This window comes from Candidatus Dactylopiibacterium carminicum (genome assembly GCF_014736495.1).
In the GTDB taxonomy this organism is placed as follows: Bacteria; Pseudomonadota; Gammaproteobacteria; order Burkholderiales; family Rhodocyclaceae; genus Uliginosibacterium; species Uliginosibacterium carminicum.
On the sequence record NZ_MDUX01000022.1, the window covers coordinates 1 to 55,374 of the forward strand.

54 protein-coding genes are annotated in these 55,374 nt (G+C 63.6%); 16 read left to right on the forward strand and 38 right to left on the reverse strand.

The window, feature by feature from the left end:
• Window positions 1-518 precede the first annotated feature (518 nt).
• From aspS to BGI27_RS08325, 7 genes are all read right to left on the reverse strand, one after another.
• The gene (gene aspS, locus BGI27_RS08295; protein WP_095524408.1) at window positions 519-2,306 is read right to left on the reverse strand and encodes an aspartate--tRNA ligase; all 1,788 of its coding nucleotides are present in this window, start codon (window positions 2,304-2,306) and stop codon (window positions 519-521) included.
• A 22-nt stretch (window positions 2,307-2,328) separates the two neighbouring features.
• Window positions 2,329-2,982 carry a DUF502 domain-containing protein gene (locus BGI27_RS08300; protein WP_095524409.1) on the reverse strand — a complete coding sequence of 218 codons (654 nt, stop codon included), beginning with the start codon at window positions 2,980-2,982 and terminating at the stop codon, window positions 2,329-2,331.
• Window positions 2,983-3,003: 21 nt separating this feature from the next.
• Window positions 3,004-3,252 (reverse strand): FmdB family zinc ribbon protein, encoded by a 249-nt coding sequence (locus tag BGI27_RS08305; protein WP_095524410.1) that lies wholly within the window; start codon window positions 3,250-3,252, stop codon window positions 3,004-3,006.
• A 133-nt stretch (window positions 3,253-3,385) separates the two neighbouring features.
• Window positions 3,386-4,279, reverse strand: coding sequence for a prepilin peptidase (locus BGI27_RS08310; RefSeq protein ID WP_223871693.1), 894 nt, complete (start codon window positions 4,277-4,279; stop codon window positions 3,386-3,388).
• 3 nt (window positions 4,280-4,282) lie between these two features.
• On the reverse strand, window positions 4,283-5,521 hold the full coding sequence (locus tag BGI27_RS08315) for a type II secretion system F family protein (RefSeq protein ID WP_095524411.1): 1,239 nt from the start codon (window positions 5,519-5,521) through the stop codon (window positions 4,283-4,285).
• A 17-nt stretch (window positions 5,522-5,538) separates the two neighbouring features.
• A complete protein-coding gene (gene pilB, locus BGI27_RS08320) occupies window positions 5,539-7,254 on the reverse strand; it encodes a type IV-A pilus assembly ATPase PilB (protein ID WP_095524412.1) in 1,716 nt (571 codons plus the stop codon).
• Between the two features lie 152 nt (window positions 7,255-7,406).
• Entirely contained in the window at window positions 7,407-8,111 is a 705-nt protein-coding gene (locus tag BGI27_RS08325) for a cytochrome C assembly family protein (protein ID WP_223871694.1), read from the reverse strand.
• 166 nt (window positions 8,112-8,277) lie between these two features.
• On the opposite strand from BGI27_RS08325, the gene ffh reads away from it, so the two are divergent.
• The gene (gene ffh, locus BGI27_RS08330) at window positions 8,278-9,645 is read left to right on the forward strand and encodes a signal recognition particle protein (RefSeq protein WP_095524414.1); all 1,368 of its coding nucleotides are present in this window, start codon (window positions 8,278-8,280) and stop codon (window positions 9,643-9,645) included.
• Between the two features lie 79 nt (window positions 9,646-9,724).
• Here the strand turns inward: ffh and BGI27_RS08335 are convergent, their stop codons facing one another.
• Entirely contained in the window at window positions 9,725-10,555 is an 831-nt protein-coding gene (locus BGI27_RS08335; RefSeq protein WP_317984286.1) for a c-type cytochrome, read from the reverse strand.
• Between BGI27_RS08335 and yihA the strand changes: the two genes are divergently transcribed.
• The 3 genes from yihA to BGI27_RS08350 all read left to right on the forward strand — a co-directional run bounded on the left by yihA (window position 10,440) and on the right by BGI27_RS08350 (window position 12,765).
• A complete protein-coding gene (yihA, locus tag BGI27_RS08340; RefSeq protein WP_095524452.1) occupies window positions 10,440-11,057 on the forward strand; it encodes a ribosome biogenesis GTP-binding protein YihA/YsxC in 618 nt (205 codons plus the stop codon). The two genes, BGI27_RS08335 and yihA, sit on opposite strands and share 116 nt — an antisense overlap.
• A 192-nt stretch (window positions 11,058-11,249) precedes the next feature.
• Window positions 11,250-12,260, forward strand: a complete 1,011-nt coding sequence (gene hemB / locus BGI27_RS08345; RefSeq protein ID WP_095524416.1) for a porphobilinogen synthase — start codon at window positions 11,250-11,252, stop codon at window positions 12,258-12,260.
• A gap of 1 nt (window position 12,261) precedes the next feature.
• Window positions 12,262-12,765, forward strand: coding sequence for a GNAT family N-acetyltransferase (locus tag BGI27_RS08350; protein WP_095524417.1), 504 nt, complete (start codon window positions 12,262-12,264; stop codon window positions 12,763-12,765).
• Here the strand turns inward: BGI27_RS08350 and BGI27_RS08355 are convergent.
• From BGI27_RS08355 to bioB, 4 genes are read right to left on the reverse strand one after another with little or no spacing between them, the layout of a single operon-like run.
• Window positions 12,739-13,371: a pyrimidine 5'-nucleotidase gene (locus BGI27_RS08355; protein WP_095524418.1), complete on the reverse strand. Its 633-nt coding sequence runs from the start codon at window positions 13,369-13,371 to the stop codon at window positions 12,739-12,741. The two genes, BGI27_RS08350 and BGI27_RS08355, sit on opposite strands and share 27 nt — an antisense overlap.
• Entirely contained in the window at window positions 13,368-13,871 is a 504-nt protein-coding gene (locus BGI27_RS08360; protein WP_095524419.1) for an O-acetyl-ADP-ribose deacetylase, read from the reverse strand. The genes BGI27_RS08355 and BGI27_RS08360 overlap by 4 nt, the downstream gene beginning before the upstream one ends.
• Window positions 13,868-14,752, reverse strand: coding sequence for a methyltransferase domain-containing protein (locus BGI27_RS08365; RefSeq protein WP_095524420.1), 885 nt, complete (start codon window positions 14,750-14,752; stop codon window positions 13,868-13,870). The genes BGI27_RS08360 and BGI27_RS08365 overlap by 4 nt, the downstream gene beginning before the upstream one ends.
• Window positions 14,752-15,717 (reverse strand): biotin synthase BioB, encoded by a 966-nt coding sequence (gene bioB, locus BGI27_RS08370; protein ID WP_095524421.1) that lies wholly within the window; start codon window positions 15,715-15,717, stop codon window positions 14,752-14,754. Before bioB ends, BGI27_RS08365 begins: the two co-directional genes overlap by 1 nt.
• 64 nt (window positions 15,718-15,781) lie before the next feature.
• Here bioB and BGI27_RS08375 point away from each other — a divergent pair, with 64 nt between their 5' ends.
• The 3 genes from BGI27_RS08375 to BGI27_RS08385 all read left to right on the forward strand — a co-directional run bounded on the left by BGI27_RS08375 (window position 15,782) and on the right by BGI27_RS08385 (window position 17,604).
• Window positions 15,782-16,492 (forward strand): ComF family protein, encoded by a 711-nt coding sequence (locus tag BGI27_RS08375; protein ID WP_223871695.1) that lies wholly within the window; start codon window positions 15,782-15,784, stop codon window positions 16,490-16,492.
• Between the two features lie 73 nt (window positions 16,493-16,565).
• Entirely contained in the window at window positions 16,566-17,288 is a 723-nt protein-coding gene (locus BGI27_RS08380) for an AzlC family ABC transporter permease (protein ID WP_095524422.1), read from the forward strand.
• Window positions 17,281-17,604 (forward strand): AzlD domain-containing protein, encoded by a 324-nt coding sequence (locus BGI27_RS08385; protein WP_095524423.1) that lies wholly within the window; start codon window positions 17,281-17,283, stop codon window positions 17,602-17,604. The genes BGI27_RS08380 and BGI27_RS08385 overlap by 8 nt, the downstream gene beginning before the upstream one ends.
• A 24-nt stretch (window positions 17,605-17,628) precedes the next feature.
• Here BGI27_RS08385 and BGI27_RS08390 read toward each other — a convergent pair whose 3' ends face one another.
• Together BGI27_RS08390 and BGI27_RS08395 are read right to left on the reverse strand one after the other, a co-directional pair.
• Complete coding sequence (locus BGI27_RS08390) at window positions 17,629-17,868, reverse strand: hypothetical protein (RefSeq protein WP_095524424.1); 240 nt, start codon at window positions 17,866-17,868, stop codon at window positions 17,629-17,631.
• Between the two features lie 22 nt (window positions 17,869-17,890).
• Window positions 17,891-19,150, reverse strand: coding sequence for a M30 family zinc metallopeptidase (locus BGI27_RS08395; RefSeq protein WP_170942983.1), 1,260 nt, complete (start codon window positions 19,148-19,150; stop codon window positions 17,891-17,893).
• Between the two features lie 52 nt (window positions 19,151-19,202).
• Between BGI27_RS08395 and BGI27_RS08400 the strand changes: the two genes are divergently transcribed.
• Window positions 19,203-19,520, forward strand: coding sequence for a hypothetical protein (locus BGI27_RS08400; RefSeq protein ID WP_170942984.1), 318 nt, complete (start codon window positions 19,203-19,205; stop codon window positions 19,518-19,520).
• 287 nt (window positions 19,521-19,807) lie between these two features.
• On the opposite strand, the gene dctP is transcribed toward BGI27_RS08400, so the two are convergent.
• From dctP to BGI27_RS08420, 4 genes are all read right to left on the reverse strand, one after another.
• Window positions 19,808-20,776 (reverse strand): TRAP transporter substrate-binding protein DctP, encoded by a 969-nt coding sequence (dctP, locus tag BGI27_RS08405; RefSeq protein ID WP_095524426.1) that lies wholly within the window; start codon window positions 20,774-20,776, stop codon window positions 19,808-19,810.
• Window positions 20,777-20,893: 117 nt separating this feature from the next.
• Window positions 20,894-22,018 (reverse strand): methyl-accepting chemotaxis protein, encoded by a 1,125-nt coding sequence (locus BGI27_RS18665; RefSeq protein ID WP_141239738.1) that lies wholly within the window; start codon window positions 22,016-22,018, stop codon window positions 20,894-20,896.
• A gap of 113 nt (window positions 22,019-22,131) precedes the next feature.
• Complete coding sequence (locus BGI27_RS08415; RefSeq protein WP_170942985.1) at window positions 22,132-23,283, reverse strand: LacI family DNA-binding transcriptional regulator; 1,152 nt, start codon at window positions 23,281-23,283, stop codon at window positions 22,132-22,134.
• Window positions 23,284-23,556: 273 nt separating this feature from the next.
• Window positions 23,557-24,132 (reverse strand): DUF2239 family protein, encoded by a 576-nt coding sequence (locus BGI27_RS08420; RefSeq protein ID WP_095524429.1) that lies wholly within the window; start codon window positions 24,130-24,132, stop codon window positions 23,557-23,559.
• A 474-nt stretch (window positions 24,133-24,606) separates the two neighbouring features.
• Here BGI27_RS08420 and BGI27_RS08425 point away from each other — a divergent pair, with 474 nt between their 5' ends.
• Window positions 24,607-24,978 (forward strand): RidA family protein, encoded by a 372-nt coding sequence (locus BGI27_RS08425; protein WP_095524430.1) that lies wholly within the window; start codon window positions 24,607-24,609, stop codon window positions 24,976-24,978.
• A gap of 160 nt (window positions 24,979-25,138) precedes the next feature.
• Here BGI27_RS08425 and BGI27_RS08430 read toward each other — a convergent pair whose 3' ends face one another.
• From BGI27_RS08430 to BGI27_RS08445, 4 genes are all read right to left on the reverse strand, one after another.
• Window positions 25,139-26,809 (reverse strand): hypothetical protein, encoded by a 1,671-nt coding sequence (locus BGI27_RS08430; RefSeq protein WP_186815400.1) that lies wholly within the window; start codon window positions 26,807-26,809, stop codon window positions 25,139-25,141.
• Between the two features lie 172 nt (window positions 26,810-26,981).
• Window positions 26,982-28,883 carry a putative bifunctional diguanylate cyclase/phosphodiesterase gene (locus BGI27_RS08435; protein WP_095524431.1) on the reverse strand — a complete coding sequence of 634 codons (1,902 nt, stop codon included), beginning with the start codon at window positions 28,881-28,883 and terminating at the stop codon, window positions 26,982-26,984.
• A gap of 1,329 nt (window positions 28,884-30,212) precedes the next feature.
• Window positions 30,213-30,680: a GNAT family N-acetyltransferase gene (locus BGI27_RS08440; RefSeq protein WP_095524433.1), complete on the reverse strand. Its 468-nt coding sequence runs from the start codon at window positions 30,678-30,680 to the stop codon at window positions 30,213-30,215.
• A gap of 129 nt (window positions 30,681-30,809) precedes the next feature.
• Window positions 30,810-31,994 (reverse strand): aminotransferase-like domain-containing protein, encoded by a 1,185-nt coding sequence (locus BGI27_RS08445; RefSeq protein ID WP_095524454.1) that lies wholly within the window; start codon window positions 31,992-31,994, stop codon window positions 30,810-30,812.
• Window positions 31,995-32,056: 62 nt separating this feature from the next.
• On the opposite strand from BGI27_RS08445, the gene BGI27_RS08450 reads away from it, so the two are divergent.
• Window positions 32,057-32,503: a MarR family winged helix-turn-helix transcriptional regulator gene (locus tag BGI27_RS08450; RefSeq protein ID WP_095524434.1), complete on the forward strand. Its 447-nt coding sequence runs from the start codon at window positions 32,057-32,059 to the stop codon at window positions 32,501-32,503.
• 24 nt (window positions 32,504-32,527) lie between these two features.
• Here BGI27_RS08450 and yfiB read toward each other — a convergent pair whose 3' ends face one another.
• From yfiB to BGI27_RS08480, 6 genes are all read right to left on the reverse strand, one after another.
• Complete coding sequence (yfiB, locus tag BGI27_RS08455; RefSeq protein WP_095524435.1) at window positions 32,528-33,055, reverse strand: outer membrane lipoprotein YfiB; 528 nt, start codon at window positions 33,053-33,055, stop codon at window positions 32,528-32,530.
• Complete coding sequence (gene dgcN, locus BGI27_RS08460) at window positions 33,052-34,314, reverse strand: diguanylate cyclase DgcN/YfiN (RefSeq protein ID WP_095524436.1); 1,263 nt, start codon at window positions 34,312-34,314, stop codon at window positions 33,052-33,054. Before dgcN ends, yfiB begins: the two co-directional genes overlap by 4 nt.
• Window positions 34,311-34,877, reverse strand: coding sequence for a regulatory sequestration protein YfiR (gene yfiR / locus BGI27_RS08465; protein WP_095530356.1), 567 nt, complete (start codon window positions 34,875-34,877; stop codon window positions 34,311-34,313). Before yfiR ends, dgcN begins: the two co-directional genes overlap by 4 nt.
• Window positions 34,878-35,050: 173 nt before the next feature.
• The gene (locus tag BGI27_RS08470) at window positions 35,051-35,986 is read right to left on the reverse strand and encodes a TRAP transporter substrate-binding protein (protein WP_095524438.1); all 936 of its coding nucleotides are present in this window, start codon (window positions 35,984-35,986) and stop codon (window positions 35,051-35,053) included.
• Between the two features lie 151 nt (window positions 35,987-36,137).
• The gene (locus tag BGI27_RS08475) at window positions 36,138-36,959 is read right to left on the reverse strand and encodes a peptidylprolyl isomerase (RefSeq protein ID WP_095524439.1); all 822 of its coding nucleotides are present in this window, start codon (window positions 36,957-36,959) and stop codon (window positions 36,138-36,140) included.
• Between the two features lie 244 nt (window positions 36,960-37,203).
• Window positions 37,204-39,768 carry a beta-glucosidase family protein gene (locus BGI27_RS08480; RefSeq protein ID WP_223871697.1) on the reverse strand — a complete coding sequence of 855 codons (2,565 nt, stop codon included), beginning with the start codon at window positions 39,766-39,768 and terminating at the stop codon, window positions 37,204-37,206.
• 314 nt (window positions 39,769-40,082) lie between these two features.
• On the opposite strand from BGI27_RS08480, the gene BGI27_RS08485 reads away from it, so the two are divergent.
• Window positions 40,083-40,955, forward strand: coding sequence for a LysR family transcriptional regulator (locus BGI27_RS08485; protein ID WP_095524440.1), 873 nt, complete (start codon window positions 40,083-40,085; stop codon window positions 40,953-40,955).
• Window positions 40,956-40,971: 16 nt separating this feature from the next.
• The gene (locus tag BGI27_RS08490) at window positions 40,972-42,309 is read left to right on the forward strand and encodes a glycoside-pentoside-hexuronide (GPH):cation symporter (protein WP_095524441.1); all 1,338 of its coding nucleotides are present in this window, start codon (window positions 40,972-40,974) and stop codon (window positions 42,307-42,309) included.
• A 284-nt stretch (window positions 42,310-42,593) separates the two neighbouring features.
• On the opposite strand, the gene BGI27_RS08495 is transcribed toward BGI27_RS08490, so the two are convergent.
• From BGI27_RS08495 to BGI27_RS08530, 9 genes are all read right to left on the reverse strand, one after another.
• Complete coding sequence (locus tag BGI27_RS08495; protein WP_095524442.1) at window positions 42,594-43,358, reverse strand: metallophosphoesterase; 765 nt, start codon at window positions 43,356-43,358, stop codon at window positions 42,594-42,596.
• Window positions 43,359-43,466: 108 nt separating this feature from the next.
• Complete coding sequence (locus BGI27_RS08500) at window positions 43,467-44,462, reverse strand: LacI family DNA-binding transcriptional regulator (protein WP_095524443.1); 996 nt, start codon at window positions 44,460-44,462, stop codon at window positions 43,467-43,469.
• 22 nt (window positions 44,463-44,484) lie between these two features.
• On the reverse strand, window positions 44,485-45,444 hold the full coding sequence (locus BGI27_RS08505; protein ID WP_223871698.1) for an ABC transporter permease: 960 nt from the start codon (window positions 45,442-45,444) through the stop codon (window positions 44,485-44,487).
• 37 nt (window positions 45,445-45,481) lie between these two features.
• Window positions 45,482-46,321, reverse strand: coding sequence for an ABC transporter permease (locus BGI27_RS08510; RefSeq protein WP_095524457.1), 840 nt, complete (start codon window positions 46,319-46,321; stop codon window positions 45,482-45,484).
• A gap of 246 nt (window positions 46,322-46,567) precedes the next feature.
• Window positions 46,568-47,704 carry an ABC transporter substrate-binding protein gene (locus BGI27_RS08515; RefSeq protein ID WP_095524444.1) on the reverse strand — a complete coding sequence of 379 codons (1,137 nt, stop codon included), beginning with the start codon at window positions 47,702-47,704 and terminating at the stop codon, window positions 46,568-46,570.
• A gap of 30 nt (window positions 47,705-47,734) precedes the next feature.
• A complete protein-coding gene (locus BGI27_RS08520; RefSeq protein WP_095524445.1) occupies window positions 47,735-48,832 on the reverse strand; it encodes an ABC transporter ATP-binding protein in 1,098 nt (365 codons plus the stop codon).
• 151 nt (window positions 48,833-48,983) lie between these two features.
• A complete protein-coding gene (gene dkgB / locus BGI27_RS08525; RefSeq protein ID WP_095524446.1) occupies window positions 48,984-49,787 on the reverse strand; it encodes a 2,5-didehydrogluconate reductase DkgB in 804 nt (267 codons plus the stop codon).
• Window positions 49,788-49,816: 29 nt separating this feature from the next.
• Window positions 49,817-50,113, reverse strand: a complete 297-nt coding sequence (locus BGI27_RS18020) for an MFS transporter (RefSeq protein ID WP_223871699.1) — start codon at window positions 50,111-50,113, stop codon at window positions 49,817-49,819.
• A 36-nt stretch (window positions 50,114-50,149) separates the two neighbouring features.
• The gene (locus BGI27_RS08530) at window positions 50,150-51,028 is read right to left on the reverse strand and encodes an MFS transporter (protein WP_223871700.1); all 879 of its coding nucleotides are present in this window, start codon (window positions 51,026-51,028) and stop codon (window positions 50,150-50,152) included.
• Between BGI27_RS08530 and BGI27_RS08535 the strand changes: the two genes are divergently transcribed.
• Both BGI27_RS08535 and BGI27_RS08540 read left to right on the forward strand, forming a co-directional pair.
• Window positions 50,970-51,869 carry a LysR family transcriptional regulator gene (locus BGI27_RS08535; RefSeq protein ID WP_095524447.1) on the forward strand — a complete coding sequence of 300 codons (900 nt, stop codon included), beginning with the start codon at window positions 50,970-50,972 and terminating at the stop codon, window positions 51,867-51,869. The genes BGI27_RS08530 and BGI27_RS08535 overlap by 59 nt on opposite strands.
• Window positions 51,870-51,899: 30 nt before the next feature.
• Window positions 51,900-52,811, forward strand: coding sequence for an SMP-30/gluconolactonase/LRE family protein (locus BGI27_RS08540; protein ID WP_095524448.1), 912 nt, complete (start codon window positions 51,900-51,902; stop codon window positions 52,809-52,811).
• Window positions 52,812-53,042: 231 nt separating this feature from the next.
• On the opposite strand, the gene BGI27_RS08545 is transcribed toward BGI27_RS08540, so the two are convergent.
• On the reverse strand, window positions 53,043-53,819 hold the full coding sequence (locus tag BGI27_RS08545; protein ID WP_095524449.1) for an SDR family NAD(P)-dependent oxidoreductase: 777 nt from the start codon (window positions 53,817-53,819) through the stop codon (window positions 53,043-53,045).
• Between the two features lie 214 nt (window positions 53,820-54,033).
• Here BGI27_RS08545 and BGI27_RS08550 point away from each other — a divergent pair, with 214 nt between their 5' ends.
• Window positions 54,034-54,834, forward strand: coding sequence for an IclR family transcriptional regulator (locus BGI27_RS08550; RefSeq protein ID WP_095524450.1), 801 nt, complete (start codon window positions 54,034-54,036; stop codon window positions 54,832-54,834).
• Entirely contained in the window at window positions 54,831-55,355 is a 525-nt protein-coding gene (locus tag BGI27_RS08555; protein ID WP_095524451.1) for a 2-dehydro-3-deoxygalactonokinase, read from the forward strand. The genes BGI27_RS08550 and BGI27_RS08555 overlap by 4 nt, the downstream gene beginning before the upstream one ends.
• Window positions 55,356-55,374 lie beyond the last annotated feature (19 nt).

Here is a 55,374-nt window from a genome sequence, read left to right on the forward strand (position 1 = left end):
TGAAAAACAGTATTTCATGAAGCTCGGGGCTGTCTAGGAAACCCGGGGCGATTCAGAGCGCGGTGCGGCGCGGAGAGTCGATAGTGCATCCATGCGGCTTTCCTGAAAGAAAAAGCGCCCGAAGAGGGCGTTGGCGTTGCGAGTGCTCCTTAGAACCTGTTCATAGTCTTACTGCGAGTCCGTGATCGGGGCTCATGCGCTGCTCGGAATCCTCATGTATCCACATACACTCCGGTTCCTGCGCTGCTCTTCGCACCGCTGACGGCCTCTCGCTACAGACTCTGAACAGGTTCTTACAAGGGAATTCCCCTTGTCTTGACGGGATGCCCTGAGCTGAATACAGCGAAAGGCGAGGTGGGTTGCCGGATGGGACGAGCGGGCTCAAGCATCAGACATGCCTTATGGACACGAACATGTAGGTCTGGTTCCGTCGATAGCCGGAAATGATTGAGGCCGGACAAGCCGGCCTCGGGGAGTGCTGCCTTGCCGATCATGATCGGCGGCTGGTCAGGGAACGCTCAGGCGTCGGCCTTGACCTGATTGCGCAGGCGGATGTGCAGCTCGCGCAATTGTTTCTCGTCGACCGGGCTCGGGGCTTGCGTCAGCAGGCATTGCGCGCGCTGGGTCTTGGGGAAAGCGATCACGTCGCGGATCGATTCGGCGCCGGTCATCATGGTGACGATGCGGTCCAGACCGAAGGCGAGGCCACCATGCGGGGGGGCGCCGTATTTCAGCGCGTCGAGCAGGAAACCGAACTTGAGCTGGGCTTCCTCGTCACCGATGCCCAGTGCCTTGAAGACCTTTTCCTGCACGTCGGCACGGTGGATACGCACCGAGCCGCCGCCGAGTTCCCAGCCGTTCAATGCCAGGTCATAGGCCTTGGCCAGACACTTGCCCGGATCGGTCTCCAGGAATTCCAGGTGTTCGTCTTTGGGCGAGGTGAAGGGGTGATGGCAGGCTACCCAGCGCTTGTCTTCCTCGTCGTAGTCGAACATCGGGAAGTCGACCACCCAGGCGGGCGCCCAGCGGCGGCCATCGACGTGGCCCTTTTCGTGGCCGATCTTGGTGCGTAGCGCACCCAGCGCATCGGAGACGATCTTGGCCTTGTCGGCACCAAAGAAAATCAGGTCGCCACTCTGGGCGCCGGTCCGTTCCATGACGGTACGCAGCGAGGCTTCGGACAGGTTCTTGACGATGGGTGACTGCAGGCCGGCTTCGTTGAGCTGAGTGACGTCATTGACCTTGATGTAGGCAAGGCCCTTGGCACCGTAGATCTTCACGAATTCGGTGTAGCCGTCGATCTCGCCACGGGAGAGGGAGGCGCCACCCGGAATGCGCAGCGCGGTGACGCGGCTGGCCGGATCGTTGGCGGCGCCGGCGAATACCTTGAATGCGACATCCTTCATGGCGTCGGCCACGTCGACCAGCTCCAGCGTCACGCGCAGATCGGGCTTGTCGGAGCCGTAGCGGGTCATCGCTTCCTGGTAGCTGATGCGCGGGAAGGGGTTAGCCAGTTCGACGTCGATGGCGTCCTTGAACACGTAGCGGATCAGGTTTTCCATGATCCCGGTGATCTCGGTCTCGGTCAGGAACGAGGTCTCGATATCTACTTGTGTGAATTCCGGCTGACGGTCTGCGCGCAGATCCTCGTCGCGGAAGCACTTGGTGATCTGGTAGTAGCGGTCGTAGCCAGCCACCATCAGGAGCTGCTTGAAGAGCTGCGGCGACTGCGGCAGCGCGAAGAACTGGCCATCGTGCACGCGGCTGGGCACGAGGTAGTCGCGCGCACCTTCGGGCGTGCTCTTGGTGAGCATCGGTGTTTCGATGTCGATGAAACCTGCATCGTCGAGGAAGCGGCGGAAGGCGCGCGCGGTCTTGTAGCGCAGCAGCATGTTCTTCTGCATCGCGGGGCGACGCAGGTCGATCACGCGGTTGGTCAGACGCACGGTTTCCGAAAGGTTTTCGTCGTCGAGCAGGAACGGCGGCGTTACCGACGGGTTCAGCACTTCCAGTTCATGGGCCAGCACCTCGATCTCGCCGGAGATCAGACCTGCGTTGGTCGTGCCTTCGGGGCGGCGGCGCACCTTGCCCACCACCTTCAGGCAGAACTCGTTGCGCACACCTTCGGCCACCTTGAAGGTTTCGGCACGGTCCGGATCGCACACGACCTGTACCAGACCTTCGCGGTCGCGCAGGTCGATGAAGATCACGCCGCCGTGGTCGCGACGACGGTGGGCCCAGCCGAACAGGGTGACGACTTGGTCGAGGTGAGCGGCGGACACGAGGCCGCTGTAACAGGTACGCATGAAGATCTCCGTGATCCGGTGTTTATGTTGTTGTGGTGGGCTGTGTGGTGACACCATCGGTTCCGGAAGGATGAGCGCCGGATCCGGAATCGTCATTGGCCAGAGAGCCCATGGAAATGATGTGTTTGAGTGCGGCGTCGACCGGCATTTCCAGCTCGCGCATTGCCGAGCGCGGCATCATGAGGAAGAAGCCGGAAGTCGGGTTGGGCGTGGTCGGTACGTAGACGTTGACCATGTCGTCCGGCAGGTGGCATTGCAGTTCTCCGCTCGGATGGCCGGTGACGAAGGCAATCGTCCAGCTGCCCTGGCGCGGATACTCGACCAGTACCGCCTTGCGGAAGGCCTGGCCGCTGGGGCCGAGCAGGGTGTCCGATACCTGTTTCACGCTGGTATAGATCTGGCGGACCACCGGAATGCGGCCAAGCGCATGCTCCCAGAGACGCACCAGGCGTTGCCCCAGCAGATTGGAGGCGATCATGCCTGTCACCAGTACGGCCAGAAACGCCAGCGCTGTTCCGAGCCCCCAGACGTGGAAGCCCAGCAGTGTATCCGGGTGCCATTGCGAGGGGATCAGCAGCAGCGACTGATCCAGCGTATTGATGACGGTATGCAAGACCCAGACCGTGATGACCAAGGGTACCCAGATCAACAGGCCGGTGATGAGATGCTTCTTCATGGAGTCCTGCTTTGGTTGCCTTTAGTGGCAGGCACAGTTGGCGGCGCAGGGCGGCGGGGTGGATTCCGGCGCTGCCGGGCAGGCCGGAGCTCCCTTGAAATCGGTGGCGTACCAGCCGTTTCCCTTGAGCTGGAAACCGGCTGCACTGAGCTGCTTGCCGTAATGGGTGCCGCCACAGGCCGGGCAGGCCGCGATGGGCGCATCGCTGATCTTTTGCAGGTGGTCCTGCTGGTGACCGCAGTCACCGCAACGGTAACCGTAAATGGGCATGATGATGCTTCTCCGAAACCGCGCATTCTAGCGCAAGCAGATGCAAGGGGACATGCCTGCGGCCGCGGCCGTCCGCATGCCATGCAGGCAAGCAGCAGATGGGGGCGCCGGAGGGCGGTTCAAGCGGACCTGTTCAGGGAAGGAAGAGTCTGCTCAGCGGTGCACCGAAGAAGATCGCCAGTACGCCTGCCGCTGCGAGATAAGGCCCAAACGGGATCGGCGTCTCACGGCCGTGCTTGGCCAGTACGATCAGCAGGATTCCAACGGTGGCTCCAACCACGGAAGACAGCAGGATCACCACGGGCAGGATCTGCCAGCCTAGAAAGGCGCCGATGGCGGCGAGCAGCTTGAAGTCGCCATAACCCATGCCCTCCTTGCCCGTCACCAGTTTGAACAGCCAATAGACCGACCACAGCGAGAGGTAGCCCGCGATCGCGCCGATCAGGGCCTGCTCCAGGGGCACGATGCCGCCTGCGAAATTGTAGAGCAGGCCGAGCCAGAGCAAGGGCAGGGTGATGTCATCAGGCAGCAGGAAGGTGTCGAGGTCGATGAATGCAAGCGCAATCAGGGCCCAGATCAGTACCAGCATGCCTGCAAGTGGCAGCCCCCAGCCAAAGTGCCAGGCAGCGGCGGCACTGAGGGCTGCCGTGAGCAATTCGATCAATGGATAGCGCGGGCTGATGCGGGCGTTGCATCCCCGGCAGCGTCCGCGCAGGGCGAGGTAGCTGAAGACGGGGATGTTCTCCAGCGCCGTGATGGCGTGCCCGCAGTGCGGGCAGCGCGAACGCGGCTTGCTAAGCGTGAGCGGGGTTTCCTGGCTTTGTTGTTGCCCGAGCCATGTGTCGAGCTGCTTGCCCAGGGCCTCAGGAAGCGCTTCCCCGAGCATTTCGGCAGATTCGTCACGCCAGCGTCGCTCCAGCATGCGTGGCAGACGATGGATCACTACGTTGAGGAAGCTGCCGATACACAGGCCAAACAATGCCGCCAGCCAGGCAAGGCTGGTGTTGTCATGAATCAGGTTGATCACGGTTCAGACCACGCCGCCAAGCTTGAAGATGGGCAGATACATGGCAACCACCATGCCGCCGATGAGTGTGCCGAGGATCACGATGATCAGTGGCTCGAGCAGTTGCGACAGACCGGCCACCATGTCATCGACCTCTCGCTCGAAGAAGTCCGCGACCTTGGCACTCATGGAGTCGATCTGGCCGGCTTCCTCGCCGATGGAGATCATCTGCACCACCATTGCCGGGAACACCTGCACGCCCTGCATGGATACGGTCAGGCTGGTGCCGGTGGCCACTTCGTTCTGGATCGTGCGTGTGGCGACCTTGTAGACGTGGTTGCCGGCAGCGCCGGCCACGGAGTCCAGCGCCTCGACCAGCGGCACCCCCGCTGCGAACATCGTCGACAGCGTGCGCGTCCAGCGCGCGATGGTGGCTTTGCGAAGGATGTCGCCGATCACCGGAATCTGCAGTGACACGCGATCCATCCAGGCCTGCATGGCCGGTGAGCGTTTATAAGCGTAGCTAAAGGCGACGATGGCCGCGATCAGCGTGCCGAAGATCAGCACGGCGTTGGCCACCATGAAGTCGGACAGGGCGAGCACGAACAGCGTAGGCGCCGGCAGGTCGGCACCGAAGCTGGTAAATACTTTCTTGAATTCGGGAATCACGAACAACATCATCACGGCCGTTACGCCGGAAGCCACCACCAGTACCGAGATCGGGTAGAACAGCGCCGATTTGATCTTGCTCTTGATCGCCAGCATCTTCTCCTTGTAGATGGCGATGCGATCGAGCAGGTCTTCCAGCGCGCCGGATTGTTCGCCGGCAGCCACCAGGTTGCAGAACAAAGCATCGAAATAGGCCGGATGCTTGCGCAGTGAGTTGGCCAGGCTGGTTCCGGTTTCGACTTCGGAACGGATGTCGTTGAGCAGGCGGCCGAGGGCTGGATTGCTGGTGCCCTTGATGGCGATATCGAAGGACTGCAGCAGCGGAACGCCGGCGCGCATCATTGTGGCCAGCTGCCGGGTGAAGATCGCGATGTCCTTGTCCTTGATACTGGAGCCACGGTTGAAGGAACGCTTCTTGACCTTGGTGACGGTGATGCCCTGGCGGCGCAGCGTGGCCTGGACCACGCTCTCCGTTTGTGCCCGCAGTTCGCCACGGATGATCTTGCCGGATTTGTCCTTGCCTTCCCAGGCATAGATGATTTCCCGCTGCTTGGCTGGAGCAGGGCGGCGGACGGAACGAGTGGAAGTGGCCATGATTGCTTATCCGTTGATCATTCGTTGGTGGTGGCAAGCACCTCGGTCAGCGAAGTCTGTCCCTGCTTGACCTTGAGAAGACCTGACTGACGCAGATCCCGTATACCTTCCAGTTGCGCCTGAGCGGCAATATCCATGGAGTTGCCGCCTGTCATGATGATGCGTTGCATTTCCTCGCTGACTGGCATGACCTGATAGATACCTACCCGCCCTTTGTAGCCTGAGCCCTTGCAGCGGTCGCAGCCGACCGGGCCGTAAGCCTGCCAGCTGCCGTCCAGGTCTGCTTCGTTGAAGCCCGCCTGCAGCAGCGCTTCGACCGGAATGTCTAGAGGCTTCTTGCAGGAGCATAGACGCCGGGCCAGACGTTGCGCCGTGATCATGATGACCGAAGACGCAATATTGAACGGCGCGACCCCCATGTTGCGCAGCCGCTCCAGCGTCGTGGGCGCATCGTTGGTGTGCAGCGTGGACATCACCATGTGGCCGGTCTGGGCCGCCTTGATGGAAATCTCGGCCGTTTCCAGATCGCGGATTTCACCCACCATGATGATGTCCGGATCCTGGCGCAGGAAGGCCTTGAGTGAAACGGCGAAGGTAAGCCCGGCCTTGTCGTTCATCGTGACCTGATTGATGCCGGGCAGGTTGATTTCGGCAGGATCCTCGGCGGTGGAGATATTTACGCCAGGCTTGTTGAGGATGTTGAGGCAGGTATATAGCGACACGGTCTTGCCGCTACCGGTAGGGCCGGTCACCAGCACCATGCCGTAGGGGCGCTCGATGGCGTCGAGCAGTGCCGCCCTCTGGTCCGGTTCGTACCCCAGCGCGTCGATCCCCATCATGGCCGAACTGGGGTCGAGAATACGCATCACGATCTTTTCACCGTGCAGCGTGGGCAGCGTCGACACACGGAAATCGATGGACTTGTTCTTGGACAGCACCAGCTTCATGCGGCCATCCTGTGGCACGCGCTTTTCCGAGATATCCAGCCGGGAGATGACCTTGATGCGCGCTGCGATCTTTTCCTTCAGCGCCAATGGCGGCTGGGCGATCTCGCGCAAGATGCCGTCGGTACGGAACCGGATGCGGTAATACTTCTCGTAAGGCTCGAAATGGATGTCGGACGCGCCCTCGCCGATGGCATCCACCAGCATCTTCTGGATGAAACGCACTACCGGTGCGTCATCCACATCGCTCGAAGCCTGGGGGTCGGCGGATTCTTCCGCCGGCATGTCATTCAGGCCTTCGAGATCGAAATCATCTGCACCACTCAGATTGCTCAGTGCACTGCTGGCACTTTCGGTGATTTTGCCGAGCAGGCGTCCGAGCTTGTCGACCTCGACCACCACCGGGTCGACGGCGGAACCTGTCTGGAAACGGATCTCATCGAGTGCGCGCAGATTGGTCGGATCCGCCAGCGCCACGGCCAGGCGATTGCCGCGCTTGCCCAGCGCCAGCACCTGATGCTTGGCCATCAGTTTTGCGTCGATGGCATCCTTGCTGAAAAAACCGTCATCGAAGGCGTCCAAGTCCAGCCAGGGGCTACCGAAAGTGCTGGCACAGAAAGAGGCTATGTCCAGTGGTCGCAACAACCCTCGCTGTACCACCTCGCCGACGAAGCCGGCGGGGTTCTCGGTCGGTGCGGAGCATGCCGCAGCGTTAGCCTCTTGCAGGCGACCGTGCTGGACCAGCGCGCGGGCCAAACCGCTGAGAGCTGTTTGCTGGGAAGATGCCATCTTTGTTTTGCAGAACTATCAGCGAGTTAGCTGTGTAACTTCATGTTGCACCGTAATTCGTTCGATTGTAAACCGCAATGCATGCATTTATCCGCCGGCAGTCGGCCCTGTCAGGGCTCCGGGCCGAAAGCGAAAGGCATATGCCAGAGCGATCAAAGGCTGCGGCCGAGTACGAATTCGAGGACGAAGCGTGAGCCGGTGTAGGCGAGCACCAGGAAGAAGAAGCCGGCAAGCATCCAGCGGATGGCCGTATTGCCGCGCCAGCCACGCAGATGACGGCCAATCAGCAGGATGGCGAAGAGCGCCCAGGCAGCGAAGCCGAACACAGCCTTGTGCGTGAGGACGAAGGGCTTGCCGAAGATCTCGTTGGAAAACAGTGCGCCGGAGAGGATGGTTAGGCTCAGGAACACGAATGCTGTCTGAACGAGGCGGAATAGCAGTCTTTCCTGGGTCAGCAGCGGCAGCCCTGCCTGCTGTCCGGGGGCAGGAGGGCGATGCAGGCGGCGTTCGGTGGCCACCAGCAGCAAGGCGTGGAATATGGCCAGCGTATAGAGTCCATAGGCCAGCAAGGCAACGACGATGTGCGCCTTGTGTGCCCAGCCATGGAGCGCTATGGTTTGCGGATGTCCGCTGAGCAGCAGCGGCAGCAGGCTGGCAGCTGCTGCCACGGGGGCGGCGATGCGCAGCAGTTGCGGCAAGGGAGTCAGCAGGCTTTCCAGCCCATAGACCAGCATTGCCAGCCATAGTGTCAGGGACAGGCTGGAGGCAAATCCAAGATTCAGGCCCGCGTTGGCAAATAGCGTTTCGCTCAATGCCAGTGCATGTGCAACGATGGCTGCTGGTAATAGGGCCAGCATGAGCTTGCGGTTCGTTGCCTGAGCATGCGCACCATGGCAAGCCCAGGCAAGTGCCAGGTAAAGGGTGGCCGGAAGCAGATGCAGTAGAATGTTCGCCATGCGGGCAGTGTAGCGCCGCCCGGCCTGAGAGCAAACTGGCGCGCAACCCATCCTCTAAGCTGAGCTCATGCTGGACAATCTCACCAACCGTCTGGCGCAGGTCGTCAAGACGCTGCGCGGTCAGGCGCGCCTGACCGAAGACAACATTGCCGACATGCTGCGCGAAGTACGCATGGCCTTGCTGGAGGCCGATGTGGCCTTGCCGGTGGTGAAGGACTTGATCGCACGCATCCGCGAGAAGGCGGTGGGTCAGGAAGTCATCGGCTCATTGACGCCGGGCCAGGCGCTGGTCGGCGTGGTGCAGCGCGAGCTCACCGAAATCATGGGTGGTGCCCAAGCGGGGCTGAACCTGGCGGCGCAGCCGCCGGCCGTGATTCTGATGGCAGGCTTGCAGGGTGCCGGCAAGACCACCACCGTGGGCAAACTGGCCAAATTCCTCAAGGAAAGACAGAAGAAGAAAGTTCTGACCGTTTCCTGCGACGTCTATCGTCCGGCCGCCATCGCTCAGTTGCAGACGGTCGCAGCGCAGGCTGGCGCGGAATTCTTCCCGTCGACGGTGGAGCAGAAGCCCGTGGATATCGCACAGGCCGCCATCGACTATGCAAAACGCCACTATTTCGATGTGCTGCTGGTCGATACCGCCGGGCGTCTGGCTGTAGACCAGCAGATGATGGACGAGATCCGTGCCCTGCACGCGTCCGTCAAGCCGGTGGAAACACTGTTCGTGGTCGACGCCATGCTGGGCCAGGATGCCGTCAATACGGCCAGGGCCTTCAATGAAGCCCTGCCGCTGACTGGTGTCGTGCTCACCAAGCTCGATGGTGATTCGCGGGGCGGTGCTGCCTTGTCCGTACGCCATGTCACCGGCGCGCCGATCAAATTCACCGGTGTCGGTGAAAAGCTCACCGGGCTGGATGAATTCCACCCCGAGCGCATGGCCAGCCGCATTTTGGGCATGGGCGACATCCTCTCCCTTGTGGAAGAGGCGCGTTCGGCGGTTGATGAGAAAGCCGCCCTGGAGCTTGCGGACAAGCTGCGCAAGGGGAAAGGGTTCGACCTCAACGATTTCAAGGAGCAGATTGGCCAGATGCGCAAGATGGGCGGCCTTTCCGGTCTGATGGACAAGATGCCGGCGCAGTTCGCACAGGCTGCCTCGCAAGTTTCGGGAGATGCGGCGGAGAAATCCATGCGCCGCGTCGAGGGCATCATCAATGCGATGACGCCTGCCGAGCGCTCGAATCCGGAGCTGATCAAGGCCAGTCGCAAGCGGCGTATCGCCACAGGCGCTGGTGTTCAGGTACAGGAAGTCAATCGTCTGCTGAATCAGTTCGAACAGATGCAGAAGATGATGAAGCAGTTCTCCAAGGGGGGCATGGGCAAATTGATGCGAGGGCTTGGCGGATTGAAAGGCATGAAAGGCATGCTGCCGTTTTGAGCAAACGGAGGCGGTATCCCGGAAAAGCAGAAGGGCGCCAAGTGGCGCCCTTATTGTATTGCTGCTGCAGCGTCACGCTTCAGCGTAGGCCCGCAGTGTAGTCCGCCACGGCCTTGATCTCGGCATCGGTCAGGCGGGATGCGACATCGCGCATCGCGTGCGCGGGGTCGTTCTTGCGCTCCCCCACACGGAAAGCCTTGAGCTGTGCCTCGATGTATTCGGCGTGCTGCCCGTGGATACTCGGGTACAGGGGGGGGATGCCCTTTCCGGCCGGTCCATGGCAGCCCGCACAGGATGCCAGCCCCTTGCTGGTGTCGCCCGCGCGCCAGATCTTCTGCCCCAATGCCAGGGTTTCACGATGCTTGGCCGTTTCAGGTTTCAGCGTCTGGCTGGAGAAATATGCAGCGAGCCCGCGCATGTCCGCTTCCGAGAGTGCTGCAGTCATGCCGGCCATCACGGCGTTGTCACGCACGGCGGGCTTGCCGTCCCAGCTCTTGAAGTCATGCAGCTGTTTGAATAGATAACCGGGGTGTTGCCCGGCCAGCGACGGGTTGACCGCCAGGATGCTGTTGCCGTCCGCTCCGTGACAGGCGGCGCAGATACTTTCCGCCGTCAGTTTGATGCGTGCCTGGTCGGCTGGCGTCGGAGCAGTCTGTGCGAAAACAGACTGGGCAGTCAGGGCAATCAGGAGAATTGAAAAGCGCGCGATCATTGTCACCTCTGGGGCGTGGCGTTCTTGAATGCTGATATTGTATACCGCCACGCGCTTTGCGCCGTGTTCTTTCCGCTTCCCCATGTCCTTGTTCCGCCACGCCCATTTCGAGATATCGATCGCCCGTCCGCAGGATCTGCCACCGCCCTCCGCCGCCGAAATAGCTTTCGCCGGGCGCTCGAATGCAGGCAAATCCAGTGCCATCAACACACTCGTGGGGCATACGCGCCTTGCCTTCGTCAGCAAGACGCCAGGGCGTACCCAACTAATCAACATCTTCCGCATGCCCAATGGTGCTGCGCTGATGGATCTGCCCGGTTATGGCTATGCCAAGGTGCCCGAGGCAATCCGCAAGCAATGGACGAAGCTGCTGGAGGTCTATCTGACCAGTCGCAGCAGCCTGATCGGACTGGTCTTGATCATGGATTCCCGCCATCCGCTTACACCGCTGGATCGTCAGATGCTGAACTGGTTCGCGCCCACGGGGCGTCCGGTCCATGTATTGCTGACCAAGTCGGACAAGCTCACGCGCGGCCCAGCTGCGCAGACGCTGGCCAAAATGCGCAAGGAGCTTGCTGCCTGGGGGCCGCAGGTGAGCGTGCAGCTTTTCTCCAGCCTGAAGAAGAGCGGCATGGAAGAGGTGGAGCAAGTCGTCGGGGGCTGGCTGGGCGTTCCTGCCGCAGGCGCTGGCGAGGCCTGAAAAAATGACCCCGGCGCGAGGGGACACGCCGGGGCGAAGTTACCTGGATGACCCGGGGGAGTTTATTCAGGCACCCGCTCAGGGAGGTGAAGCGGGAGGCAGCGGGCGCTGCCTGTAGGGTAAGAACGGAGTCGCTCGAAAAAGTTTTAGATGCGGCATGCAAAATTATGTTAACTCCAAGGAGTACCCCGAATGTCCCAGATCGTCACGGCTGCTTTTCCAGCTGCCAGACCGCGCCGGATGCGGCGCGATGATTTTTCGCGCCGCCTGATGCGCGAATCCCGCCTGTCTCCCGATGACCTGATCTACCCCGTATTCGTGCTCGATGGCGAGCGGCGCAGCGAGCCGGTGTTGTCCATGCCTGGCGTGAACCGCGTTTCCATCGATGGCCTGCTGGCCCTGGCCGAGCACGCCGTGGTGCTCGGCGTGCCGGCCCTGGCCCTGTTCCCCGTCATCGAAACGGGCAAGACCGAGGATGCAGCCGAGGCTTGGAACCCCGAGGGACTGGTGCCGCGCGCGGTGGCTGCGCTCAAGGCCCGTTTCCCGGAATTGGGCGTGATTACCGATGTGGCCTTGGACCCTTACACCAGCCACGGTCAGGATGGCCTGCTGGATGCCAGTGGCTATGTACTCAATGACGAAACGCTGGATGTGTTGGAAAAGCAGGCGCTGTGTCATGCCACGGCCGGTGCTGACATGGTGGCACCCTCCGACATGATGGATGGTCGTGTCGGGCGCATCCGCACGGCGCTCGAAGCCCGGGGCCTGATCCACACCCGCATCCTGGCTTATTCGGCCAAATACGCGTCCAGCTTTTATGGCCCGTTCCGTGATGCCGTGGGTTCGGCCGGCAATCTGGGCGGTGGTAACAAGTACACCTATCAGATGGACCCCGCCAATTCGGACGAGGCCCTGCGCGAAGTGGCGCAGGATCTGGCCGAGGGGGCGGACATGGTGATGGTCAAGCCTGGCATGCCTTACCTGGACATCGTGCGCCGGGTGAAGGCCGAGCTGGCGGTTCCGACCTTCGTCTATCAGGTCAGCGGTGAATACGCGATGCTCAAGGCCGCCGCGCAGAATGGGTGGCTCAAGGAAGAGGCCGTATTCATGGAATCCCTGCTGGCTTTCAAGCGTGCAGGTGCTGATGGCATCCTGACTTATTACGCGCTGGAAGCGGCCCGCTTGTTGCGCGAAGAGGGCTGATTTGCGTATCCGTCCGATGCAGCCGGTGGATCTGCCGGCGGTTCATGCATTGCAGTGCAGGGCCTATCCGGCGGGTTATCACGAGTCACAGCAAACCTTGGCGAGCCATCTGGCTGCCGGGCCGGAGCTGTGTTTCGTGGCAGAGCAGGCCGGGGCGCTCGCCGGGTATGTGTTCGCGCATCCCTGGGCAGGCGACCCGCCGGCCTTGTTCGCGCAATTGCCAATGGAAAGGGCGCCGGACCATGTCTTCCTGCATGATCTGGCCGTCTGCCCGGATTGCCGTGGCCTGTCGGTCGGTCCGCAATTGTTCGCTGCCGTCGAGTCTGCCGCCCGACATACGACGCATGTCGAACTGCGGCTGGTGGCCGTCGGCAGGGCAAGCGGGTTCTGGGCGCGTCTGGGGTTCGGCCCGATGCAAGGCGTGTTGCCGGAGAGTTACGGCGAAGCCGTGCGGATGCGTCGAAGTTTATCCCGGATATCACCAAGCCCTGAGTTGCAGGGCTGAACGCAGGCGGCGATCCACCCAGGCGGGTTTTCTGAGCGTGGACGAGATCCACACCGTGCGCATGCCCAGCCGGTGTGCGGGGCGCAGGTTCATCGCCGTGTCTTCGACCATGATGCAGCGGCGTGCCGGCACCTTTACGCGACGCAGCACGGCGCGAAAACCACGCAACTGCGGTTTGGCGAAATAACCCAGATCCTCGACGGCAAAGCTGCCATCCATGACGCGATCCAGCCCGGTGACGCGCAGCACTTCATCCAGGTAGCTGCGCGGGGCGTTGGAAAAGATGTACTTCCTACCCGGCAGATGGCGCAGATGGGTCAGCAACGCATGGTCGAACACCACCATTCCCGCCAGATCGTCAAACTGATGCGTGGCTGCAAGGAAGGTGCTCGGGCGCTCGTTGTGCTTGCGCACCATGCCATTCAGCGTGGCACCGTACCGGCGCCAGTAATGCATGCGCAACGCGCCGGCCTCTTCCAGGCTCAGATCCAGACGCCGGGCCAGGTATTCGGTCATTGCACGGTTGATGTGCGGAAAGATGTGCGCGCTGGCGTTGTGCAGCGTGTTGTCCAGATCGAAGAGCCAGACGGGGGCAGCAGATTTCACAGCAGGGCCTCGTAGCGCTGTAGATCCTCATGGCTGAAGCAGCAGAAGATCACCTCGGAGATGGCTGGGCAGGTGGGCAGTGTGGCGCGCACGGTATCCATGGCAATGCGTGCGGCCAGATCCGCCGGAAAACGGTAGGCGCCAGTAGAGATCGCAGGAAAGGCGATGCTTGCCAGGCCATGTCGCTGGGCGAGTTGCAGACTCTTTCGATAACAGGAGGCCAGTTGCGCAGGCTCGTCATGATGGCCATCCCGCCAGACCGGGCCGACGGTATGGATCACATGGCGGGCTGGCAGCTCATGACCGGCCGTGAGCTTGGCTTCGCCGGTACAGCATCCATTCAGGGGACGGCATTCCGCCAGCAGTTGCGGACCGGCCGCGCGATGGATGGCGCCATCCACGCCTCCGCCCCCGAGCAGGCTGGTATTGGCCGCATTCACGATGGCATCCACGCTGAGTGTGGTGATGTCTGCCTGGCAGGCACGCAACAGGGTACTCACGAGGAAGATACCGGGCGATGCAGCTGGATGATGGCACGGCCATCTTCGATCTGGCGTGGCGCTGCGCGCCAGGCATGGCCGAACACCAGTTCTACGGTCAGCGACAGCTTCCCATCCTGGCGGAGCGTTTCAGCGGTTTCGCGTGCGGCCTGCCAGCGCGCGCGTCTTCCAAGACCGTGAGGACGATCCGCGCGGGCATTGCCGGCGCTGGCCGTGCGCAACTCACGCAGCAGGCTGTCGAAGTCCGGATAGGTGAGGGTGATGCGTTGCATGTCCATCACCGGGGCAGCGAAACCGGCGTGCACCAGATCGTCGCCCAGATCGTGCATGTCGATGAAACGGTGCAGGGAATGCTCAGGCAGGACGGTACGCAGCTCGGCGAGGGTGTCTGGCCCGAGCGTGGCGAACATCAGCAGGCCATCGGTACGCAACACCCGATGCATTTCGCGGAAAGCCGGTTTCGGATCGGGCAACCAGTGCAGCAGCAGGTTGCTCCAGACCATGTCGACACTGCCGGTGGCGAGCGGCAGCTGCGAGGCATCGGCGCAGATCAGTCGCGGAGTGATTTCGCGGCGGAACAGGCGGCCCAGCAACCCTCCGGCGCGCGGGGCAAGGTGCAGCAAGGGCAGGGAAACGTCCAGCCCGAGGCGTTCGGCCTGGGGGTAATGCTGTGCCAGCAGCGGCAGATCGGCGCCGTGACCACAGCCGAGATCCAGAATGCGCGAGGGCGTGTGGCGGATGTAGTCCAGTCGTTCAGCCATGCGGCTGGCTGCCTCGCGGGCGAGGAAATCCTGCCGGGCCAGACCGGCCGCCTTCGCCTCGAAGGCCCGGCGTACATGCCGTGGCTCCAGGGCGAAGGGAGGCAGGGGGTTGTCAGCCATCACATCGCGCGCAGGCCGAGGCGGGCGAACAGCTGATCGTCGCGCGAGTTGTCGGCGTTGTCCGTGGTCAGCAGGCGTTCGCCGTAGAAGATCGAGTTTGCGCCGGCGAGGTAGCACAGCGCCTGGGTTTCATCGCTCATCTGCTCACGGCCGGCCGACAGGCGTACATAGCTTCGCGGCATGGTGATGCGGGCCACGGCGATGGTGCGGACGAATTCGAGCGGGTCCAGCGCTGGCACTTTCTCCAGTGGCGTGCCCTCGATACGCACCAGGCTGTTGATGGGCACGGATTCGGGGGCTGGGTCGAGATTCGCCAACTGGGCGATCAGCACCGCACGCACCCGGCGCGATTCACCCATGCCGACGATGCCGCCTGCGCACACCTTGATGCCTTGCCGGCGGACCTTGCCGATGGTTTCCAGGCGGTCGTCCAGCGTATGGGTGGAGACGATCTGGCCGTAGAACTCGCGTGCGGTGTCCAGATTGTGGTTGTAGTAGTCCAGGCCGGCTTCCTTGAGTCGCTCGGCCTGACCATCCTTGAGCATGCCCAGGGTGACGCAGGTCTCCAGACCCAGCTTCTTCACCTCGCGCACCATCTCCAGTACGGGCTCCAGATCTTTCTCCTTGGGGCTGCGCCAGGCTGCGCCCATGCAGAAGCGGGTTGCCCCCTTGGTTTTCGCCGCCTGGGCCATGTCCAGCACCTGCTCGAGGCTCATCAAAGGCTTGGACTCCAGGCCGGTCTTGTAGCGCTTGGATTGAGAGCAGTAGCTGCAGTCTTCCGAGCAGCCTCCCGTCTTGATGGACAGCAGCGTCGAGCGCTGGATGGCATTGGCATCAAAATGCGCGCGGTGAACCTGCTGCGCGCGGAAGATCAGATCGTTGAAGGGCAGGGCGAAGAGGGCTTCGACGGCTTCGGTACTCCAGCGCGCGGCAGCCGCGTGCTCGGTAGTGGCACAAGTGTTCATGGGGTGTCGGGGGTGATGGACAGAGTGCGCTGAGCGCGCGCAATGATCGGAAATGGAGGAAGGCTTGTCAAACCACCTGGGCCGCTGGCTGCATACGGGGCTGAATGTGCTCTGGCCACATAGCTGCTGGATGTGTGGTGAAAGCTCCAGGCACGAAGCCCTCTGTGCTGCTTGCGATGCGGAGCTGCCACGTGCGCTGGGGGCGTTGTGCCGGTGCTGCGGCCTGCCCGTGCCCGGTGAGGGTTTGTGCGGACGCTGCCTGCGTCGCCCGCCGGCATTCGACGCCACACACGCGCCGCTGGTGTATGCCGGCGCTGTGCGTGCGATGGTCCTGGCGCTCAAGCATGGTCGGGGTTTCGCCTTGGTGGACTGGTTCGCGCAGGCATTGCTGTGCAGCTTGCCCGAGCCACAGGCTGACTGTGTGCTGCCGATGCCTTTGCATCCGGCGCGTCTCGCCAGCCGCGGGTTCAACCAGGCGGCGGAGCTGGCGCGACGGTATGCGCGCGGTGTCGGCTTGCCGTGCCGTTTGCAGGATGTGGTGCGCAGGGTCGATACACCGAAGCTGGCCGGCTTGCGCCAGCAGGAAAGAAAGCGCGCCGTGCGCGGGAGCTTCGTGTGCCGGCAGGATTTCAGCGGACAACGGATCATCGTCGTCGATGACGTGATGACCAGTGGTGCCACGTTGGCTGAACTGGCGGCCACGCTGAAGGCCAGTGGTGCGAGTGCGGTGACCAATCTGGTGGTGGCGCGAACCTTGCGGTTGCCATCACGCTGAACCTGCACGGGGGTTCTAGCCGGAGCGCCGCCATCGCGGATAATCCGTCCTTTATTTCGAGGTATGGGTGTCGATGTCCGTTGTCTTTGAACCCGGGCCGGATCGGCTGAGCGAATTCCTGGCCGGCGTGCGCGCCGAAGCGCCGCTACTGCTGGGCGTGGTGCCGTTCGGCCTGATTTATGGCGTGATGGGGCTAAGTGCCGGCATGCCGGGTTGGGCCGTGGTGCTCAGCTCTTCGCTGATCTTCGGTGGCTCTTCGCAGATCGTGTTTGCCCAGCTGTGGGGCGCAGCAACGCCTGGGGCCGTTACTGTGGGGACGGTAGGGGTGGTGAATCTGCGTCACGCGCTCTACAGCGCGGCAATCGCCCGGTATCTGAAAGATCTGCCCTGGCGCTGGAAGCTGTTGCTGGCCTATCTGCTGACTGATGAGGCCTTCGTCGCGGCGATGCCGCGCTTTCGGGATGGTCCGACGAGTGCCGCGCGGCACTGGTTTCTGTTCGGAACGGGCATCACGCTCTGGGCCGTCTGGCAGCTGGCCACGCTGGGCGGCGTGTTGATCGGCGCGGCGATTCCGCCGGGCTGGTCGCTGGATTTCTCCGTAGCCCTGACCTTCATCGCCCTGTTGGTGCTTTCGGTTTCACGGCGCAGCGAATTGCTGGCCGCCTTCATCGCTGCGGGGGTGGCACTGGCCGCCTTCGGCCTGCCGCACAAATTGTGGATCCTGCTGGCCGCCGGGGCAGGCATGCTGGCCGGGGTGTTGCTGCGGCGTTTCGACAGGGGTTCCGCCCATGAGTGAATGGCGCATCGTGCTGGCCATGGCGGCCTGCGGTTTGATCACCTTCCTGATCCGGCTTTCCTTCATCGCCGGGGCGCGCTGGTTACCCAACAATCCGCGTTTTCAGGCCTTGCTGCGTTATGTGCCGCCGGCCGTGCTGGCGGCCTTGATCGCGCCGGAACTGTTCATGCGTGAGGGCGAATTCGCCCTGGGGCTGGACAATCTGCGCCTGTTTGCGGGGCTGGCGGCCATCGCGGTGGCTGTGTATCTGCGCAACGTGCTGGCGACGATTGCGGCAGGCATGCTGGTGCTTTGGCTGCTGCAGTGGCTGGTGTGAATTCGCGTGCAGGCCTGCCAGAACTCAATGACCGGCGAGGGCGGCAGACCCATCCTCGCGCTGGTTCTGCAGCTGTTCGGCTGTGTTTGTCGACAGCCCCTCCAGGCGCCATTGCCTGCCATCCCTTTCTTCCAGGATCGGATAGACGAACGGGGCATTGCCTTTGAGGTGCAGCACGCCCTGATGGGAAGTGATCGGTGTGGCGGCACAGGCGCTCAGCGCGAGACAGCAGACGAGGCCGGTGAGGCGGGTACGCAGCGACATGTCGTTCCTCCTTTCACGCCACTCAATTGACGACTACAGTCAGCACGGTGTTCGCCGGGATGCTCACCGTACGGCTGAAAGTGCTGCCGCTGGCGCTGTAGCTCTGAGCTGCATGGGCATAGGCCTTGAGGCTGTTTGGCAGCGAGGACAGCTTGCGATCACTGGCGTAGTCCGGTCCGTTCAGCGCGGGCACCGTGTAGCTGTTGCCATTGACCGAGACGGAGCGCGCCGGATAGCCGAAGCCGGTCGGCAGGAGGCTGCTGTCGAGCAATGCGATGCTCGCTCCCCAGCGCGGCAGGCTGGAGAGAAAACCTGCGCTGCTGTCGGAGGCCGCGATCGATTTTTCCAGCGCCGTGAGGCTGTCGGTGTTGTCGCTCTGCAGCAGCGTCTTGTAGAAGCCCACGCCGTACTGCCGCAACAGGTAGGCGCCGTAGGCCGCGCCGATGTTGTAGCTGAAGCAGGTGCTGGAATTGGCATCGTATACGTTCAGGCTGCAGTTGTTGATGCCTGCTGCCAGCCAGCCTGGGATCCGGGAATCCCGGATGTCGTTGAAACTGGTGATGATCAGCGGGTTGAGCAGATCCTCCATCATCATCGCGCTGGCTTCTTCCAGCCAGGTATCGAATCCGTAACTCGATCCCTTCAAAACCTCACGTTGATAGAAGTTGATCATGTGGGTGAACTCATGGGCGAGTGTGCTGACCATGATGTCCTGATACATCGTGGCGGCGCTGGCAAGGCTTTGCGCGTCGATGAAGAACACCAGGGCTTCGTTGCTGTTGCCCATGCCGCTGGTGGTCTTCAGAAAATTGTTCGCCGCATAGAAGTAGCCCAGCACGCTGCTGGCCGTGTTGTCGTTTGTGAAATTGGTGACGACGATGTGGATATCCTGGCTGCTGCTGATCAGGTTGGCGTTGCCCGTCGTACCCCAGGGCTGTCCGGCTACGCTGGTAGCGAGGTCGAAGATGCCGGTGCCGGAATTGGCGAACTCGCTACTGACGAGATCCACCAGTGTCTGGGTGACCTTGTTGCTGGCACCCGTGGCGGTCCAGGCACTGTTCTGTACCCAGACGTTAAGGTTCTGGCCGTTGCTGAGTCCGGCTTGTTGGCGCAGGACCGTGCTGAGGGTGGTGCCGGTGACGGCGTCGTACCAGCTGCGCGTGCTGCTGCCGACGGTATAGCTAGCCTGGATGTTGCTGCTGACCGACGCTGAAAGTTGCTGCGCGCCGTTGGTCAAGCCAGAGGCAACGAAAGGCTTGCTGGCCTCCATGGCTTCACGCAATTGTGCGGCGTCTGTGCCGCCGCCGTGACTGACGTTGGCGGTGGCGCTGAGGGTGCCCGTTTTCGCCGTGCTGGAAAGGTTCGTCCAGATCAGCGTGACGGTCTTGCCGCTGACGCCGCTGAGCGTGAACGTGCCCTGTCTGGCCGAGGTGCTGCTGCCGGAACTCCAGATACCGATTCCGCTGCCGCTGTATTCGGTGGCACTCGCGGCGGCGCAGTTGCTGCCCGAGCAGGCCACGGACAGCAGGCCGCTGGTTGCGCTGGAGCTTGCCGTGCTGGCCGAACTGCCGGCACTCGACGAACTCAGGCTGCTGGTAGCTGAACTTGTCGAGCTCGATGAGGCGCCCGCACTTGAGCTGCTGCTGCTGTAACTGTTGGCCTGGGTACCGCTGTCGGTGCTGTCGCCGCCTCCGCCTCCGCAGCCTGCAATCAACAGTACCAGTGCTGCCGACAGGTAACCCAATGGTTTTCCGGATACGGAACGGAACATCGATCTCTCCCAAGAAAGCCGAGCATGAACGTGCGTCAGCTTGCGGGATTCTTGCACGCACGGATGTTAATTCCGTTTGATCGATGTAAACCTCTGCTATGAAGGCGCCGGCGCAAGGGCCTCCAGCCATGTCGGCATGCAGCCGCGCGCTGGAAGACCCCGGTGGTGTCACATGCGGCTGGTCATCAGGGTGACCAGCAGATCACGCGTGGCGGGATCTTGCATGTAGGGGCGGTAGACCGCTGCAGCGCGCGAGAGCAGTACGCCACTGTTGCCGTATTCCACGAACTTCACGCCTTCTTTCTCCAGACGCGTGCGCGCTTTTGCCATGCGATCCGTCCAGGTCTTGCGGTTGGCTGCGGCCGATTCTCGGCCCGCCGCCTTCAGGGCTTCGCGCTGGGTGACTGGCAGCTTGTCGAACCAGGACTTGGTCACGACGAGGGCTTCGAACTGCACGATGTGGTTGTTGTTCAGGTAGTAGTACGGTGCGCGCTTGTAGTGGCCTTCTGTTTCGTAGGAAAGCAGATCGTTTTCGGCTGCGTCGATCTGGCCTTGGTCGAAGGAGCTGTTGACCTGCTCGTAATCGATTTTCTGCGGCACGCCACCCAGGGATTCGACCAGTGAGGAAAGATCCTTGCGGGAGGGGATGCGGATCTTCACGTTCTGCAAGGCAGATACCGAATCGAGTTTCTTGCGCGAATACATGGTGCGCGTGGCACCGTCATACCAGCCCAGCACTACCAGTCCGTTGGCGGCCATCTGGGCTTCCATCTGCTGGCCGATCTCGCCGTCGAGCATCGAGAACATCTGGCGGGAGTTGGCGAGGATGTAGGGCAGGTTCATGACCCGTGCCATGGGGGCGACACGGCCGACGGCGCTGCTGGTCATCACCGCCACGCGGATTTCTTCCTTGCGCAGCGCTTCGTACAGTGCGGTCTGGTTGCGGCCCACGGCCACCGGCAGCACGGTGTCGGGGGCAGAGCCGGTGATGCTGCGCATGCGCTCCAGGAAAGCCCGCAAGGAAACCGTACTCGGGTGGTCCGCTTCCTGTGGCGACCAGGCTGCCGGGCCGGCCGCGAATGCAGGGGCGCACAGCAGCATGGCCAGCGCCAGCAGGAAACGATGGACGAGGGACATGATGAAACCTCTTGATGGAGAAACAGAGGCGCCATTATCTCTCGTGTTAGGGAAAACCCCAATATGTCTGGACGGGCGGTTGCTCTGGGCTGCAGGCCCGGAGTCCGCCCTCAGGGCTCAGATTCGTCCGGCATTGCGGCTCAATGCATCCAGCTCGGCCAGTGCCGTGGCGATTTCCTCGGTGCCCCGCGCTGCCTCGGTGAGCGTATGGGAAATGGCGTCACTGGCCTGCTCCTGATCGGCGATGGAGATGGCGATGCCGCCGGAGCTGTCGGCGACCTTGCGCATGATTTCGTTCATGCCGTCGATGGATTGCTGGGTGCGCGTCGCGCTTTCGCGCACGCTCTGAATCAGCTTGTGGATGCTGGCCGAGGAATTCACCGTATTCACTGCGAGGGATTTGACCTCCTCGGCCACCACGGCAAAACCACGCCCGGCCTCGCCCGCGCGCGCGGCCTCGATGGCTGCGTTGAGCGCCAGCATGTTGGTCTGCTGCGCAATCTCGGTGATCAGGCCGGTGACCTTGGTGATTTCCTGGGACTGCTTGTTCAGCGTGGCGATATCGGAAGCGGCGCCGGCCGCAAGCTTCACGGCTTCGTCGATCACGCTGGCGACTTCCTGCACATGCTGCGAAATGCCGCGGATGCTGCCCACCACACCCTCCATCGAGGAGGAGCCGTTGCGCACGTTGAGCTTGATCTGCTCGGAGTTGCCGGAGACTTCAGCCACCTTGCCTTCCATGCCGTTGAGCGTGTCGCGTAGCGTCTGACGCAGCAAGTTGCCGTAGAGCGAACTGGAGAGCTGTACCTTCATCGATTCGTAGAGCATGCCGTCGCGCGGCCCCAGCACGAAGACGGCCAGACCGATCTGCATCTCGTTGAAATGCAGCGGCACGGCGACCAGACTCTGGCGTTCGTGGCTGCGGCTCAGGATGAAGGGGATCAGTTCGTCGACCGCCAGCACATCCTTGTTCAGCTGCAGTGGATTGCCCTTGTCGAACGCCGTCAGCAGGCGCAGGCGGCTGGGCACGGTGAGGCGATCCCAGCCGGCTTCTCCTTCATAGACGCCGAGGTAGAAGGCCGGAATGCCGAGCTTGGGCAACTCTTGATGCAGCAGCTTCACCAGCGTGGCGGTTTCCTGCGTGGTAGTCATCTTCGCGCCAAGCTGGCTCACGGCGCGTTCCAGCTCCAGTGATTTCATCTGAGCTCTCTCGTGCAGCTGGATGGCGACTTCCGAGAGCATGACGCGGGCCTGCGCGAGCACATCCTCCGCGCGCAGGATGCGGCCGCGCCGCCAAAGACTGGGCAGGCGCTGGCGACGCAGCGTCGAAAGGGCGATGTGCAGGGTTTCCGCGCTTAGGCCGTTCGCTTCGAAACGACGGATGACATCCCCCAGGGCCTGGCTGAAAGCACCGCTTCTGCGCGACCAGCCGGTCTCCGCGGCGAAAGCCTCCACCAGCTCCTCTGCGACGGATTCGAACAGCTGGGCGTATGTCTGGGCGCCCTTGGTCTGGGCTTGCAGTGCCTCCACGATGGCGGCGCGGGTACGGCCTGCGCTGTAAAAACCCAGCGAGCGAAGCACACTGACCAGGCGCGTGCCCAGACCCAGGCGCCCGCGCAGCGGTACCAGACCGCGGAGGCAGCCGCCACGACCTGTTGCGAGGCGCAGCCGCAGGACTGGCGCAGAATGGCCTGCCCCGGCAGGCGGGTCGAGTCTTGCGGATGCTCCTTGCGCAGCATCGCGTTCAGTACATCTAGCGCCCGGGCGACCTGGGTGTCGCCCGGCAGCGCCACGGTGGATACCGGCGGCATGTTCACGCGTGCGTCGAGAATGTCATTGCAGCCTGTCACCGCGATGTCTTCGGGTACGCGGATCCCCCGTGCCTGGCATTCGATGATGGTGCCGATGGCGAGGTTGTCATTGACGCAGACCACCGCATCGAAATCCTCCCCTGGTTTCAGACGACGCTCCTCGATGAACAGGCGGAGCAGCTCGTTGCCACGTACACGGTCCCAGTTGCCACAAGGGGAAACCAGCCACTCCTCGAAGGCGATGCCGTTTTCCGAGAGCACTTCCTGATAGGCCTTGAAGCGCTCCTGCGCCAGCGGATGGCCCTCGGGGCCGCGGAAGAAGGCGATGCGGCGCTTGCCATGGTCGCGTATCAGATGCTCGACCAATGCGTGGATACCGGAATGGCTATCGTTGACCACCACCGGGTGAGGCGGGATGTGCTGAGTCAGCGTGACCAGAGGGATCCGCTTCTGACGGGCAACCGGATGTTTGCTGGCATCCTGGCTGGCAGAGGCCCAGTCGATGGCGCCGAGAAATTCTGCGTTGATGTTGTCGTAGATGACTGCCCCGGGATCCTTGCCGATGTACCCCCCGCGGAATACCACCAGGCTCTGCCCGCTGTGTTCCACAGCCGCCAGTGCACCCTTGAAGAGCATTTCCGATGCGCTGCTCCCGATCTCTCGTGCCAGAAACGCGACCGCCTTGTTGTTTGCCACAGTAGCTCCTCGAATCTTCTCGTATTTGAATGCCGCCATCCGGCTGGATATCCTTGGCGCATTCTTCCTGAAAGAAGCCTTTCATGCGCTCTTCATCGGGGGGATTCCTGAATGCCATACAGGCAACCGGACGCTAAGTCAGCGGACTCGGGTTTGTAAACTAAAGTAACAGAGAATGTAAGTTTGCAGATTGACACAATCTGTGATCGGTCACATGCGGTGACAGTCTGTCTGCGGCCAAGCGTCTTGTGCCCCGTCTCCGTCCGGAAAGCGTCAATCCTCTCGTGCTTCATAGGCATCGTGCTGCGCGGCGTACAGCAGCTTTTCGGCGTACGCACACAGATCGGCTGGCCAGCGAACTATCTGCGTGCGCACGCTATCGAAATCCCCGGCGAACAGGGCGCGCGTGGCCTCCTCGAAACCAGGCTCGTCGCCGCACAGATGGGACATGAAACGATGGCAGGCCTCACACGAGGCGCGAGCCTTGTCTTTCGCGCGGCTGCTCCGGCTTGCCTCCTCGACCAGCTTGCGCAACACGACCGATGCGCCGCCAGGCTGGGCAGCCAACCATTCCCAGTGGCGCGGCAGCAGGGTGACCTCGCGTGCCACCACGCCAAGCTTTGGTCGCCCGGGGCCCGGTTTGTCGATTGTGCCGGGCGCTTCCGGCAGACGCGCCAGTGCTTTTTCCAGGCTGCCGTGAAGATCGAGCTCCACGATATCGCCGCTTGTATCGTCGAAGACGAGCAGGGTAGCGTCCGCGGGCGGGGTGTTCGTCAGTGCGTGGACGATATCGGCGAGAGAACCGGCCGCAGCGCGCTGCCGGCCGGAAAAGGCGGTATAGGAAGACATTATTTTTATCCGGATCAAATTGGGCTGTTTAATTTAATCCGGGTGAAGTTTGCTGCCAAGTTTTGTCCGGGTAAAATATGGGTCAGAAATCAATCATGCAGCAGGCGTATTGCTACCGCATGTGGCGCCGGTTATCTCTAGGAGTCTGGTGCAGGCCAGCGGGCGCACAGGCGAATGGCATGAAGTGATCGTGCTCGGCGGTCAGCTCTTTTCGGGGATGGCCGTCACTGTTGCACTGTTGCATTGGCCGGTGCTGGTGGTGGCCTGAAAAGCCGTTTGCGAGCTGGCAAGGCAAAGAACTGGCCTACGAGGCGAGATCGGCCTTGTGGGGTCGGCTTCAGCCGGATAGCCGTGGTGTCGTGTCACGCCGAGCCGCCGGTTGCCATATGTCACGGTCAATCTGCCGATCACGATCAAGTCTGGCGGTGCACTTGGGCACAATATGCCGGCTCCCTCTTTTTCCGGAGTTGTCACATGCCTCAGCACATTGCCCTCCCACCTTATGACCGCTATGGCATATCGACCTTCGTCGTGTCCAACGGTCAGGTGCAGATCAGCCATTTCGGTGCCACGAAGGATGCCGACGGGCAGCGCTTGACCACCATTGAAGCCCAGACGGCTGAGACCTTTGCGCATTTGCGCGACGCCCTCGGCGAAATCGGCCTGGGACTGCAGGATATGCTCAAGGTCACGGTGATCCTGCGCAATATCGAAGATTTCAACGGGATGCACCGGGCCTGGCTGCAGTATTTTCCGGAGAATGCACCCGCGCGGACGACGATCACCAGTGCATTCGTGAGCGAGGCCGTCCTGATCCAGATCGACGGTGTGGCGGCAAGTCGCTGACGCCGGGCTTTCGTCGGGGCGGTGCTCATCCCTTCGAGCGGTATCGATGGGTTGATCGGGATCTGGCCTGTTCCGGCGTTCAAGCCCGATGAGATTGCCTTGGAGTGAATCCCGGCCGCTTCCGCCGTGTTTGCGTCATCCGGCCGTGATGTGATGGAACTTACTGGTAATACTTGTCGTAGAGCCCTGCTGTACCCGAGATGCCTTCGAGCAACTGCAGGCGATAGTCGAATTTTGCCTTGCGTGTGGTTTCGCCTTCGTAGAGGTAGTCTACATTGCTGACCACGCCGACGACCGTGCCGTTCTTCGGCGGTTTCGCGAGATTCAGGCAGGCCTCGCCATTGGCTACCGGCTGGCTGTAGACCGTGCTGCCATCAGCAGCGCAGTAAGCCAGCTGGAAGCGCATGTTGGCACCCAGCGGTTGAAAACTCACACGAACCTTGTTGCCGCTGACGCTCAACGGGATCTGGTTCGCCCCGCTCCAGCCGGGCAGGGTATCGGTGGCCGGCGTAAGCGTGTCGCCGCTTTGCGTGGTGGCGGCATAGAAGCTCAGGCGATGCGTGGTCTGTTGCTGGATGCCGCCGTCGATACGCTCGGACGAAATGGTACGGCCCCAGTGCTGGTTGATCGGCACCTTGAAACCCTCGCTCCAGGCACCAAAATCCACCATGGCCTGGCGGGCGCGGTATTCCATGATCAGGTGGCGGATCTGTGTTTCGCCAAGCCCGCCGGCCAGTGAGCGCAGGATGTGGTTCTGCGTGCCTTTCTTCCAGATCCAGGCGTTCGAGCCCTTGAAGAGGTAGAGCGCGATGAAGTGCGAAAAGGCCGAGTTGTACTGGTTACCACCCAGGTATTCGCGCCAGGTGGAAACCTGCTGGCCGTTGCTGATGAGGTTCACCCCTTCGGCATTGGGACCGCCGAAGCTGCCGTCCTGCAGCCAGCCGCTGTAGTTTTCGACGGGCATGTGTGGCGCGAGGAAGGGCGCGCCATCCAGGAAACCGACGCCGTGGGTGCCGGTGCGGGCGGCCTCCATATTCATCTGCAACCAGGTGTTGGAACCTTCGTTGAACCAGGCGGCCTTGTTGCCCATGCTGGCCATGATGGCGTGGATGTATTCATGCGTGATGCCGCCGCGCTCGCTTGCGGTGATCACCGGGTAGTAGGAGAGCAGCACCATCGGATAGCCGCCGTAGCTGCTTTGCCAGCCGCCTTTCTCGGTGTTGCTGGCGCTATCGGTGCACAGGCCCGAACCGTAGAGATAGACGTTGCTGTAGTAGCCATTCTGCTGCAGCTTGTCGACCGGCCAGCCCATGGTGTCGTGGATGTAATCGGCATCCTCGTTGAGGTTTGCCAGCACGCGGTCGATGTCGGTATCAGTGATGGAGGCATTGCGGTTCTTGCCCCAGATGAAGGCGAATCGGCCGGAGGTCTTGTAACCCGCGACCAGACTGGCGCTGCAGCCGAGGTAAACCTTGAAGTTCGCAGGATCCACCGTGCTGTTGGTGGTGTCGGTCTTGATGTCGTAATCCAGATCCGGGGTATAGCCCGGCCATTGGTAGGCCGCGCAGGATGCGGCAGCGGCCTCGCTGCTGGAGGATGAGGACGGCGTGCTGGTCGCCAGCGCACTGCTGCTGGAGGACGAACGACTGCTGGTGACGCTGCTGGACGAAGTGCTGCTGGCGATACTGTAGGCACTGCTACCCGATGGGGAGATGGCAGGGCTCTCCGTGGGCGCATTGGTGCCACCGCCACCGCCGCAACCGTGCAATGACGTCAGCAGGCAGGCGCATGCGAGCGCGGTGGAAAGACGGGGTGGGCAGGGGCGGGTCATGACTGTCTTTCTGGCAGGGAATTCGAGTGCCAGAAGATAAGCCCGGCCTTGCGGCGGAAAGTGGCCATGGGTCGCCACAGAGCGGCCGGCAGGCGATGTTTTATGACAATGTGTTTGACGGGCGGGGCCTTGGGGCAGATGAACGCCGAAAGCGCGATTCCGTCGCCCGGAATCAGCCGGTGCGGTCTTGACGGGCGCGCCAGCCTTCGGGCATCTGCCAGCGGGCGATCCAGTCCGGCAGCATTTCCGGTGGCATCGGGCGGGCTACACCGAATCCCTGGGCCTGGTCACAGCCGTAATCGATCAGGTAGTCGCCATGCTCCAGCGTTTCGACGCCTTCGGCGATGACCTGGCGGCCAAGCGTGCGCGCCATGCTGACGATGCTGCGCACCAGTGCCTGATCGTTGCGGTTACCCAGCATGTCGCGCACGAAGGAGCGGTCGATCTTCACCGCATCCACCGGCAGCTTGCGGAAATAGGTGAGCGAGGAATAGCCGGTACCGAAGTCGTCCAGCGAGAAACGCACGCCGATGCGCCTGCATTCGTCGAGGCAACGGATGATGTCGTCCAGATTTTCCATCGCGGTCGTCTCCAGAATCTCCAGTTCAAGACCGGTGGGATCGACCTCCGGGAAGCGGGCGAGGATGCGCTGGAGGCGCTCGGCGAAGTCCGGGCGCTGCAGATGCTTGGCGAAGACGTTGATGCTGACCGAGAGATTGATGCCCTGCTTCTGCCAGCGCTGCTTCTGGCGCAAGGTTTCGTGCAGCACCCATTCTCCGACCGGCAACGTCAGCTCTGTCGATTCGATCACTGGCAGGAAGTCGCCGGGTGGCAGCAGCCCCTCGGTGGGGTGCTGCCAGCGGATGAGTGCCTCCACGCCCATCACCTCACCGGTACGCAGCGCCACCTTGGGCTGGTAATGCAGGCGGAATTCGCTGTACTCCAGCGCACTGGAAAGCCGCGCGTACTGGGTCTGGAATTCGCGCTGTTTGCGGTCCCCTTCCTGGTCGAAGAAGTGCATGCGGTTCTTGCCGCTGCGCTTGGCTTCGTACATCGCGTGGTCGGCGTTGCGGATGAGGGTATCCGGGTCTTGGGCAAGTTCGTCCGGGTAGACGGCGATGCCTACGCTGATCGTGGTGACGACGATGATCTCGTCGATCGTGTAGGGCTCGGAGGCGGAGCGCAGGATGCGCTCCACGGTTTCGGCGATGGCTTCTGCGTGCTTGATCCCGCATAGCAGCACAACGAATTCGTCACCGCCCAGGCGGGCCACGGCATCGCTCGCGCGGATGCAGGTCTGGAGCCGGTTGACGGCTTCGACAAGCAGGCGGTCGCCGAAGTCGTGCCCCCATTCGTCATTGACCGGCTTGAAGTTATCGATGTCGAGATAGCAGACGGCCAGCATCTCGCCGGTCTTCTGGCTCTTGTTGATCGCCTTGAGCATCTGCGCATACAGCGAGGTCCGGTTGAGCGCGCCGGTCAGCCCGTCGTGATAGGCAAGGTACTCCACCTGGCGCTGGCTTTCCTTGAGTGAGGTGACGTCCGAGATGAGTGCTGCAAAACGAGTGATTTCCCCCTGGCTGTTGCGGATGGCACCGATGCGGGATTGCTGGGTGAAGAGCGTGCCGTCCTTGCGTTTGTTGACGAACTCTCCGGCCCATACGCCCTGATCGAGCAGCGCCGCCCACAGGTGCTGGTAGAACTCGATGTCCTGGTAGCCGGATTTCAGCAGGCGCGGCGTTTTGCCAACGGCTTCTTCTGCCGGGTAGCCCGTGATGGCCGTGAATGCCGGGTTCACCTCGATGATGTGGCCTTCGCTGCTGGTGACTATGATGCCTTCGGTGGCAGCCTGGAAGACCTCATGGAACAGGCGTAGGCGCTCGTCGGCGACCCGCCGGGCGCTGATGTCCTGGATGGTGCCCGTCATCCTGACGGGATTGCCTGCTTCATCCAGCTCCAGCTTGCCCAGGCCATGCACCCAGATGATCCGTTGATCGTCATGCCGGACGATCCTGTATTCGCGATCGAAGAACTGGCGCCGGGCGAGCGTGCTATCCCGGAAGTAGTCCAGCATTTGTTCCCTGTCGGCCTCGAATACCAGCCTTCTAGCGTATGCGGATAGGATTCCGGAATGCCGAACATGGCATCCAGTTGTCTGGATGCCGTCCACCGGTCGCCTGCGATATCCAGTGAGTAGGTGCCGATGCCGCCGGCTTTTTGCGCAGCGGCCAGGGCGTTGTCCCGTTCGCGGAGCTGCTGCAGGGATTGCGAAAGCCTGGTATTACTCTCGCGCTGTTTCTGGACGTAGAGGCGCTGCAGTCGCCAGTACCGGTACAGGAAGGCTGCCGACACGTTGGTGATGAGCAGGAAGCACCCCAGCAGCAGCGCGGCCATCCGGCACAGTTGCTTCCAGCCCTCCAGTACCTCGTCCTTCGACAGGCTCGCGAACGCGAGCATGGGGGCGTTGTCCAGCACCTGGTAGCTGTTGATCCGGGTGACGTTGTCCAGCGGGCTGGTGGCGATGTAGGTAGCAGCCTTCTCGCCATTGCGCAGATGCTGGCGCAGCGTCTCGCTGACCCGTGTATCACCCGGCGGCGCAGCCTCCGCACCGCCGGTCTCCGTATGGCGGGCGATGATGCCGAGCCGCGAATCGCGCAGTGTCAGGCTGCCGTTCCTGCCGATGGAGAAACCGGACAGCATCTTGGTCAGATGCGCCAACGGCAGCGCCGCCAGCACCACGCCAGCGAATTGTCTCTGACCGTCCCGGTAGGCGCGGGCGAATATCAACACCTGCGTACCGGTGATGCGGCTGAATACCGGGGCACTGACGAACAGAAAATCGGCACTGCCGGCGCTGAGCGCCAGGAAATAGTCGCGATCGGCCACGCTCACACTGGCTTCAAGTGTCGTGGCGCCTTGGTGCTGGATGACCGTGCCGTGCCGGTCGGTCACGATCCAGCCATCCGTTTCCTCGAGGATCGCCTTGGTCTGGGCGATCCGCTTCTGCACATTGGTGGTGGTCAGGTGGCCGCTGCCGGAAAGATCACCCAGTTCGCCCACGAGCGTGTTCAGGTAGAAATCGATCCGTTCGACCTGACGGCTGACGTTCTGCTCCAGGGCATAGGCCAGGTTCTGGGTCTGCACCTGGCCCTTGTGGATCTCGATGCCGTACAGGATGTACAGCCCGGCAGCCACCAACGCGATTCCGAAGGTGTTCACGGCCAGTGCGGTCAGGATGGCCCACAACCGGAGGTTGCGTCTGGCATTGGTGATCATGCGGGTATGGCTTTCGTTCGGATTCTGGTGGCTCCTGCCGGCGGGTACTTCTGCAGGCTAGGGTAGCATCGCGCGGTTACGTGCGCTGTCGGGGGCTGCCGCGCCTCTCCCTTCGAGGCAGATGGCGTCACAGGTCGGCCGCATCTTCCCGGAAACGGTATTCGTAGCCCAACTTGCTGTCGCCGCTGAATCCGAGGTCCGCGTAGAACTGGTGGGCGTCGGTGCGCTTGCGGGAACTCAGCAGCAGCGCCTTGTAGCAGCCTTGCGTGCGGGCATGTTCGAGCGCGGCCTGTATCACGGCACGGCCGAACCCCTGGCGGCGGTGGTTTGCGGCCGTCACCACGTTTTCGATCACGGCGAAAGATCGTCCGCGTCGGGTCAGGTTGGGCAGGATGGCGAGGCTGCAGGTGGCCAGCAGCGAATCGCCGGTTTCAGCGACAAGCACTTGCTGGATACCCGTCGCCAGCATCCGGTCCCAGATCAGCCGGGCACTGTCGGCATCGAGTGGGCCGTCTTCCGGATTCAGCTCGGCGTAGAGTGCCAGCAGACCGGGGAGGTCACGCTTTTCGGCGAAGCGGATGTTCATGACTGTCATGACGGAATGCGTCCGTACTGGACGGACCTCCGAGCATAGCAGCCGCTCATGGACTTACTGTGGCTTCAGGTCAAACCCTCAGCACAACTGCATGAGCACCTCGTCGTGATGGCGGGCGAGGTGGAGGAGTCATGCAGTTTCCCTCGCATGGATGCAATCCGCCAGCAACTCCAGCCCGCGCATCATTTCTTCGGGCGTGGCGCGGCTGTAGTTCAGGCGCAGGTACTGGCGTCCCTCCGCAGGATCGACGAAGAAGGCTTCGCCGGGCATGAAGGCCACGCCGCGCGCGATGGCCCGGTCCAGCGTGGCGCGCGTGGCCTCCAACCCGTCGCGCAGCCTGAGCCAGAAGAACAGGCCGCCACACGGCATCGTCCAGTCGGCGATGTCGCCGAAATGGCGTTGCAGTGCCAGCTGCATGGCATCGCGGCGCAAGCGGTAGCCCTGGAGCAGACGCTCCAGATCGGCCGTGCGTGCATCGCTGCCCAGCCAGTGCGCGACGGCAGCCTGGCCGGGGCGCTGGGTATGCAGATCGGCGGCCTGCTTGAGGCGCACGAGGTGCTGCATCAGTGCTGGATGTGCGGCCAGGAAACCCAAGCGCCAGCCAGGCCAGAGGATCTTCGAAAAGCTGCCGAGATAGATCCAGGGTGCCCGCTGCAGCAGGGCGCAGATCGGCGTCATCGGGTGTGCCACATCCAGCGCCACGCTGCGGTAGGGCTCATCCTCAATCAGTAGCACGTTGTAGCGGTCCAGCAGGGCTGCCACGGCGACGCGCGCCTCAGGGCTGTAGCAGGCGCCTCCGGGATTCTGGAAGCAGGGAATCAGGTAGGCTGCGCGTGGCCGCTTCGTTTCCAGCAGATGTTCGAACGCCACCAGATCAGGCCCCTCTGCGCCCAGAGGCACGCACGCCACATCTGCGCCGAAGAGCTGGAACACCTGCAGCGCGGCGACATAGGTCGGTCCTTCGCAGAGCAGGGGCGTGCCTTCATCGATCAGCAGCTTGGCGGCGAAATCCAGTCCTTGCTGGGAGCCGGCCAGTGCAAGCACCTGATCCGGCGATACCTTCAGGCCGGTTTCGCCGACCCAGGCGGCAACGGCGGTGCGGTAGGCCGGTTCGCCCTCACTGGTGCCGTACTGGTAGAGTTCCGGCTTCGCCGTGGCTGCCACGGGGAGTGCCGGCATCAGGTCCGCCGCGGGCAGGCCGCCAGCGAACGAGATCATGCCCGGGCGCGCGGCGGCAGCGAGGATGTCCCGTACCAGGGAGGATTTCAGGCGTGCGGTACGGCTGGCCAGTTGCAGCGGCTGGGCATGCTCCACGGTTCTCTCCATAAAGGTCAATTGACTTGACCAATATGATTCTGTGATCCTGAAAAGTCAATATGGTTGACGTAAATCTGCTGCCCGGCGATGACGATCCGTTTGCGCCCATCGAACTGATCTTCTATGCGTTCCGGGCCTTCACCGCGAAACCGGATGCCATCCTGGCCGAACGTGGCCTGGCGCGTCTGCATCACCGCATCCTGTATTTCGTGGCGCGTCATCCAGGGCGACGCGTCAGCGATCTGCTGGCCATCCTGGGGGTGAGCAAGCAGGCCCTGCACGGGCCGCTCAAGCAACTGGTGGCGATGGGACTGGTGGAGGTTTCGCCCGATCCGGGCGATGGTCGCGCACGCTGCCTGTCGCTGAGCAGTGAAGGGGCCGAACTCGAAGCCCGCCTGTCGCAGACCCAGCGCGAGCTGCTCGAACGCGTGTTCGCCGAGCAGGGTGAGGCTGCCGAGCTGGCCTGGCGCAAGGTCATGCGCGGGCTGGCGGGCAGCGCTCCGTGAGGGCTGCCCGGTGTAATCCGTGCTTCAGCTGATCGGTACGATGATGGCGACGCGGCGGTTCTGTGCGCGCCCGTTTTCATTGCTGTTGTCTGCGACCGGGTGGGCGCTGCCGAGCCCGCTTTGCTGGATGTTTGCGTACGGGATACCCTGCTCGGCGATGGCGCGTGCCACGGCCTCGGCACGGCGCTGGGACAGGCGCAGGTTGTAGCTTTCGCCTCCCGTGTTGTCGGTGTGGCCCTCGATGCTGAGCTTGTCGATATCCGCTTCGATCAGGGTCTGCGCGATCCTGGCGATGGTGGCCTGGGAGCGGGCACCCAGGTGATCGGAGTCGGTGTCGAACAGGATGCGGCTATCCAGATCCAGCGCCCAACCGCCGTCCGTGAGCCGGAACCCGGCGCGCACGAGCGCGGCGACCTGGCGCTCCTGCAGGCTTGCCCTGGCGAGGGGCGCGGCAGGCGGCGTCTGGCAGGCAGTGAGCGCTGCCAGCAGCAATGTTCCCGCGAACAGGTTCAGGCGAGCGGGCAGTCCGGCGAGGGTCGGAAGGGATCTCATGAGCTTTCTCCAGGCGAGGCATCCGCGTCGGAAGCCTCACGCTTGGCGCGCTTGGCCCGGTACATCGCCTGATCCGCCACGCGCAGCAATGCTTCGCCGTTGGCGGCGTGCGTCGGGAAGACGGCGATGCCGACACTGATGCCGGGGCGCACGATGACGCCCGGTTTGAGCTGCATCGGTGCGGAGACGGCACTTTCGATCTTTCGTGCGACACGCTCCGCATCGACGCTGTCATGCAGCGGGGCGAGCAGAATAGCGAATTCATCGCCCCCCAGGCGGGCAACGAGATCGCTGTCGCGAACTGTGTCACGAAGTCGGCGCGCTACCTCCACCAGCAGTACGTCACCGGCGGCATGGCCGTGGGTGTCGTTGATCTCCTTGAAGCGATCATTGTCCAGATAGAGGATGCCGATCTGGTGATGCTCGCGCGCGGCCGCAGCAATCGCGGTATCCAGGAACTCGTGAAAATAGGCTCGATTGGCGAGCCCGGTCAGGCTGTCGTGCAGTGCGAGGTGGGAGAGCGTGGAGTTGGCCTGTTCCAGCCGGCGTTGGCGTGCCAGCAGTTCGGTGTTGCGCTCCTCCAGTTCGTCGAACAGGGCGTTGAAATCCTTGCCCAGCTGGTCGAACTCGGTCACTTCGAACGATGGCAGGCGCTGGCTGAAATCCTTGCGGATGCGTGCTTCGTGTGTCATGGACGAGAGCGCATCGAGCTGCGATACCAGGCGCTTTTCCACGCGCGTGGCGAAGCTGCGCGCGGCCAGCAACACGATGCTCAGGCCGAGGATGCCGGCAACCACCACGCGGAAGAAGAATGCGGTGACGAAGTCGCCGCTGTCGCGGATGCGCACTTCGCCGAGCAGGCGGTTTTCCAGTTTGATTTCCGTGCGCGCTTGGACAGGGGGCAAGGCCTTGACCAGCATCACGCTGATCCGGCCCATGCCGTCGGTCCTGCTTCGCTGGTAGCGGGCGAATTCACGGCCGTCGGGCAGGTGGATGGCTGCTTCCAGCAAGTGTTCGCGCAGCGCGATCTGCTCCAGGATCTCGTAAGCCGTACGGCTGTCGGTGAACATCACCGAGGCCTCGCTGGTGTAGGCGATGGTACGGGCGATCAGCTCCAGGTTCCTGTCCTGCTGCGCACGCAGAGTGATGAAAGCCAGTGTGGCAAGTGACAGCGCGGCAAGCGTGAGGGCCAGCAGGGTGGTGCCGAAGTAGGTGCGGCGCAATGCACGGAACAGCGTGATGCGGTGCGGGTTGCTCATGAGCCGATCTCCCGCAGTTGCCGCGACAGCCGGAATACCTGGGGATTGATGCGCAGGGGGCTGCGCGAGACGGCATCCAGACTCACCGAGAAGCGGGTGTTGCCGTCAGCCTTTTCCAGACAGAACATGCCGCCCGCCGAGCAGAAATCCTGGCCTTCGATGCTCAGGACGGGCTTGCCGGCGATCTGGCGCAGGATCCGCTCGGTGGCTGGCAGGGCCTGGGTGCCGAAATAGAGCAGATCGCAGCGGCTGGCCGCCTCGTTCGGTGTGTCCAGCTTGAGCATCACGCTGTTGTGCTCGGGCTCGATCCAGTCGGACGACCGCTGGATGGCCTCGGCCTGCGTGGTCTGGCCGATGAAGCAGACGCGCAGCGGCGAAGGCTGCACCGGCCAGCGCGTGTAGCTGACGATGCCCCAGACGATGGCGGCATGCGAAGTCTGTGCTTCGGTCAGGCGAGGGGGATCCGACGCCCATGCGCCCGGCATCGCCATCAGGCAGAAAAACAGTATCCCGTGCAGTACGCGCGACAAGGGCAGAGACTTCCAGACATGAGGGTTGATCACAGTCGTACAGGTCCGGAAAGCGGGTTGGATGATGTCAGCCTGTTACGGGCCGCGAGTTTAGCGCCTGGAATGGCCGGACGATATGTCAGTATGGTTCAGCGCATGTCTTGCTGCCGCAGGCCTGCTGCGGAGGCTTACTTGACGGCGGCAATGCGTCTGAGCAGATCGGCGTATCAATTGCCGTACTTGTCGCGCACGGCTTGTGTGGCTTTGTAGAACGCCTGCCTGTCGACATCGGTGACGATCACGACGCCGGCGGATTTCATGCGCAGGGTGTCCAGTGCCACGCGCTTGATCCACAACTCGCGCTCTTTCAACTGCGTTTCACGCGCGAGCTTCCGGATCAGGGCCCGGTCTTCCGGGGACAGCTTGTTCCATTGAAGTTTCGAGAACACCAGTAATTCGGGCACGATGAGGTGTTCGGTGAAACTGAATACGCGGGTGATGGACAGATGGCCGGCGCTGACGTAGGACGAGACATTGTTTTCCGCACCATCCACGACGCCGGTTTGCAGCGCGTTGTAGACCTCGTTCCAGCCCAGTGCGATGCCTGAGCCACCCATGGCATTCAGCGTCTCGATGAAGAGCGGATTGCCGATCATGCGGATTTTCTGCCCTGCCAGATCGAGGGGGGAGCGTATCGGCTTTCTGGCGTAGAGGCTGCGTGCGCCGGCATCCATCCAGCCCAGGGCGACGAGATTGGCCGTGCTGTCGGTGATGCGGTCGAGCAGTTCGTCGCCGATCTCTCCGTCGATGACCTTGCGCATGTGCGCTTCATCGCGGAAGACAAAGGGAAGATTGAATACATCCACTTCCGGCACCACTACGCCGACTGGCCCCAGGGAGACGCGCAGCATGTCGAGCGTTCCTGCCTGGGTCTGCGCGATCATGGATTTTTCGTCGCCAAGTTCACCGTTCGGGAAAACCTTGAGCGTCAGGCGGTTGCCGGTTGCCGCCGCGAGTTTCCTGCCCAGATCCTGCACGGCCAGCACCGTCGGATAACCCTCGGGCTGGCTGTCGCCTGAACGGAGTTCGAGTGCTCCAGCCGGCGCAGTAGCCAGCAGCGCTACGGTAACTAGGGCGCTCAGGAGGGCTTTGGGGCGCGTCATGCGTTTCGTCATCACGCGTCCCCGTGCTGGAAATGAATGTCCGGTCAATGCCATGAGGTTGGAGTACTGGATCACGCATCAGGAGGGTTGGAGTTTGCCAATTCTCGCTGAGGTATCCAGGGTAAAACAAGAATTCCGGACGTTTCCGATCTCAATACTGGATCTTCGCTCCTGCCCTGAGGGATTCGACGTGCTGTTTCAGGCGTGCGGATTCTGCGTCTTTCCTCAAGGCATTCTTCAGATTGGTGAAGGACGGTACCGTCAGCGGGCGGCTGTCTTCCAGCCAGATCACGTGGTAGCCGAACTCGGTCTTGACCGGTTTGCTGCTGTAGTGCCCCTTGCCGAGTTTGGCGAGGGCATCTCCGAAAGGCTTGGCATAACGCGTGCGGCTGCTCCAGCCGAGATCGCCGCCCCGGGCGCGCGTGACCCCGTCGAGCGATTGGCTGGCGAGCTCCTCGAATGTCGCGCCGCCGTCCAGCCTGTCGATGACGGCCTTGGCGGCGGCTTCGTCGGCAAGCAGGATGTGGCGCGCCTTGTATTCGGTGTTGCCGCCCTTGGCCCGATAGGTCTCGTAGGTTCGCTTCAACTCCGCGTCCGTGACCGGATGCCGTTTGAGGTAATCGTCGAGATAGGCGCGTGTGACGATGGTCTGCCGTGTCGCCTCGGCCTGGAGCTGCAGCCGTTTCACTGCGGCGTCGGCTTCCGCCGCGACCTGTGGGCGCTTGTCGAAACCGGCCGCCTGCGCGGCCTGGAACGCCAGTTCGCGAACGATCAGTTCCTTGCGCAGGGTGCCGGTCATGTCCGGCGTGGCGGACATGCCATTGGCCATGGCCTGCGCCGCGAATATTTCTGCCAGGGCACGGGAGATCGCTACGCCATTCACCGTGGCGATCGGCTCGTCGGCGGCCATTGCGGCAGCCGGCAGGATGATCGCCGCCAGGGCGCAGATCATCTGTTTCGGAATTCCATGCATGAGAACGAGTCCTTGGACGCAGGATGTGCGGCATGCGTGGATGACGCGGGCGTTGCAGCGCCATCCGGGTTGAAACGGGAAAGGACGCCCCGGATTGCGTCGGGGGCGTTCCGGCAAGTGCCGGCAGTCGTCTGCTCAATGCCTTCTCTGCGGACCCCAAAGGGACCGTCATGTGGGGCGGGCCGGAGCCCGCCGCCGGGGTGCGTGTGATCGCACCGTTCATGACATACGGCAGAGCAGGTTCTCAGAGCGGCAGCGTGTGCAGATCCTTGGGCGACGACGAATGCCCTACGAGGAATTTGAGGCCGCTGGAGAATGTGTCCCAGCGCCTGAGACCTTCATGCCAGACGCTCAGCGGATGATTGCTGGCCTGCGGGTCGATGGTGATGGTGACGGTCGTTTCCGCACCGGCGGCCAGAGTCACCTTCTGGAAACCGACCAGCCGCTTCGGTGGCTGCGTAGCGCCGCCGGTGCTGGCCGCTGCGGGCAGCTCGACGTACACCTGCACGACTTCGGCGCCTTCCTTCGATCCGGTATTTTTGACCTTGGCCGAGACTTGGTAGACAGCCGCGTCGCCGGTGCCAGCCATCGTCACGTCCTGATCGGAAAGCTCGAAGGTGGTGTAGGACAGGCCATGGCCGAAGGGAAAGGCCACGCACGGATTGACGCCGGCGACCGCCGCGCACTCGCCGCTCAGGTTGCCGTCGTACCAGCGATAGCCGATGTGCAGCTTCTCGGTGTATTCGACCTTCTGATCGCCCTGGCCCGTGCCATAGACCTCACCCGGATATTGCAGCGCCGTCGCCTTGTCGAGGAAGCTCTTGCCTGCGAAGGGGAAGGTCACCGGCAGCTTGCCGGCGGGGTTCTTCACGCCGAACAGCAGGTCGGCCACGATGTGGCCATCTTCCTGGCCCGGGAACCAGACTTCGAGGATGGCGGGGCCGCTGCTGCCGACCAGGGCAGGATCCATGGCCACGCTGGCGTTGTCCTTGAGTACCAGGGCGGTTTTTTCAACCATGCTCCTGGCTGTCGTGGACGTGGCCGACATGATGGCCTGGATCATGGCAACGGTATTGCTGCGCTTGACCTTGCCAGCCTGGGACGGCACTGTCAGCGAACCTTCGACGTACCAGTCCAGGCTCATGCCGTCGGCCGCCGTGGCGCCCGGAGCCAGAGGGACCGTGGTCGACAGCGTACTGCCATCGGCGGCGGTCAGGCGGTCTGCGCCTTCCTCCGAGATGGTGCCGGCCATCAGGATCACGGCGTCGGCCTCGGCGGCGGCGGCCTGGGCCCCGGCGATGTTGGCGTTGTCGTCATCGACGAGGATGAGTTGCACCGTGGCCGATGTGTTGCCCAGGTTCTGCAGCACGTTCTTGATGCCGTCGACCGGCGTCACGGTGTAGTTCGGCATTACGTCCGAGCTGCCACCCGCCACGACGACGCCAACCCTGGCGCCACCGGCCACGGCCTGTTGCGCATAGACCTGCGTGGCCTTGCCGATCACCACCACCTTCTGCACGGATGAGGCGAAGGGCAGCGCACCGTTGTTCTGTAGCAGCACGGCGGAGCGGGTGCCGATGTCGCGCGCGATCTGGCCATTGCCCACGAAATCGATCGGCGTCTGTACCAGCGGACGATCGAATATGCCGTACTTGAAGGTCTGCGTGTAACGGCGTTCGAGTGCCGTGTCGATCTCCAGCGTGGTGATCTCGCCGGCCGCGAGTGCCGCGGTCATGTTCTTCGGCGACCAGAACTGGGGGATCGGCATCTCGTGATCCATGCCGCCCTTCAGGGGGCCGACCGTGCTTTTCACGGAGAAGAAGTCGGACTGCACGTAGCCGGTGAAGCCCCAGTCGTCGCGCAGCACGCCGTTCAGCAACTCGTCGTTCTCGCACGAATGGGTGCCATTGACGTAGTTGTAGGCACACATGATGGAGGCTGCCTTGCCGTCCTTGACCGCCATCTCGAAAGGCAGCAGATAAAGCTCGCGCAGCACCTGCCGGTCTACGGTGGTCTTGATCTGCTGGCGGTTGGCTTCCTGGTCGTTGGCGACGAAATGCTTGGGCATGGCGATCAGGCCCTGCGCCTGGATGGCTCTGGTTTCGGCCACGGCCATCGTGCCGGTGAGGTAGGGATCTTCGCCGAAATACTCGAAGTTGCGGCCCAGCACCGGGATGCGCGCCATGTTCACCCCTGGAGCCTCGAAAACGTGTAGGGCGAGATTGTTCATCTCGGTGGCGATGACGGCGCCGAACGCGGTGGAAACTTCCGGATCGAATGACGCGGCAACGCCCATCGCCGAGGGCAGGGCGGTAGCCTCGGCCGAGCTGGGGTCGGTATAGGCGGCGGTGAAGCTGCGGTTGCCGGCGGCCACTTCGGCATAGATGGAGGCCGAGATACAGTCGTTCTGGCCAACGCCGACCGGGCCGTTGGTGATGCGGAAGGTCGGAATCTGCAGCGCCGGGATGGCACTCACGTGGCGGCCACCGTAGCACTCGGGCAGTTCGTGCAGGATCTCGGGCATGCTGCCGGTGAGCTGCTGCAGCTTCTGATCGAGCGTCATGCCCGCCAGCAGAAGCCTGGCGCGTTCGTTGGCCACCGCCTCCCTGGCTTCATCCGTCGCCGCCGCGTTCTGCCGGGCCACGATCTCGGTGCTCATCCACGGATTGACCGTGGCAACCGGCGGCGTGCCGGCATTACCGTCGTCACCTCCTCCACTGCTTCCACCTCCGCAGGCCACCAGCCCCGCGCTCAGCACCAGTCCGACGGCCAGACCCAACTGGCGTCTTTTCGCTTCGAATCCTTGCATCGCTTGCTCCTCATGTTGTTTTGAAACCCAATCTCGTGCCGCCGATGGAGATCTGCTCCAGGGGCTGCGCGTGCTTGGCGTTTGGGTGTTTCCGCACGGTTGAGGTGCTTTCACACCTTTTGAATTTTTCTGGCAGCTGCGAGATACCGTCCAATGCCGTGTGCTTATGAAGACCATGCCTGACGCTGATGGGGGTTTACGCGATCAAGGGATTACTGGATACGTGCCGGGCACTTGCTCAGGTAAGTTGATGAAGCCGATGGGCCCGATAACTTCCAGTGCGCAAGGTGGTGCGAGTAGATACCCGATCTCTCATGTATTTCATCGCTGTCGCGGAAGAGGAAAACATTGGCCGGGCGGCTGCCCGCCTGCACATCACCCAGCCGGCACTGACGCGGCAGATCCATTCGCTGGAGGAAGAGGTGGGCGTCGCGCTGTTCACGCGCAGCACCACGGGCATGCAGATCACGCCCGCCGGCGGAGCGCTGCTGAGGCGGGCCCGGGTCATCAAGGCCGAACTTGCGCAGGCCAGGCTGGATGCGCAGCAGTCCGAGCAGGAGTGCCATCAGGAGCTGTCCATCGGGGTGTACGGCTCCTCCATCTTCAGCGTGATTCCACAGGTGCTGACACACTTTGCGGAGGCGTATCCCCGGGTCGATTTCCGGCTCTACAACATGCGCAAGGATCAACAGGTCGATCAGCTGCGCCAGGGCAGCATCCTGCTGGCTTTCGACCGATTCCCCCTGCAGGAGCCGGACATGGCCTACGAGACGGTCTATCGCGGGCATCTGCAGGTGGCGCTGCACAAGGATCACCCGCTGGCGTCCCGCGAGGTCATCTCGCCGGAAGATCTGGCCGATCAGCCGCGTATCGGTGCGAATTTCGACCGCAGCCTGGAGACCGGCCTCGGCCAGGCCTTCGGCTTTCATGGCCGCCCCCGGCATCGCGCCGATGACATGCTGACCACGCTGGCGCTGGTCGGCCACGGTTTCGGCGTGACCTTCGCGCCGCCCTCGATCCACGCGCTGCAGATTCCCAACGTGGTTTTCCGCCCTTACACGGGCGGCCCGACGATTCCTTTCGACGTGCAGTGCATCTATCGCAAGGGAGAGACCTCGGCGCTGTTGCACGCCATGCTCGATACCGTGCGCCTTTTCTGCGCCGTGCACAGCCCGAAGCCCTCGTGAAGCGGAATCTGGACCGATGAGCGCGGTGGTTTCACCCGGCGCGCCTGGCGAACGTCTGTCGCGCGCCTGTGTGCTGGCCTACGGGTCGGGCGATGTCGGCAACAACATCGTCCATGCCATGGGGATGATCTTTCTGCTGCACTACTACACCGACGTCGCAGGCCTCGGTGCGGCAGTGGCCGGTACGGTGCTGCTGGCGGTACGCCTCTACGACGCGGTGGTGGATCTCGTCATCGGGCGCTGGCTGGATAGCCGGTCGGCCAACGCGCGTGGCGAACGCCTGCGCCCCTTCCTGCTCTGGGGCGTGCTGCCGCTGCTCCTGAATGTTGCGGTGTTCTCCGTGCCCGCCCACTGGTCGGCAGACGCCAGGCTGCTGTATGCAGTGATCAGCTATGCACTGCTCGGCACCGCCTATTCGCTGGTCAACATTCCCTACGGTGCGCTGATCAGCGCGATGACGCAGGATTCCCATGATCACGCGCGCCTGGGGGCGGCCCGCAGCGTGATGTCGATACTCACATTCGTCGGCGTCTCCCTGCTGATCGGTCTGCTCGCGCGGGTCGAGGGCTTCGGACTGCAGACCACGTTGACCGGCGCAGCCGCGTTGATGGCCGTGCTGGGTTATCTGTGCCATCTCGCCTGCCATCGTGGCGTACGCGAGCGGGTTGCGCGGAAGCAGCCGGCGATCGACTGGCGCCTCAGCCTGCGGACCCTGCGCGGCAATCGCCCGCTGGCCGCCGTCGGCGTTGCCGCCGTGCTGGCGCTGGGCGGCGCCAGTGCGAGCAGCGCCTCGCTGATCTACTACGCGCGCTACGTACTCGGCGATGGCGCCAGCTTTCCCTGGCTGATCCTGCCGGCCACGTTGCTGGGCATGCTGGTAGCCACGCCGCTGGCCCCACGGTTGGCTGCGCGCTACGGTAAGCGGCAATCCTTTCTCGCGGGAGTGCTGTGCGCGGCGCTGGCTCACGCCGTGCTGTTCGCCGTGGCACCTGCGGGCCTGCCGGCCGCCGCGGCCTTGCTCGGTCTGGGGTCGATCGGGCTCAACGTTGCCATGATCTGCCTGTGGGCACTGGAGGCCGACACCGTGGAATACGGCGAGCAGCGCACCGGGCTGCGCCTGGAAGGCACCAACTATGCGTTGTTTTCCCTGATGCGCAAGCTGGGGTTTGCGCTGGGCGGCGCCGTACCCGCCTTTCTGCTGGCGCACAGCGATTACGTACCCAACCTGAGCATGCAGGGGCCGTTGGCGACACTCGTCATCCTGATCGCCGTGGGCTTGTTTCCCGCCCTCTGCTTCCTGCTGGCGAGGCTGGTGATCGGTCTGCATCCCTGGTCCGGGCTGCAAACCCCGTAGTCCGGATACCGACCGCAGGCTGGAGTCCGGGGATGGGGAGGCAGGAGTGGGAAGTCACGTATGGCACGCCAAATCCGTTCGTACCCTTCGACAAGCTCAGGATAGGCTTCGGTACATCTGTGCGAACGGATTTCGTTCAGACAAGCCCGCTGCCACAACCCCGGTCTTGCTGAGGGTTCGAAGCATGAACGGGCGCCTCCCCGGCCAGAAGCATCTGCCTTGCCTCCTCGGCCGGGACCTGGTTGCACACACGACACCCCAGTCTCCAGATCCGCCATTCTGGACTACGGCTGGGCCCGTGTCGGGAAATCGTGGAAATGCACGGCCACGTTGTCCGCACCGATGAGGATCACGGCATAACCGGGGGGCTCCATGGCGGTGACGAATTCGTCGGCGAACTGCTGTTTCGCCTGATGATGCGTGCCCTTCACGGCGCTGAATGGAATGCCTCGCCAGCTGCCGGCGACGGGGCGATGCACGTGGCCGGCGAATAGGTGGCGCACGTTGCCATGAGCCTGGCACAGCGCGTGCAGCGCATCGGCCTCGGCCAGGCCGCAGGCATCCAGCATCGGCATGCCGATGCGGAAGGGCGGGTGATGGGCGAAGAGGAAGACCGGCTCGCCGCGTGCGGATTCCAGTTGCGATTGCAGCCAGGCCAGGCGGCGCGGGCACAGATGGCCCTCGGTGCACTCGTGCTCCAGCGTGTCGAGAAAGATCAGGTGGCCTTCCGGTGTGGCGCGGTGGGCCTGGGCGAAGCCATCGGCATCCAGGGCTTCGGGAAAGACGGCGGCGAAGGTGTCGCGCAGATCGTGATTGCCGAGCATCAACTGGCACGGCATGGGAAGGCCGGCCAGTGCGCCGCGCAGGGCGCGATAGGCGGCGGGATGGCCGGCATCCGCGAGGTCTCCGCTGAGGACCAGCAGCTCGGCATCGGCATGGTGGGCGGCGATGTCGGCCAGTGCTTCACGCAGATGGATGTGAGGGTCCTGGCCGTAGAGCTGTTCGCCGGGGCGGGGCAGGTGGAGGTCGGAGAGCTGGAGGAGTTTCATTGGGAGGGACGAGGGTGGTCGTAGCAGGCGATGGTGCGCATGGCGCACCCTACGAGGTGGGCGGGATACGTAGGTGCGCCATGCGCACCATCATGGAGTCCGTGAGTGTCATGCGCTCTCCCGCAGGATCAGCGGTGCGCGCAGGCGGATGGCGCGTGGCCCCGTGCCGTGCGCGGTATCGAGCAGGCGCACGATCTCGGCGGCGAGCAGGGCGGGATCCTGGCGGAAGGTGGTGAGGCGGTAACTGGCCCAGGCGGCTTCGGGGATGTCGTCGAAACCGATCACGGCCACGTCCTGCGGCACGCGCAGGCCCTGCATGCGTAGTTCGTCCATCAGGCCGCAGGCGATCAGGTCATTGACGCAGAACACGCCTTGAAGCGCCGGGCATTGCGCGAGCAGCGCCTGCGCTGCGCGCTGGCCGCCAGCGTAGTCGGCATCTGCGCCGCGCGCGAGCCATACTTCGGCGCCCAGCGCGTGGGCATGTGCCAGGAAAGCCTGCTCGCGCTCGACGATGTTGGGCGTGCCCGAGGCCGAGCCGGCCAGCCCGAGGCGCAGGCATCCCAGGCCGATGAAGTGCTGCGCGGCCTCGCGGGCGGCGGCCTGGTTGTCGGTGAGCACGTGCGCGGCACCCGGTTCGCTGCGGCCGACCACCACCAGCTTCTGGCCGGTGCGGCGAGCCAGATCCAGAAAGGACGCCGGCGGGCTGCCCGAGAGCAGCACCGTGGCTTCGGCGCGATAGCCGGCCAGTGCCTGATGCGCGGCCAGCATCTCGGCCTCGGTTCGGCCGGTGTTGATCACCACCGGCACGCTGCCGCGGCGCACCAGTGCCTGCGTGAGCGCGGCGACCAGATGAGCGCGGAAGCCGGCGGCCGGATCGGTGACCACCAGCCCCACCAACCGGCTGTGCTGGTTGAGCAGCGCGCGGGCGAGGTCGTTCACCTGATAGCCCAGCGCCTGCGCGGCCTGCATCACGCGTTTGCGCGTGGTCTCGCTGATGCTGGCGCCGGGCGTGAAGGCGCGTGACACGGCCGAGCGCGAGACGCCGGCCAGCCGTGCCACTTCGGCGGCGCTGGCGTAGCGGGGCGGCGTGTGGCGATCGTTCATCCGCGCCTCATGAATCCGTGTTTCATTGGCCGATGCGTGCGAGCACGTCGGCGCGCAGGAATTTTTCCAGCACCAGCATGAAGGCGATGGAGGGCACGAGCAGCAGCAGCGCGCTGATCGACGCGATCTGGTAATTGCCGCCGGCGCCCGCGGTGTAGAGCAGCAGCGGCAGGGTGTTCACGTCCGGCGCGCCGACGAAGAAGCTGCCGGTGAATTCGTCCAGCGATTCGAGGAAGACGAAAATCGCGCTGGCCATCAGCCCCGGCATCGCCAGCGGCAGACTGACGTCGCGGAAGGCGCGCAGCGCGCTGGCGCCGGCGGCGCGGGCGGCTTCCTCCAGTTCGCGGTCGATGGCAGCGAAGGCCGCTGTGGCGATCCATACCGCATACACCAGCCCGTGCGTGACGTGCACGATCACCACGCCGGCCACCGTGCCGTTGAGGCCGATGGCATAGAACAGCCGAGCCACGTTCACATACACCGGCAGGTTGGGGAATGCCTGCGGGATCAGGAAGGCGAGCAGGATCAGGGCACGGAATGGCAGCTTCAGGCGCGCCAGCGCGTAACCGGCGGGAATCGCCAGAGCCAGCGAGGCGAGCACCGTGAGGCCTGCCACCATCACACTGGTGCCCAGCGCTTCCCAGGCGTTACCGCGTGCGGAGAACACCCGGCCCCAGAAGCTGAAGCCGTATTCCAGCGGCAGCGCGTGCGGGAAATACCATTTCTCGGCTACCGCCCACAGCAGCAGGTTGCAGAGCGGGCCGAAGATCGCAAAGGCCAGCGCGCCGAGCATGAGGGCGCGCGGCAGCCACCAAAGGCCGGCGATGAGATCGAACCTGGAGAAAACAGCGCCATGCCGGAACCGCCCACCCTTCGACAGGCTCAGGGCGAACGGCTCCTTGGGCGATTCGTTGTCGGCGTGGCTACCGGAAATCCCGTTCGTGCCGAGCCTGTCGAAGCCTGGATGGGATTTCCCCCGCATGGCAGATATTTCCTGAACGTCTGTTGGCAGGCTCATCTCAACGCTTCTCCCGCAGGCTGTGGCGCAGGTAGAACCAGGCGACCGTGGCGCTGATCGCCAGCGAGATCATGCCCAGCGCGTTGGCCAGACCGTAGTCGCGATAGGCGTTGATGCGGAAGGCGATATCCACGGTGAGCAGGGTGGGCGACTGGCTGGCCACCATCAGCGGCACCGAGAGCACCGACATCATGGTGACGAAGGACAGGATCAGCGCCGTGAGCAGGCTGGGCGCGACCTGCGGCAACAGGATCTCCCACAGGATGCGCGGGCGCGAGGCGCCGAGGTTGCGCGCCGCCTCGATGCCGCCACGATCCAGCGAGGCCATCGCGCCGGCCACCAGCAGCGCCACGAAGGGGATCTGCTTCCAGGCGAAGGCGAGGATCAGGCCGCGCCAGTCCAGCATGCCGGTGGCGGATAGCGGATCGAGCAGGCCGGCGCCGATCAGCGCGTTGTTCATCAGGCCGTTCTTGGCGAGGAAGCTGCGCGCGATCTGGCCGACGACGATGAAGGGGATGAACAGCGGCCAGCGGTACAGCCAGCGCAGCGCGGCGACCGCCAGCGGGCATTCGCCCAGCGTGAGGTAGCCGGCGATGGCCACCGCGCCGAGGCCGGTGAGCAGCGTGGCGCCGCCGATGATGGCGAGGGTGAACAGCATGTCGCGCGAATACAGCGCGAAGGCCTTGGAGAAGTTCGCCAGCCCCGGGCCCTCGGGCGTTTCGAAGGCGCCGACGACGGAAGCCAGCAGCGGCAGCAGGAAGAACAGCGCCACCATGGCCAGCGCCGGCGTGACCAGCGCAAGGGCGGCGAGGCGTGGGTGGCGGGAGAGGGAGTTGGGCATGGAATGCTTGAATCTGCTCTGGCGTTCGAGCCGTGTGTGGTCCAACGGGTGTTCAGACGCAGTTGCTTACTCGCGAAATCCGCCCGCACTTCGATACCTCGGTGCGAACGGATTTCGGAGCGTGTACGCCCATCGCCTCAACCCCGTTCGTGCTGAGGTATCGAAGCATGAACGGGCGCCGACTGCCATTTCAGTCACGTAGCCCGGATGCAGCGCAGCGGAATCCGGGCCAGCAACCACAGCGGTTCAGTTCAGCACTTCGCGTTCATAGGCTTCGAGGATCGCGTTGTTGTACGGCGCGATCGGGAAGGGCTTGCCGTAGCGGGCCAGATCCGCCGGCGGCACGTCGATGAAGAGCTTGTCCCAGGTGGCCTTGTCCAGCGCCTTCTGCACGTGCTGGGCATCGATGCCGGGATACCAGTTGAAGCGTTTGACGATGCCTTCGGCCTGCACCTCGGGGCTGGTCGCCAGTGCGACGAACTTCTCGGCCAGCGCCACGTTGGCGCTCTTCGCCGGGATCACGTAATGCATCGGCTGGCCGGGCATGCCGGGGGCTGGCAGTACCAGCTTGAGACTGGGCGGCAACTGGCCGTTGCGCTGCCAGGAAAGGAACATGTCGACCCATACCGGGCCCATGGCGATCTCGCCGCGTGCCAGCATGTCCAGCGTGCCGGCGTTGCCCGGCGTGAGCGTGACGTTGGCATTGAAGGCCTTGAGCGCTTTCAGCGCCTTGCCCCACTTCTGCGTTTCGGCCGGCTCGAACGGGCCGTTCATCAGCTTCTCGGCACTGCCTTCGCCGTAGGCGTAGATCCAGCCCATCACGAAGCTCACGCCCGAGGCGCCGCCCTTGATGCCGTTGTAGCCGAACTGCTTGGGATGCTTCTGCGCGAAGGCGACGATTTCGTCATAGCTCTTCGGCGGCGTCTTGATCAGCGCGGGGTTGTAGGCGATCGCCGTCTGGCTGTTGAACATCGGCATCACGTAGCCATCCACCTTGGTGCCCAGCGCCATCTGCGCATTGGTGCGCGTCACCAGCTTGCCGCTGGCGATCTTGCCGCGATAGCTGGCGAGGTAAGCGGCCTCGACCATCGGGCCGGCGAACTTCTCATGCACCACGGCCACGTCGGTGTCCCACTTCGCGGTGCTGGCCTTGGCCTGGGCTTCGAAGCGTTCGAGGATCTTCTGCGAGCCGGCGTCGCCGGGGCCGGTGCCGACCACCCGTACCTTGGTGCCGGGGTTCTGTTTCTCGAACAGCGGGCCGAGATAGTCATTCACGTAATCGACCATGTTCTGGTCGCCGGCGGTGAGCACGGTCAGCTCGGCAGCGGGTGCGGCGCTGGCGAACAGACCCAGACAGAGCAGGGAAAGCAGGGTTTTCTTCATGGCAGAAGCTCCGGGGAGGTTGCGGGCGGATCAGTGCCGCGTGTCGCCCCGAGGGGCGTCGGCGGCGGACGGGAAGACGAAGAGGCGGTCGCGCGGCACCAGCAGATCCACGGTCTCGCCGGGAATGCGCGCCTCGTGTGCATCGACGATCACGGTGTGTTCGCCGAACTGGATGGCATGGCGCCACAGGCCGCCGGGATAGCTCACCTGGCTGACCAGGCCGCGCAGGCGCAGACCGCCATCGGTGCGCTCGCCGGCATCGACCAGCCGCGCGGCATCGCTGCGGAAACGCGCCTGGTAGTGCCCGTTGCAGGCGCCGGCAAGGATTTCGGTGACACAGGGCACGGGCGCGTGTGGCGAATGCAGGGTGAGGCGGCCGTCGGCGTGATCCCCTTCGAGCGCGATGGCGTTCTCGGCGCCCATGAAGGCGGCGACGAAGGCCGAAGCGGGGCGGTTGTAGAGCTCGTGCGGCGTGCCGGCCTGGGCGATGCGGCCCTGGTCCAGGATCACGATGCGGTCGGCCATGATCATGGCTTCCTCACGGTAGTGGGTGACATGCACGGCGGTGATGCCCAGGCGCTTCTGCAGCGCGCTGATCTCGTGGCGTACGGCAAGTCGGATGCGCGCATCGAGGTTGGAGAGCGGCTCGTCGAGCAGCAGGATCTCTGGGTCGGCCGCCAGCGCGCGGCCCAGCGCCACGCGCTGGCGTTGCCCACCGGAGAGCGCGGCCGGCTTGCGCTGCTCCAGCCCGGCGAGCCCCAGCATGGCGGCGATCTCTTCCACGCGCTGGTGGATCTTGGCGTGCGGCGTGCGGCGCAGCTTCAGCGCGTAGCCGATGTTCTGCGCCACCGTCATGTGCGGCCACAAGGCATAGGACTGGAATACGAAGGCCATGCCACGCGCATCCGGTGCGAAGGCGGTGACATCGCGCCCCTGCACGCGGATCTGCCCAGCCTGTGGCCGGATGAAGCCGGCGATGCTGCGCAGCAGGGTGGTCTTGCCACAGCCCGAAGCGCCCAGCAGGGCGACGAATTCGCCACGCGCCACGCCCAGGCTCAGTTCATCCAGCACTGGCTGCGGGCCATAGGCCACGCGCAGCTTGTCCACGCTCAGGAATGCCTCATCCACCTCGATGCTCCGGTTTTGCACAGCTGTGCAATGCGGCGCAGTCTAGGCAGCGGATGTAACAGCGCGATGACAGGCATGTTGCGTACAAGAGAAGGCCCGGAAGCCGTCACCGGGCCTCCGGGCCATCAGCCCGTAGAAGGCGCTGTCAGGTTCAATCCCAGACGGGCGCCAGTTCCTCGGGATCCACTTCACGGCCATTGCGTTCCAGCGTGGCGATGCGCGCCATGTCTTCGGCATCCAGCTGCAGTTGCTGCGCGAGCAGGTTGCTGGCGAGGTTTTCGCGCCTGGTGGAAGAAGGAATCACCGCATGGCCCAGTTGCAGCGCCCAGGCCAGGGCGACCTGCGCCACGGTGGCCTGATGCTTGTGCGCGATCTCGGCGAGCAGCGGATCCTGCAGCACCTTGCCGTAGGCGAGCGTCATGTAGGAGGTGACGGTGATGCCCTGGCTCTTCAGGAAAGCGGTGAGCTGGCTGCACTGCAGATAGGGGCTCAGCTCGATCTGGTTGGTGGCGATCGCTTCGCGCCCCACCTCGGCGATGGCTTGCCGGGTGAGCGCGATGTTGAAGTTTGAAACGCCGATCTGGCGCGTCAGTCCCAGTGCGCGGGCCTCGGCGAGTGCACCCATGTATTCGGGCAGCGCCACGCCGTTGCCGGGGGCGGGCCAGTGGATCAGCGTCAGGTCGACCTGCTCGGTGCGCAGCTTTGCAAGGCTTTCGCGCAGGCTGGGGATAAGCCGGTCGTGCGCGTAGTTGCTCACCCAGATCTTGGTGGTGATGAACAGCTCGTCGCGCGGTATGCCGCTCTCGGCGATGGCCTGGCCGACCGCCGCTTCGTTGTCGTAAATCTGCGCGGTGTCGATGGCGCGGTAGCCCAGATCCAGGGCGTTGCGTACGGAATCGATGACGGTTTGGCCTTTCAGGCGGAAGGTGCCGACGCCGAAGGAAGGAATGCTCATGGGGACTCTCCTCGAATTGGAAGTGTGGATCAGGCGCAGGCGGGCTGCGCCACGGGAGTGGCACGATCCAGGCGGCCACTGAGCAGCGTGAGGCCGATGGCACCGGTGGTCACCAGAGCGGCCACCCATGGGGTATGGGCCAGGCCGATGTTGCTCACCACCTGTGCGCCTGCCCAGGCTCCGGCTGCGATGCCGACATTGAAGGCGGCAATGTTGAAGCCGGAGGCCACCTCCACCGCTTCGGGCGCGAATTTCTCGGCCTGCTGCACAACATACACCTGCAGGGCCGGCACATTGCCGAAGGCAACCGCGCCCCAGGCCAGCACGGTCAGCGTGACCAGCCACGGGCTCGGCGCCGTGAATTAGAGCACCAGCAGCACTGCGGCGAGCAGGCTGAAGATCAGCAGCAGTGCCGAAATCGGCCCCTTGCGGTCGGCCAGCCGGCCACCCCACAGATTGCCCACGGCAACCGATGCGCCATAGGCCAGCAGCATTGCGCCGACCATGCCGGCGCTGAAGCCGGAGATTTCCTGCAGGATGGGCGCGAGAAAGGTAAAGGCGATCAGCGAGCCGCCGTAGCCCACCGCCGTCATCGCATACACCAGCAGCAGACGCGGCTGCAGCAGCACGCGCGCCTGGCGCAGCAGCGGTGCGGGCGGCGTGTGCGCAGTGTGGCGCGGCACGAAGGCGAGTGCGCCGAACAGGGCGATCAGGCCGAAGACCGACACCACCAGGAAGGTGGCACGCCAGCCGAAGTGCTGGCCGATCAGGGTGCCCAGCGGCACGCCGGTGACGAAGGCCACGGTGAGCCCGCTGAACATCGTGGCAATCGCGCTGGCGGCCTTCTCGCGCGCCACCAGGCCGGTGGCGATCAGCGTGCCGACCGAGAAGAAGGTGCCGTGCGCCAGCCCGGTGATCACCCGCGCGAACACCAGTGTGGCGTAGCCGGGCGCCTGCCAGGCGACGAGGTTGCCGACCGTGAACAGCGCCATCAGGCCGATCAGCAGCGTCTTGCGCGGCATTTTGCCGGTCAGTGCGGTGAGCAGCGGCGCGCCGACGGCCACGCCGAGCGCGTAAAGGCTGACCAGCAGGCCGGCCGAGGGGAGGGGGCGCCAGTGTCGGTCAGCCAGTATTTGCGAAAAAGACGTATATTCGACAAATACTTTTGACTTTAAATCAACAATGAAGACCAGCCTGGACGAGCTGCAAACCCTGATCGCCGTGGTGGATTCCGGTGCCATCTCGCGTGCCGCCGAGGCCCTGGGGCAGACGGTCTCCGCCACCAGCCGCACGCTGGGGCGGCTGGAGCAGAAGCTGCAGACCACCTTGCTACGGCGGACCACGCGGCGCCTGGAGCTCACCGAAGAGGGCGACGCCTTCCTGCGCAACGCGCGGCAGATCGTGGCTGCAGTGGAAGCGGCGGAAGAGCAGATGGCGGCACGGCGCCAGCGCCCAGCTGGCCGCCTGCGTGTGGATGCCGCCACGCCCTTCATGCTGCATGTGATCGCACCGCGTGTGGCGGCCTATCGTGCACGCCATCCCGAGGTGGCGCTGGAGTTGCACAGCAGCGAGGGCTTCATAGATCTGCTGGAGCGGCGCACCGACGTGGCTTTCCGTATCGGTGCGCTGAAGGATTCGACCCTGCATGCCACGCCGCTGGGCTCCAGCCGCCTTCGTGTGCTGGCCAGCCCGGCCTATCTGGAAGCCCACGGTCGGCCGAGGCGGGTGACGGATCTGGCTGACCATGTGTTGCTTGGCTTCAGCCAGCCCGAATCGCTGAATGACTGGCCGTTGCTGGATGCCGACTGGCTGCCGCTGCACATCGCACCGGACGTGCGCTCTTCCAGCGGTGAGACCCTGCGCGCCCTGGCGCTGCAGGGTACGGGTATCGTCTGCCTGTCGGATTTCATGACCCGGGAGGACCGCGAGACGGGCCGGCTGGTGGAGCTTTTCGTCAGTCAGGCGCTGGAGCTGTGCCAGCCGATCAATGCTGTCTACTACCGCAATACCGCCGTTTCCAGCCGCATCCAGTCCTTCGTGGAATACCTGCGCGAGGATCTGGCACGGCAACCGGGGTGGTAGGCTGCACCGTCCCGCATTTTCCGTCTGCTCATGAGCACTTCATCCGAAGTCGGCCGTAGCTGCCTGCTCGATCCGTCCCTGCGCTGTGCGACCGGCGAAAACCCGCTCTGGCATGAGGGCGAGCGCCGCTGGTACTGGCTCGATCTACCCGCGCGCGCCATCTTCCGTCTGGACCCCGCCAGCGGCAGTACGCTGCAGTGGCAGGTGGATGAGCATCTGGGCTGCATGGTGCCGCGTGCCGATGGTGGATTCACCTGTGGCTGCGTGAGCGGGCTGTTCGATGTCGAACTGCCATCAGCGGGCGGTCAGGCTCTGCAAAGACTGCGGATCGCGGCGGCACATGCGCGGCCCGACACGCGCTTCAACGATGGCCGTTGCGATCGCCAGGGCCGGCTGTGGGTTTCAGGCATGGTGATGAACAATACGCAGGCGCTTGCAGTGGGCTGCTGGTATCGCTACACGCCGACAGAGGGATTGCGCTGCATGGACAGCGGCTACGTCACACCCAACGGCTCGGCCTTCAGCCCCGATGGGCGCACGCTGTACACCTCGGATTCGTTCCGCGATGTCTGCAAGGTCTGGGCGTGGGACTACGACCCCGAGACGGGGCTTGTCGGCGGACGCCGCTGCTTTATCGACATGCACGGCGCGCCCGGCCGGCCGGATGGCGCGGCGGTGGATACGGATGGCTGCTACTGGATCTGCTGTGCCGATGGCGGCTGCATTCAGCGCTATACGCCGCAGGGCGTGCTGGATCAGGTGTGGCGCACGCCGATGCTCAAGCCGACGATGTGCGCCTTCGGCGGGGAAGACATGCGCACGCTGCTGGTGACCTCGATGTGCCGTGGCCCGGCAGATCTGGCAACCGACCCCGAAGCTGGCCGCCTGCTGATGTTCCGCCCGGGCGCACAGGGCATCGTGGAGCCGCGTCTGGCGCCGTAGGGCGGGTTGGCCCGCTGTTCGTAGATGCGCCATGCGCGCCACGATAGAGCGCGTGATCAGGCAAGAGAAGGTGCGCATGGCGCACCCTCCCCGGGAATGCAACCCGTAGGTCATGCCACCAGAGCCCATCCGGCTGAAGCCGGACCCACGAGATTGGGCCAGCTAGGGCACCGGTGACGAAATCGTAGGGTGCGCCATGCGCACCGACGGTCCGTTCAATGCATGCAATGCTCAGGGCATGTACTGGCCGCCATTCACATCGAGGATCTGGCCCGTGATGTAGCCGCTGGCCTGGTGCGAGGCGAAGAACAGGAAGGTCGACGCGACTTCTTCCGGGCGACCGAAGCGGCCCATCGGGATGCCGGTGCTGATCTTCGCGCGGGTGGCGTCGTCCTTGTCGGCATGGAAAGCCGTGTCGAAAGTGCCGGGCGACACGGTGTTGAAGCGAATGCCGTCCCGGGTGTGGAAATTCACCCAGTTCTTCTGCACGTTGTGGATCCAGGCCTTGGCTGCGCCATACAGCGAAGCGCCGGGGCCACCGCCGGTATAGCCGGCAATCGAGCCTACCGAGATCACCGAGGCCGTCTGGCCGCTGGCCTCGGCGGAGGCCTTCAGGTGGGGCAGGGCGTACCTGGTCATCATCAGCATCGAGCGCACGTTCAGATCCATGACTTCGTCGTAAAAGGCGTCATCGATCTCCTGCAGCGGTTTCCGTCCGACCAGCCCGCCGGTGTTGTTGATCAGCACATCGATGCCGCCGAAGCGGGCGACGAAGGCGTCCACCAGTGCCTTGCACAGCGCGCTCTCCTTGAGATCGGCGGGAAAGAACTCGGCCTCGCCGCCGGCTGCGCGCATGGCGGCCAGCGTGGCATCGATGTCATCCGGACGGCGGCGCCCGTTCAATCCCACGCGTGCCCCCGCGGCTGCAAAGGCCTGGGCTGCAGCCAGCCCGATGCCCTGGCTGGACCCGGTAATCAAGACACGACGATTCTTGAGATCAGCGAACATAGGGTTCTCCTGTATGAATGAATTCAATTTGTCTCACTATTTGGATAAATAAAGATATTTATTGGGATCTATTCCAAGAAAATCATGCAATTCATTGATTTGAAAGTCCATAAATTGCTATTTGTATCACTATTTGAATCATTGGTTGAATATTTGACATATTTAATTTGCCTTCCTAGCATGGTGACAACCGTACGCAACGGCGACCATAAAAATGCCCACCAAGGTAAAAGAGGAAGACAAATCCGGCGGCAGCCCGGCAGGCACGCAAACCTTGCTGCGTGGCCTGGCCTTGCTTGAATGCGTGGCTGCCGGTGTCAGCGATGTCAAGGGCATTGCGGCACATCTGGGCACACCGCGCAGCACCACGCATCGCATGCTGGGCAGCCTGGTGCAGCAGCAATTCCTGCATCACGTGCCCTACAAGGGCTATCTGCTGGGGCCCAAGCTGATCGCACTGGGTATCAAGGCGCTGGAGCAGCGCCCGTTGGTGGCACTGGCACGGCCGCATATCGAAGTACTGGCGAGCCATACCGGCGATACCGTGCATCTGGGCGTGATGGAAGGGGCCGAGGTTTTCTACCTCGACAAGATTCCCGGCACGCGCGGGCTGGAGATGCGCTCGCGGGCGGGTAACCGCATGCCGCTGGCGTCCACTGGCGTGGGCAAGGCACTGGTGCTAGGCGTGTCGCGCGAACAATGGCGGAGCCTGTATGACCACGCCATGGCACACCGGCGCGCGCAGGGGCACACACCCGCCATCGAATGGACCGAGTATGCGCTGCAGATGGATGCCTATCTGCGCCAGGGCTGGGTCATGGATCTCGAAGAAAACGAGCTGGGCATCCGCTGTGTGGGTGCGCCGGTGCGTGATCTCACCGGCAAGGTGGTGGCCGCGATCAGCCTGGCCAGCGCCGTGCCCTACATGTCGGAAGACCGCATGCGCCGCCTCGGGCCGCTGGTGCGCGATACCGCTGAAGCCATTTCGAAGGACCTGGGATGGATACCCGCATGAGCCATCAGCCTGACCGGATTTCCGCCTTGCTGGCGCTGGACTGGGGCACCACCAGCCCGCGTGCCTTCCTGCTTGCCGAGGATGGCAGCGTGCTCGAAAGCCGGGCCAGCGGCCACAACATCCAGAATCTGCCACAGGCCGGCGAGGCCGGTTTCCGCCAGGCTTTTGCCGCGATTGCCGGCAGCTGGCTGGCGGGCTGGCCGCAATTGCCCGTGGTGGCAGGGGGCATGGTCGGCAGCGCACAGGGCTGGCGCGAGGCACCGTATGCCGAATGCCCGGCGGACCTGGATGCCCTCGCGGCTCAGGGGGTGAGTGTGGATACCGGCCTGGGCCGGCGGATGCTGATCGCGCCCGGGCTGATCCATCGACCGTCGGATGCCGCGCCCGATGTGCTGCGCGGCGAGGAGATCCAGATCGCCGGCGCGCTGGCGCAGCATGCCGAATGGAGGGAGCACGCCTGCATGGTGCTGCCTGGCACGCATTCGAAAGGCGCTGTCGGAGTTAGCTGTTGCAGGTTCTAAACTGAAAGCATGAATGGGA

Excerpts from the sequence above, each read along its gene's own strand:
- BGI27_RS08485 (WP_095524440.1), top strand. The coding sequence starts at position 40,083 with ATGTATTTCATCGCTGTCGCGGAAGAGGAAAACATTGGCCGGGCGGCT.
- dkgB (WP_095524446.1), bottom strand. The coding sequence starts at position 49,787 with ATGAGCATTCCTTCCTTCGGCGTCGGCACCTTCCGCCTGAAAGGCCAA.
- BGI27_RS08530 (WP_223871700.1), bottom strand. The coding sequence starts at position 51,028 with ATGGCACCGGAATCCACCACGGCGATCAGGGTTTGCAGCTCGTCCAGG.
- BGI27_RS08475 (WP_095524439.1), bottom strand. The coding sequence starts at position 36,959 with ATGCATGGAATTCCGAAACAGATGATCTGCGCCCTGGCGGCGATCATC.
- BGI27_RS08390 (WP_095524424.1), bottom strand. The coding sequence starts at position 17,868 with ATGTCGCTGCGTACCCGCCTCACCGGCCTCGTCTGCTGTCTCGCGCTG.
- BGI27_RS08380 (WP_095524422.1), top strand. The coding sequence starts at position 16,566 with ATGTCCGTTGTCTTTGAACCCGGGCCGGATCGGCTGAGCGAATTCCTG.
- bioB (WP_095524421.1), bottom strand. The coding sequence starts at position 15,717 with ATGAACACTTGTGCCACTACCGAGCACGCGGCTGCCGCGCGCTGGAGT.
- BGI27_RS08300 (WP_095524409.1), bottom strand. The coding sequence starts at position 2,982 with ATGAAGAAGCATCTCATCACCGGCCTGTTGATCTGGGTACCCTTGGTC.
- dgcN (WP_095524436.1), bottom strand. The coding sequence starts at position 34,314 with ATGAGCAACCCGCACCGCATCACGCTGTTCCGTGCATTGCGCCGCACC.
- BGI27_RS08540 (WP_095524448.1), top strand. The coding sequence starts at position 51,900 with ATGAGCACTTCATCCGAAGTCGGCCGTAGCTGCCTGCTCGATCCGTCC.
- BGI27_RS08515 (WP_095524444.1), bottom strand. The coding sequence starts at position 47,704 with ATGAAGAAAACCCTGCTTTCCCTGCTCTGTCTGGGTCTGTTCGCCAGC.
- BGI27_RS08480 (WP_223871697.1), bottom strand. The coding sequence starts at position 39,768 with ATGCAAGGATTCGAAGCGAAAAGACGCCAGTTGGGTCTGGCCGTCGGA.
- BGI27_RS08325 (WP_223871694.1), bottom strand. The coding sequence starts at position 8,111 with ATGCTGGCCCTATTACCAGCAGCCATCGTTGCACATGCACTGGCATTG.
- pilB (WP_095524412.1), bottom strand. The coding sequence starts at position 7,254 with ATGGCATCTTCCCAGCAAACAGCTCTCAGCGGTTTGGCCCGCGCGCTG.
- BGI27_RS08430 (WP_186815400.1), bottom strand. The coding sequence starts at position 26,809 with ATGACCCGCCCCTGCCCACCCCGTCTTTCCACCGCGCTCGCATGCGCC.
- BGI27_RS08435 (WP_095524431.1), bottom strand. The coding sequence starts at position 28,883 with ATGCTGGACTACTTCCGGGATAGCACGCTCGCCCGGCGCCAGTTCTTC.
- BGI27_RS08505 (WP_223871698.1), bottom strand. The coding sequence starts at position 45,444 with ATGCGGGGGAAATCCCATCCAGGCTTCGACAGGCTCGGCACGAACGGG.
- BGI27_RS08305 (WP_095524410.1), bottom strand. The coding sequence starts at position 3,252 with ATGCCCATTTACGGTTACCGTTGCGGTGACTGCGGTCACCAGCAGGAC.
- BGI27_RS08440 (WP_095524433.1), bottom strand. The coding sequence starts at position 30,680 with ATGACAGTCATGAACATCCGCTTCGCCGAAAAGCGTGACCTCCCCGGT.
- BGI27_RS08315 (WP_095524411.1), bottom strand. The coding sequence starts at position 5,521 with ATGGCCACTTCCACTCGTTCCGTCCGCCGCCCTGCTCCAGCCAAGCAG.
- BGI27_RS08545 (WP_095524449.1), bottom strand. The coding sequence starts at position 53,819 with ATGTTCGCTGATCTCAAGAATCGTCGTGTCTTGATTACCGGGTCCAGC.
- BGI27_RS08510 (WP_095524457.1), bottom strand. The coding sequence starts at position 46,321 with ATGCCCAACTCCCTCTCCCGCCACCCACGCCTCGCCGCCCTTGCGCTG.
- aspS (WP_095524408.1), bottom strand. The coding sequence starts at position 2,306 with ATGCGTACCTGTTACAGCGGCCTCGTGTCCGCCGCTCACCTCGACCAA.
- BGI27_RS08385 (WP_095524423.1), top strand. The coding sequence starts at position 17,281 with ATGAGTGAATGGCGCATCGTGCTGGCCATGGCGGCCTGCGGTTTGATC.
- BGI27_RS08550 (WP_095524450.1), top strand. The coding sequence starts at position 54,034 with ATGCCCACCAAGGTAAAAGAGGAAGACAAATCCGGCGGCAGCCCGGCA.
- BGI27_RS08490 (WP_095524441.1), top strand. The coding sequence starts at position 40,972 with ATGAGCGCGGTGGTTTCACCCGGCGCGCCTGGCGAACGTCTGTCGCGC.
- BGI27_RS08495 (WP_095524442.1), bottom strand. The coding sequence starts at position 43,358 with ATGAAACTCCTCCAGCTCTCCGACCTCCACCTGCCCCGCCCCGGCGAA.
- BGI27_RS08365 (WP_095524420.1), bottom strand. The coding sequence starts at position 14,752 with ATGGCTGACAACCCCCTGCCTCCCTTCGCCCTGGAGCCACGGCATGTA.
- yihA (WP_095524452.1), top strand. The coding sequence starts at position 10,440 with ATGTCCTTGTTCCGCCACGCCCATTTCGAGATATCGATCGCCCGTCCG.
- BGI27_RS08535 (WP_095524447.1), top strand. The coding sequence starts at position 50,970 with ATGAAGACCAGCCTGGACGAGCTGCAAACCCTGATCGCCGTGGTGGAT.
- yfiB (WP_095524435.1), bottom strand. The coding sequence starts at position 33,055 with ATGAGATCCCTTCCGACCCTCGCCGGACTGCCCGCTCGCCTGAACCTG.
- hemB (WP_095524416.1), top strand. The coding sequence starts at position 11,250 with ATGTCCCAGATCGTCACGGCTGCTTTTCCAGCTGCCAGACCGCGCCGG.
- BGI27_RS08500 (WP_095524443.1), bottom strand. The coding sequence starts at position 44,462 with ATGAACGATCGCCACACGCCGCCCCGCTACGCCAGCGCCGCCGAAGTG.
- BGI27_RS08555 (WP_095524451.1), top strand. The coding sequence starts at position 54,831 with ATGAGCCATCAGCCTGACCGGATTTCCGCCTTGCTGGCGCTGGACTGG.
- BGI27_RS08425 (WP_095524430.1), top strand. The coding sequence starts at position 24,607 with ATGCCTCAGCACATTGCCCTCCCACCTTATGACCGCTATGGCATATCG.
- BGI27_RS08470 (WP_095524438.1), bottom strand. The coding sequence starts at position 35,986 with ATGACGCGCCCCAAAGCCCTCCTGAGCGCCCTAGTTACCGTAGCGCTG.
- ffh (WP_095524414.1), top strand. The coding sequence starts at position 8,278 with ATGCTGGACAATCTCACCAACCGTCTGGCGCAGGTCGTCAAGACGCTG.
- dctP (WP_095524426.1), bottom strand. The coding sequence starts at position 20,776 with ATGTCCCTCGTCCATCGTTTCCTGCTGGCGCTGGCCATGCTGCTGTGC.
- BGI27_RS08420 (WP_095524429.1), bottom strand. The coding sequence starts at position 24,132 with ATGTCTTCCTATACCGCCTTTTCCGGCCGGCAGCGCGCTGCGGCCGGT.
- BGI27_RS18665 (WP_141239738.1), bottom strand. The coding sequence starts at position 22,018 with ATGCTCTCGGAAGTCGCCATCCAGCTGCACGAGAGAGCTCAGATGAAA.
- BGI27_RS08450 (WP_095524434.1), top strand. The coding sequence starts at position 32,057 with ATGGTTGACGTAAATCTGCTGCCCGGCGATGACGATCCGTTTGCGCCC.